Annotated in this window: 56 protein-coding genes, 3 tRNA genes and 1 riboswitch (2 of these 60 cut by a window edge); of the genes, 7 read left to right on the top strand and 52 right to left on the bottom strand. The window is 27.3% G+C overall.

Going from position 1 to position 57,671, the window contains the following annotated elements:
- From tig to CSBG_RS02740, 6 genes are all read right to left on the bottom strand, one after another.
- A protein-coding gene (gene tig, locus CSBG_RS02760) for a trigger factor (protein WP_008676858.1) crosses the window boundary here: on the bottom strand, window positions 1–254 show its 5' end (the start). The gene continues 1,030 nt to the left of window position 1, outside the view; 254 of the gene's 1,284 nt are visible here — the first part of the coding sequence; the start codon lies at window positions 252–254; its stop codon lies off the left edge, out of view.
- A 107-nt stretch (window positions 255–361) separates the two neighbouring features.
- Window positions 362–1,162, bottom strand: coding sequence for a hypothetical protein (locus CSBG_RS02755; protein WP_008676855.1), 801 nt, complete (start codon window positions 1,160–1,162; stop codon window positions 362–364).
- 85 nt (window positions 1,163–1,247) lie between these two features.
- On the bottom strand, window positions 1,248–1,418 hold the full coding sequence (locus CSBG_RS18435) for a hypothetical protein (RefSeq protein ID WP_008676853.1): 171 nt from the start codon (window positions 1,416–1,418) through the stop codon (window positions 1,248–1,250).
- A 390-nt stretch (window positions 1,419–1,808) separates the two neighbouring features.
- Complete coding sequence (locus tag CSBG_RS18900; RefSeq protein ID WP_008676851.1) at window positions 1,809–3,140, bottom strand: M23 family metallopeptidase; 1,332 nt, start codon at window positions 3,138–3,140, stop codon at window positions 1,809–1,811.
- A gap of 17 nt (window positions 3,141–3,157) precedes the next feature.
- Window positions 3,158–4,405, bottom strand: coding sequence for a hypothetical protein (locus CSBG_RS02745; RefSeq protein WP_008676850.1), 1,248 nt, complete (start codon window positions 4,403–4,405; stop codon window positions 3,158–3,160).
- A 15-nt stretch (window positions 4,406–4,420) separates the two neighbouring features.
- Window positions 4,421–4,762, bottom strand: a complete 342-nt coding sequence (locus tag CSBG_RS02740; protein ID WP_008676849.1) for a hypothetical protein — start codon at window positions 4,760–4,762, stop codon at window positions 4,421–4,423.
- A gap of 139 nt (window positions 4,763–4,901) precedes the next feature.
- Between CSBG_RS02740 and CSBG_RS02735 the strand changes: the two genes are divergently transcribed.
- Complete coding sequence (locus tag CSBG_RS02735; protein WP_008676847.1) at window positions 4,902–5,669, top strand: histidinol phosphate phosphatase; 768 nt, start codon at window positions 4,902–4,904, stop codon at window positions 5,667–5,669.
- Between the two features lie 52 nt (window positions 5,670–5,721).
- On the opposite strand, the gene CSBG_RS02730 is transcribed toward CSBG_RS02735, so the two are convergent.
- From CSBG_RS02730 to CSBG_RS02695, 8 genes are all read right to left on the bottom strand, one after another.
- Window positions 5,722–6,225, bottom strand: a complete 504-nt coding sequence (locus CSBG_RS02730; protein WP_008676846.1) for a GNAT family N-acetyltransferase — start codon at window positions 6,223–6,225, stop codon at window positions 5,722–5,724.
- Window positions 6,226–6,314: 89 nt separating this feature from the next.
- Window positions 6,315–6,779 (bottom strand): GNAT family N-acetyltransferase, encoded by a 465-nt coding sequence (locus CSBG_RS02725; RefSeq protein WP_008676845.1) that lies wholly within the window; start codon window positions 6,777–6,779, stop codon window positions 6,315–6,317.
- A gap of 208 nt (window positions 6,780–6,987) precedes the next feature.
- Window positions 6,988–7,788, bottom strand: coding sequence for a YhfC family intramembrane metalloprotease (locus CSBG_RS02720; protein ID WP_008676844.1), 801 nt, complete (start codon window positions 7,786–7,788; stop codon window positions 6,988–6,990).
- 21 nt (window positions 7,789–7,809) lie between these two features.
- Window positions 7,810–8,880, bottom strand: a complete 1,071-nt coding sequence (locus tag CSBG_RS02715) for a DUF5808 domain-containing protein (RefSeq protein WP_242825263.1) — start codon at window positions 8,878–8,880, stop codon at window positions 7,810–7,812.
- A gap of 40 nt (window positions 8,881–8,920) precedes the next feature.
- A complete protein-coding gene (locus CSBG_RS02710; RefSeq protein ID WP_008676842.1) occupies window positions 8,921–10,051 on the bottom strand; it encodes a DUF5808 domain-containing protein in 1,131 nt (376 codons plus the stop codon).
- A 2-nt stretch (window positions 10,052–10,053) separates the two neighbouring features.
- Window positions 10,054–10,443 (bottom strand): GntR family transcriptional regulator, encoded by a 390-nt coding sequence (locus CSBG_RS02705; protein ID WP_008676841.1) that lies wholly within the window; start codon window positions 10,441–10,443, stop codon window positions 10,054–10,056.
- A gap of 146 nt (window positions 10,444–10,589) precedes the next feature.
- A complete protein-coding gene (locus tag CSBG_RS02700) occupies window positions 10,590–12,191 on the bottom strand; it encodes an ABC transporter permease (protein ID WP_008676839.1) in 1,602 nt (533 codons plus the stop codon).
- Entirely contained in the window at window positions 12,184–12,897 is a 714-nt protein-coding gene (locus tag CSBG_RS02695) for an ABC transporter ATP-binding protein (RefSeq protein WP_008676837.1), read from the bottom strand. The genes CSBG_RS02700 and CSBG_RS02695 overlap by 8 nt, the downstream gene beginning before the upstream one ends.
- Window positions 12,898–13,158: 261 nt before the next feature.
- On the opposite strand from CSBG_RS02695, the gene CSBG_RS02690 reads away from it, so the two are divergent.
- From CSBG_RS02690 to CSBG_RS02675, 4 genes are all read left to right on the top strand, one after another.
- A complete protein-coding gene (locus CSBG_RS02690) occupies window positions 13,159–13,785 on the top strand; it encodes an ECF transporter S component (RefSeq protein ID WP_008676835.1) in 627 nt (208 codons plus the stop codon).
- A gap of 214 nt (window positions 13,786–13,999) precedes the next feature.
- Window positions 14,000–14,188 carry an alpha/beta-type small acid-soluble spore protein gene (locus CSBG_RS02685; protein ID WP_008676833.1) on the top strand — a complete coding sequence of 63 codons (189 nt, stop codon included), beginning with the start codon at window positions 14,000–14,002 and terminating at the stop codon, window positions 14,186–14,188.
- 38 nt (window positions 14,189–14,226) lie between these two features.
- On the top strand, window positions 14,227–14,415 hold the full coding sequence (locus CSBG_RS02680; protein ID WP_008676832.1) for an alpha/beta-type small acid-soluble spore protein: 189 nt from the start codon (window positions 14,227–14,229) through the stop codon (window positions 14,413–14,415).
- 39 nt (window positions 14,416–14,454) lie between these two features.
- Window positions 14,455–14,637 (top strand): alpha/beta-type small acid-soluble spore protein, encoded by a 183-nt coding sequence (locus tag CSBG_RS02675; protein ID WP_008676830.1) that lies wholly within the window; start codon window positions 14,455–14,457, stop codon window positions 14,635–14,637.
- A 43-nt stretch (window positions 14,638–14,680) separates the two neighbouring features.
- On the opposite strand, the gene CSBG_RS02670 is transcribed toward CSBG_RS02675, so the two are convergent.
- The 4 genes from CSBG_RS02670 to clpB form a co-directional block, all read right to left on the bottom strand.
- Window positions 14,681–14,755, bottom strand: a tRNA-Gly gene (locus CSBG_RS02670).
- A 33-nt stretch (window positions 14,756–14,788) separates the two neighbouring features.
- A tRNA-Lys gene (locus tag CSBG_RS02665) sits at window positions 14,789–14,864 on the bottom strand.
- A 6-nt stretch (window positions 14,865–14,870) separates the two neighbouring features.
- Window positions 14,871–14,947, bottom strand: a tRNA-Arg gene (locus CSBG_RS02660).
- 341 nt (window positions 14,948–15,288) lie between these two features.
- Complete coding sequence (gene clpB / locus CSBG_RS02655; protein ID WP_008676828.1) at window positions 15,289–17,883, bottom strand: ATP-dependent chaperone ClpB; 2,595 nt, start codon at window positions 17,881–17,883, stop codon at window positions 15,289–15,291.
- A 178-nt stretch (window positions 17,884–18,061) separates the two neighbouring features.
- On the opposite strand from clpB, the gene CSBG_RS02650 reads away from it, so the two are divergent.
- On the top strand, window positions 18,062–20,128 hold the full coding sequence (locus CSBG_RS02650) for a helix-turn-helix domain-containing protein (RefSeq protein ID WP_008676826.1): 2,067 nt from the start codon (window positions 18,062–18,064) through the stop codon (window positions 20,126–20,128).
- Window positions 20,129–20,499: 371 nt separating this feature from the next.
- Here CSBG_RS02650 and CSBG_RS02645 read toward each other — a convergent pair whose 3' ends face one another.
- From CSBG_RS02645 to CSBG_RS02625, 6 genes are all read right to left on the bottom strand, one after another.
- The gene (locus tag CSBG_RS02645; protein WP_008676824.1) at window positions 20,500–21,759 is read right to left on the bottom strand and encodes a helix-turn-helix transcriptional regulator; all 1,260 of its coding nucleotides are present in this window, start codon (window positions 21,757–21,759) and stop codon (window positions 20,500–20,502) included.
- Between the two features lie 17 nt (window positions 21,760–21,776).
- Complete coding sequence (locus tag CSBG_RS02640; RefSeq protein WP_008676822.1) at window positions 21,777–23,078, bottom strand: helix-turn-helix transcriptional regulator; 1,302 nt, start codon at window positions 23,076–23,078, stop codon at window positions 21,777–21,779.
- Window positions 23,079–23,378: 300 nt separating this feature from the next.
- Window positions 23,379–23,552 carry a hypothetical protein gene (locus CSBG_RS18180; RefSeq protein WP_008676820.1) on the bottom strand — a complete coding sequence of 58 codons (174 nt, stop codon included), beginning with the start codon at window positions 23,550–23,552 and terminating at the stop codon, window positions 23,379–23,381.
- 88 nt (window positions 23,553–23,640) lie between these two features.
- Window positions 23,641–24,591, bottom strand: a complete 951-nt coding sequence (locus tag CSBG_RS02635; protein ID WP_008676818.1) for a ribonuclease H family protein — start codon at window positions 24,589–24,591, stop codon at window positions 23,641–23,643.
- A 31-nt stretch (window positions 24,592–24,622) separates the two neighbouring features.
- A complete protein-coding gene (locus CSBG_RS02630; protein ID WP_008676816.1) occupies window positions 24,623–25,579 on the bottom strand; it encodes a DUF1232 domain-containing protein in 957 nt (318 codons plus the stop codon).
- Window positions 25,580–25,604: 25 nt separating this feature from the next.
- Window positions 25,605–26,048, bottom strand: coding sequence for a hypothetical protein (locus CSBG_RS02625; protein WP_008676814.1), 444 nt, complete (start codon window positions 26,046–26,048; stop codon window positions 25,605–25,607).
- A gap of 224 nt (window positions 26,049–26,272) precedes the next feature.
- On the opposite strand from CSBG_RS02625, the gene CSBG_RS02620 reads away from it, so the two are divergent.
- Window positions 26,273–28,036: an FtsH/Yme1/Tma family ATP-dependent metallopeptidase gene (locus CSBG_RS02620; protein WP_008676813.1), complete on the top strand. Its 1,764-nt coding sequence runs from the start codon at window positions 26,273–26,275 to the stop codon at window positions 28,034–28,036.
- Window positions 28,037–28,121: 85 nt separating this feature from the next.
- Here CSBG_RS02620 and CSBG_RS02615 read toward each other — a convergent pair whose 3' ends face one another.
- The 28 genes from CSBG_RS02615 to CSBG_RS02480 all read right to left on the bottom strand — a co-directional run.
- On the bottom strand, window positions 28,122–28,652 hold the full coding sequence (locus tag CSBG_RS02615; protein ID WP_008676811.1) for a helix-turn-helix domain-containing protein: 531 nt from the start codon (window positions 28,650–28,652) through the stop codon (window positions 28,122–28,124).
- A 355-nt stretch (window positions 28,653–29,007) separates the two neighbouring features.
- Complete coding sequence (locus tag CSBG_RS02610; protein ID WP_008676810.1) at window positions 29,008–29,721, bottom strand: N-acetylmuramoyl-L-alanine amidase; 714 nt, start codon at window positions 29,719–29,721, stop codon at window positions 29,008–29,010.
- A 224-nt stretch (window positions 29,722–29,945) separates the two neighbouring features.
- Window positions 29,946–31,145, bottom strand: coding sequence for a DHHA1 domain-containing protein (locus CSBG_RS02605; RefSeq protein ID WP_008676808.1), 1,200 nt, complete (start codon window positions 31,143–31,145; stop codon window positions 29,946–29,948).
- Between the two features lie 12 nt (window positions 31,146–31,157).
- On the bottom strand, window positions 31,158–32,054 hold the full coding sequence (locus tag CSBG_RS02600) for a serine hydrolase (RefSeq protein ID WP_008676807.1): 897 nt from the start codon (window positions 32,052–32,054) through the stop codon (window positions 31,158–31,160).
- 158 nt (window positions 32,055–32,212) lie between these two features.
- A complete protein-coding gene (locus CSBG_RS02595) occupies window positions 32,213–33,046 on the bottom strand; it encodes a MetQ/NlpA family ABC transporter substrate-binding protein (protein WP_008676805.1) in 834 nt (277 codons plus the stop codon).
- Between the two features lie 136 nt (window positions 33,047–33,182).
- Window positions 33,183–33,821 (bottom strand): methionine ABC transporter permease, encoded by a 639-nt coding sequence (locus tag CSBG_RS02590; protein ID WP_008676803.1) that lies wholly within the window; start codon window positions 33,819–33,821, stop codon window positions 33,183–33,185.
- The gene (locus tag CSBG_RS02585; protein ID WP_008676802.1) at window positions 33,821–34,858 is read right to left on the bottom strand and encodes a methionine ABC transporter ATP-binding protein; all 1,038 of its coding nucleotides are present in this window, start codon (window positions 34,856–34,858) and stop codon (window positions 33,821–33,823) included. The genes CSBG_RS02590 and CSBG_RS02585 overlap by 1 nt, the downstream gene beginning before the upstream one ends.
- A gap of 93 nt (window positions 34,859–34,951) precedes the next feature.
- Window positions 34,952–35,100, bottom strand: a riboswitch (SAM riboswitch).
- Window positions 35,101–35,194: 94 nt separating this feature from the next.
- Window positions 35,195–35,491: a DUF503 domain-containing protein gene (locus CSBG_RS02580; RefSeq protein WP_008676801.1), complete on the bottom strand. Its 297-nt coding sequence runs from the start codon at window positions 35,489–35,491 to the stop codon at window positions 35,195–35,197.
- 133 nt (window positions 35,492–35,624) lie between these two features.
- A complete protein-coding gene (gene malQ, locus CSBG_RS02575; protein ID WP_008676799.1) occupies window positions 35,625–37,106 on the bottom strand; it encodes a 4-alpha-glucanotransferase in 1,482 nt (493 codons plus the stop codon).
- 220 nt (window positions 37,107–37,326) lie between these two features.
- Window positions 37,327–38,346 (bottom strand): LacI family DNA-binding transcriptional regulator, encoded by a 1,020-nt coding sequence (locus CSBG_RS02570; RefSeq protein ID WP_035285589.1) that lies wholly within the window; start codon window positions 38,344–38,346, stop codon window positions 37,327–37,329.
- Window positions 38,347–38,441: 95 nt separating this feature from the next.
- Window positions 38,442–39,335, bottom strand: coding sequence for an ABC transporter permease subunit (locus CSBG_RS02565; RefSeq protein ID WP_008676794.1), 894 nt, complete (start codon window positions 39,333–39,335; stop codon window positions 38,442–38,444).
- A 1-nt stretch (window position 39,336) separates the two neighbouring features.
- Window positions 39,337–40,254 (bottom strand): sugar ABC transporter permease, encoded by a 918-nt coding sequence (locus tag CSBG_RS02560; protein ID WP_008676793.1) that lies wholly within the window; start codon window positions 40,252–40,254, stop codon window positions 39,337–39,339.
- 61 nt (window positions 40,255–40,315) lie between these two features.
- Window positions 40,316–41,524: a maltose ABC transporter substrate-binding protein gene (locus tag CSBG_RS02555; protein WP_008676791.1), complete on the bottom strand. Its 1,209-nt coding sequence runs from the start codon at window positions 41,522–41,524 to the stop codon at window positions 40,316–40,318.
- A 117-nt stretch (window positions 41,525–41,641) separates the two neighbouring features.
- Entirely contained in the window at window positions 41,642–42,589 is a 948-nt protein-coding gene (locus CSBG_RS02550; protein WP_008676789.1) for a helix-turn-helix domain-containing protein, read from the bottom strand.
- Between the two features lie 267 nt (window positions 42,590–42,856).
- Window positions 42,857–43,048: a hypothetical protein gene (locus CSBG_RS02545; protein ID WP_008676786.1), complete on the bottom strand. Its 192-nt coding sequence runs from the start codon at window positions 43,046–43,048 to the stop codon at window positions 42,857–42,859.
- Window positions 43,049–43,123: 75 nt separating this feature from the next.
- Window positions 43,124–43,783: a VTT domain-containing protein gene (locus CSBG_RS02540; RefSeq protein WP_008676784.1), complete on the bottom strand. Its 660-nt coding sequence runs from the start codon at window positions 43,781–43,783 to the stop codon at window positions 43,124–43,126.
- Window positions 43,784–43,882: 99 nt separating this feature from the next.
- On the bottom strand, window positions 43,883–44,425 hold the full coding sequence (locus tag CSBG_RS02535) for a phosphatase PAP2 family protein (RefSeq protein ID WP_008676782.1): 543 nt from the start codon (window positions 44,423–44,425) through the stop codon (window positions 43,883–43,885).
- 26 nt (window positions 44,426–44,451) lie between these two features.
- A complete protein-coding gene (locus CSBG_RS02530; RefSeq protein ID WP_008676780.1) occupies window positions 44,452–45,078 on the bottom strand; it encodes a thioester domain-containing protein in 627 nt (208 codons plus the stop codon).
- 200 nt (window positions 45,079–45,278) lie between these two features.
- The gene (locus CSBG_RS02525; RefSeq protein ID WP_008676778.1) at window positions 45,279–45,593 is read right to left on the bottom strand and encodes a PTS lactose/cellobiose transporter subunit IIA; all 315 of its coding nucleotides are present in this window, start codon (window positions 45,591–45,593) and stop codon (window positions 45,279–45,281) included.
- An 18-nt stretch (window positions 45,594–45,611) separates the two neighbouring features.
- Entirely contained in the window at window positions 45,612–46,946 is a 1,335-nt protein-coding gene (locus tag CSBG_RS02520) for a PTS sugar transporter subunit IIC (RefSeq protein WP_008676776.1), read from the bottom strand.
- 41 nt (window positions 46,947–46,987) lie between these two features.
- Complete coding sequence (locus CSBG_RS02515) at window positions 46,988–47,293, bottom strand: PTS sugar transporter subunit IIB (protein WP_008676773.1); 306 nt, start codon at window positions 47,291–47,293, stop codon at window positions 46,988–46,990.
- 80 nt (window positions 47,294–47,373) lie between these two features.
- Window positions 47,374–48,813, bottom strand: a complete 1,440-nt coding sequence (locus tag CSBG_RS02510; protein ID WP_035284942.1) for a glycoside hydrolase family 1 protein — start codon at window positions 48,811–48,813, stop codon at window positions 47,374–47,376.
- A 347-nt stretch (window positions 48,814–49,160) separates the two neighbouring features.
- Window positions 49,161–49,889, bottom strand: coding sequence for a MurR/RpiR family transcriptional regulator (locus CSBG_RS02505; RefSeq protein WP_008676769.1), 729 nt, complete (start codon window positions 49,887–49,889; stop codon window positions 49,161–49,163).
- Between the two features lie 181 nt (window positions 49,890–50,070).
- Window positions 50,071–51,477: a GH1 family beta-glucosidase gene (locus CSBG_RS02500; protein ID WP_008676767.1), complete on the bottom strand. Its 1,407-nt coding sequence runs from the start codon at window positions 51,475–51,477 to the stop codon at window positions 50,071–50,073.
- A gap of 50 nt (window positions 51,478–51,527) precedes the next feature.
- Window positions 51,528–51,761 (bottom strand): hypothetical protein, encoded by a 234-nt coding sequence (locus CSBG_RS02495; protein ID WP_008676765.1) that lies wholly within the window; start codon window positions 51,759–51,761, stop codon window positions 51,528–51,530.
- A gap of 316 nt (window positions 51,762–52,077) precedes the next feature.
- Window positions 52,078–53,097 carry a LacI family DNA-binding transcriptional regulator gene (locus tag CSBG_RS02490; protein WP_008676763.1) on the bottom strand — a complete coding sequence of 340 codons (1,020 nt, stop codon included), beginning with the start codon at window positions 53,095–53,097 and terminating at the stop codon, window positions 52,078–52,080.
- Between the two features lie 70 nt (window positions 53,098–53,167).
- On the bottom strand, window positions 53,168–54,505 hold the full coding sequence (locus CSBG_RS02485; protein WP_008676762.1) for a glycoside hydrolase family 30 beta sandwich domain-containing protein: 1,338 nt from the start codon (window positions 54,503–54,505) through the stop codon (window positions 53,168–53,170).
- Window positions 54,506–54,520: 15 nt separating this feature from the next.
- Window positions 54,521–57,671, bottom strand: partial view of a hypothetical protein gene (locus tag CSBG_RS02480; protein ID WP_008676761.1) — the 3' portion only. Its footprint extends 8 nt past the window's final position; only the last 3,151 of its 3,159 coding nucleotides appear in the window; the start codon falls outside the window, past its right edge — the gene reads right to left on this strand; the stop codon is at window positions 54,521–54,523.

The following is a 57,671-nucleotide window of genomic DNA, read 5'->3' as shown; positions in this document are numbered from 1 at the left end:
ATGTTATTTTCTTCTAATACTTTTGAATATGATGCATCTATAGCAAAATTAACTGCATCTTCAATTAAAACTCCTATCCCATAGTATTTTTTAACTATAGCCATAGGAACCTTTCCTTTTCTAAATCCTGGTACATTAAAGTTTTTAACGTTTTTATTGTAAGCTCTTTTTAAAGCTTCTTGAAATTTTTCAGCCTCAACCTTTATTTCAAATTTAACAACGTTTTTCTCTATTTTTTCCATTTTAGCTTCCATTGTACTCTTCCTCCTAAAATAGTAAGATACTATCATAATTGATATAACTAGCTTATTATACCATACTCTATCAAATACTTTCAAATATTTGTTTATTTAATTTTATCTTAGTTGACTAAATCGCTATTTTGATTTACATATTTAACATTGCCATCAATTACAACTTCTAATCCCTTTTCTTTCAAATCTCCAAATTTTATTTCCTTCCCCTTAGAATTCCATAAAGTACTATGAGTATTATTATTTAAATCTATAACCCATATATATTTATTCAAATCATATCCAAAATAGGGTACATTACTAATGTATGCAACTTTTGTATCTGTTATAAACCTTGCTTCTACATTCCATAAATATCCTTCATATGTTTTAATAACTGAATCTTTATTAAATACCTCTCCATTTGGAGCTGTATATTTATCTTTTGTTATATTCGATTCCTTTTTATTTGAATTAAAAATTTTCATATTTTGATTTTCATCTATTATTAAAATTAAATTTTTTGCTTGATTTATTGTATAATAAATATTACTTGGAACTTCTTTTACACCTTTAAATTTTATAGTCCCATTTATCTCTTCATATTCTGCTTTTAATATAGAATTTTCATTGATTTTAAATTCTATTATTTGACTTTCTGGCTCCTTAGGTGTCTCTTCAATAACTTCTTTATTTTCATTATTTTCTAAGTTATCAATATCTTCGTCTATATTATCTAAAGATTCATCTTCAGCAATCCACATTTGAAGTTTATTTTTAAATCTATCTGTATTTATATTACCTGCAGCTATCTTCATAAATAAGATCCCTATAAGTAAAATCCCCACAACTGAAATAGCTGCTATTCGTCTTCTGCGTTTTTTCATTTTCCTCTCATAATCTCTGCTGAATATGCTAGGTTTTCTCACACCTAATACCTCCCACAACTTATATTTTATATTAAAAGCTTTTACATTTATTTATTATTAAATACATTTATAGTATTATTTTCTTTTATTTTTTGCAACCACAGCCTGAACCGCTTCCTTTACTACTACAACATCCACCACATTTTAATAAGCCAAGTTCTCTCATTTCTTGCACCGATAGCTTAGCTTCATTTTCTGTATAATCTTCGTAGTCAGGTGTTGACTTTAATATATCTTCATTTTTAAAATTTTTCATTTAAATCACCTCAACTTATATTATATAACGTATTTCATTGAAAGCTCTATATATTTTGTATATTTTTATATATTTTTATTTTATAAAATGCTAATATTTTCAGAAAAAATCTTATTTTCGATAAATTTTATAAAAACTATTGGATTTTTTGACAAAATATAATATAATAAATATATAAATTTTACAATTATTTTATTAATTACATATTTTTTCAATACATAATTAGCCCATACTACTGATAATATTTTTTATTATCAGTTTTAATAAAACCCCACATATGTTCATTTATTCCCTTTCTTAAATGAACATAGAAACCCTTTAACCTGTGCATTTTTGTACAGGTTTTTTATTATTCATTACTCATTGTAAAAAAAAGGCCTTTCGGCCTTTTTACACATATCCCATAGGGTTTGTATGCTGTCCATTAATTCTTATTTCCCAATGAATGTGAGGTCCAGTACTCATACCTGTTGATCCTACTCTTGCAATTGTTTCTCCTCTTGCAACAGTTTGTCCAACACTCACTAATCTTTCACTATTATGAGCATATAAAGTTTGCACTCCACCACCATGGTCTATAATTACAGTTTCTCCATATCCAGAAATCCAACCTGAATATGCAACCACACCACTTTTAGAAGCTGCAACAGGTGCTCCATAAGGATCTCCTAAATCTACTCCTGTGTGGAATCCAGATTCGCCTGTTACAGGGTTAATTCTTGGTCCATATGGATCTGTTACAATACCATAACCAGGTCTTAAAAACGTCTCACTACTTGGATCTCCAGGAATCGTATTTCCTCCTGAGTTCTCCTCTCCACCTTGATTATTTCCACCTGTATTACTTCCACCATTATTAGAACCGTTATTTATTTCATTAAATATATTATCCAAAGCTACTTGTAATTCTTGATTATAAGAAACTAAATCACCAATTTGTTCTTCTAATTCTTTTTCTTTATCTGATAAAGATGCTATTAATCCTGATTTTTGTGATTCCAATCCATATAGCTCGTCCATTTTGCTTTGATGGAATTCTTGTTTTACTATGAACTCCTTTTGTGCTTCCTTAAGTTCATCTTGCTTTGCTATTACTTCATTTTTATCAGCTTCTATTTTTTCTAAATTTTTTGAAATCTCAATCTTTTCTTCCTCTAATTGTTTTTGAATATTTTTTGCTGATTCCATTAGCCCTTTATCTAAAGTCATTATTCTAAAGACATTTTGAATATTATTAAATAAAGAAACTACACTTTCACTTTTTAATATCATATAAATATAATTTGCCGTTACATCCATTTTATAGTAATTTCTTACTCTCTGATCTAACGCTTCTTTTATCTTTCTACCTTCTTCTTCTTTTTCTGTAATAAGGGCTTCTTTTGTAGAAATTTCATTTTCAGCACTTGTTATCTCTGAATTTATTCTATCAATTTCACTTTGTACCTCATCTATTTTAGTTTGATACTCATTAACTTCTGCTTTAGCACTTTCCAAATCCTTACTTTTATCATTAATTTGATTCAAAATTCCTTGAAGTTCACTTGATTGATTTTCTATTTCTCCATTAACTTTGTCTTTTTCATTTTCTAAATTATTTATATCACTTTGATTTTGTTCTATTTTATCTTGTAAGGAGCTACTACTTTCTGCAAACACCAATGTGTTGCTTGAAAAAATTACTACAACAGCTAAAGTTAGTGCTTTTAATTTCTTATTCATAAGTTTTACACCTACCCTTATTCTAAATTAAACTTTTGTACATTGGTTATTTCCCACTTGCCATCAACATATTCTATTTGAGTTAAAAACATTTCGTTAACATTATCTTTTATAAATGGGATAAGCTTTTTACTTACACTATAATCTAAATTTATAACTATATTGGCTTTGTAAGTCTTATTTTCATAATAAAATTCGCTACTTCTCACTTCTGTATTTAATTCAGTAAGCTCATAATTATTTTTTAAAAATAAGCTTTCTCTTTTTACACTGTCATAAATTTTATTTTTTGCATCTTCATCTGCATTTTTTATTAAAGAATAATCATTTAAATTTAAAGCATCAAAAACACTACTGTAAAAAATATTAGTACAACTGTCTATTTCAGTTAATAATTTATCATTAACCATATTTATATCTATATTTATATTAGGTAAGCCTCCCACATTAACTTTTTCACTTTTTAATACTCCCCATGGAAATTCTCTTTCCAAATATATATTTATGCCTTTGTTTATGGGTATTGGTCCATAATTTTTTATATCTTTTACTTTTTTATTTACTTTTTTGTCATTTATAACTACATCTGCATCATCAAAGTTTGACGATAAATTTATATTAATAGCTTTCAAATTTAATATATATTCTTCATTTTGCATCAAAAATATTTCTTGTTCTTCAACAACCTTTCCGTATAAAGTATCCAACTCCCCTCTTATTATATATTTCCCGGGAATTAGACCTCTTTTTATCTTTGTTGCATCTATAACCCTATTATCAACATAAATCTTAGCATCATCAAAATTTGTATTAATTTTTATAGAAACAGGCTCTATTTGTATTTTATAGTTATTAAAAAATAGTATTTTGTCATTTTTCAAAGTAAAAAATCTACTTTTTTCATTACTTTTTAACCCTCTTATTATGTCATCAACTTGATTAGTATTATCTGAATAATACTCCGCTAAAGGTTGTAAATCCTTTTTACTTATTTTCTTATCATCAACTCTAATCTTTTTAAATATTCGCCCCGGTTTATTTTCTTTTAAGGATATTTCTAAATTCTTCAAAACAATATCCTTTGAAGCCTTATAACCTCCTACCCAAAAACCAATTAAAATAAAAAAAACTAAAATTGTACTAAGTAGTAATTTTCGCTTAATTAGAAATTCTTTAATATTATTAAAACTTAAATTTTTTATATCTTCTTTTAAAAGACATATGTATTTTTTTAAGTTTTTTAATAATCTATCAAATTTCTCCAAATTTATCAACCCTCTTTACTCTAAAATATCTATTATCCATTTTTTACATGTTACGCATTTATATATTCTTATTACAAATAAATCCAGCATTCTCTGTTTTCCTGTGCTTGCTAATGCTTCTACTTCTGCTTGTGTTAAAAATTCATCATTTTCATCTAAAAATCCTGGTATTTCAACTATGTAATTTTTATTTGTCTTTTCACAACATTCATTTTCTCCTACTACTTCTATTTCCTCATACGTAAGATCTTTGCTAAGTTCTTCTATTATAGGTAATATATCTTCAAATTCGTCTAAATTATCTAAAAATTCTTCCTTATAAAATACCAAATCTCTTATTTCGAATAATTTTTCCATAAAAACACACCTTTATTTATATTTTAATTTAATTTTATATTTAATAATACCATTTATCAAGATATTTTGATATTAAGAAACTATTAATAAATATATGATATAATAAAAAAACAACATTTTATTCTAAAGGAGGGATTATATGATATTTGATAGCCATATGCACTCAAAATTTTCTACAGATAGCGATATGAATATATTAGATGCTATATCTATTAGTAATGAAAAGAATATTGGTATCATAATAACTGATCATATGGATTTAGATTATCCAGTAAAAAATGAATTTAGATTTGATGTTCCTACTTACTTTAATAAATATGAAAAATATAGATCAGATAAATTAAAGCTAGGAATAGAAATTGGATTAACACAAAATACCTTTGCTCAAAATGAAAAAATAGCTTCTAGCCATGATTTTGATTTTATTTTAGGTTCTATACATGCGGTCAAAGATCTAGATATATATTGTGATTATGTACATCAAGGTTATAATAAACATGACTTCTTTTCTTATTATCTAGAAGATATGTTATCTTGTGTAAAATTATATAATAACTTTGATTCATTATCACACATAGATTATCCTTGTAGATATTGCTCTTTTAAAAATAAAGAAATACCATTTTCAGATTTTCAAAATATTCTTTCTGAAATATTCACTACTTTAATAAGCAAAGAAAAAGTTTTAGAATTAAACTCAAGCAGACTTCATATCACTTCAGCTAGGGAATCCTTATTTGATATATATAAACTATACAAAGACTTAGGTGGCAAATATGTTACTTTAGGTTCTGATGCTCATAATCATAAAAACATTTCTAAGAATTTTAATATAGCATTAGACTTTATAGAATCCATTGGCTTAAAAGGAGTTTATTTTAGCAAAAGAAAACTTCAATATTTCTAAAATAAAAAAACAGCTATATCATGTTCTTATAATATAGCTGTTTTCTTTTGAGTTATTTCATTTTACTTAAATTTAGTATCTCTTTTTCCTTAAGCCTATATACTGTCCATTCATCCATAGGAACTGCCCCTAGAGATTTATAAAATCTTATTGATGGTTCATTCCAATTAAGACATGTCCATTCCATTCTTTTACAACCTTCTTCTCTTGCTTTCTTTCCTAAGAATTTAAATACTTCTTTTCCAAATCCATTTCCTCTAAATTCTTTTTTTATAAATATATCTTCTAAATAAAGACCACTTCTTCCTATGAATGTAGAAAAATTATAAAAATATAATGCATATCCAACTGGCTTTTCATCTAACTCTAATATTACTACTTCTGCTCTATTATTTTCAAAAATAGAGTTTCTTAATGTTTCTTCTGTTGCAATAACTTCATCTGACATCTTTTCATATTCTGCTATTTCCTTTATTAAGGACAAAATCAATGGAATATCCTCTTCTGAAGTTTCTCTTACTTTAAAATTTCTTATATTAGTATCATAATATCTCATAAAAATTCCCCTCTTCTCTAACTATATATGTTTCTATTAATACTATACATAATTTAAATTAATAATATATTAAATCGTCAATATTTATTTTAAGCTATTTCCTTTATCATAGCTATATCACATCTATCACATACTTCTTCATTAAAATCTTCAAATCCATACTTTTTATAAAGTTTTATAGCCTTATATAAAGCTGAATTAGTTTGCAAAGTAATTTTTTTATAATTGAGTAACTTAGCAATTTTAAAAGAGTTTTCTATCATTATATTTCCAAGCCCCATTCCTTGAAAATCTTTCTTTAGATACATCTTTCTTAATTCACAAGTTTCATCATTTATCTTATAAATACCATATGTTCCTATTATGGCTCCATTACACTCTATAACTTCAAAATCCCCATTATTTTGAATATAATATTTAGATATATCAGTTATATCTAAATCCTCTACTTCTGGATTTAGATCTAAACCATAAAGATTCAGTACCTCTTTTACCAAATTTAGTACTTCTACTTCATCTCCATTCCTAGCTTTTCTTATTAAAATGTTCTTCATAAACATGCCCCCTTATTTATCTAAATAAACTAATAAATCTCTATAAAAAAATAGATATATATAATTTTGCTTATTTCGTCACTTCACTTCAAAGTCAACTCAAAATTATATATATCCACTTAAGATTAAATGAAAGGAAATAAGCAACTATTAATATCCTTTATAAGATTTATTGATTTACTAATTTATTAACATTATAAAGGTTTTTTTATAATATTTCATTATAATCATTGAATTTTTTTATAAAAATTTTAAATATATATAGTACTAAAATTAATACAGTTATAAATAGAATTCCTTCAACAATAAATATATTTTTTATGGCACCAACTTGATATAGAGCTACCGGAAAATTTATTACAGCATGAATTAATATGGCTAATACATAATAGATATATTTTCTTTCTTTCACTGCATACAAAATTATAACTGATAATGATATATGAATCATCATGGCAAAAATTCTTTCAATTCCAGGCATAGCCCACATAATGGAGCTACTATTTACAAATTGATCATAAGTAGCACTTATAACTTCCTTTGGTATCATTAATCCCTCCATTATAGATTGAAAGCCACCTTTATTAATTAAAGTAGAATAAACTATAGAATTTATACTACTTATTCCGCCAATTAAAATAGCTTCTATTCCACCGTGTCCAAGTCCATATGTTACACCACTCATTAAGTCCCTATCTTTTATTATAAATTTAAAAGATATAAGTCTTGCTGTTTCTTCAAATATTCCAGCCATAAGGCCTCCATATAGCATATACGCTATTGGTGTACTTAATAAAAATTCTGATGTAGTACTATTTAACTTCAAAAAATATGAATGTATTGGAGCTTCCAAGATTTGTACAGAAATAAAAAATGCTGCTGCACCTATAAAGAATACTTTTAAACTTACATTATATTTCCTTTTTAAAAATATAACCCCTACTATAGGTAACAACACACTCACAAGAAAGCTAAATACCATAAAAATAATTGATAAGCTACTAACCATAATTAATCCCCCTTTATAAATTTAAATATTAAACTTTACATCATATACAGCAAATATAATTATTAATAATATAAATAAAACTAATGATATTGATGCTTTTTTATTTGCAAAATTAATTGTATAACCTATTCCAACCCTTTTTTCTACCATCCAAGCTGGATCATTCTTATTATAATAAAACATTCCCCATATCCATTTATCATCATCATTCTTGTATAGGTCATCCCCTTCATTTTCTTCTTCTATATTCCGTCCGCCTTGACCTATTAATATAAATATTATTATGAATAAAATCATACTAATAGATATAAAACCATTAATAAAATTCTCTAATGATTTAGTATACAAATTATAAATTATTCCTAACTGTATCACTGAGTATAATGCAACCATTTCTAACTCTGTTATAAATAAGAATATAGAAATTAACCTTTTAAATTTTTTCTTTCTTTTCACAGCTGTTTCTATATTTCCACTATTTAAATCAACTTTTGAAGTTAAAGTTATTTTCGTTAGCAAAAACATAACTAAGCACATTACAACTTGATATATAGGAATTTTATAAACACTATAAGAATTTATATTTAAAATATATTCACTTCTTTGTATGGTTAATACTAAAATTATAATAGAAATTAATATTGGTACTAAGAAAAGATTATCATTTAATGGTTTATATCTTTCATTTCTCTTTGGTTTTCTTAATGTAGTATCAACAACAACAACATTATTAGTTTTATAATTCCAATTATTCTTTTCTTTTAACTTCTTTATAATTTTATAGTAAATGCCAAATATAATAATATAAATTAAAAGAGCACCTATTAATGATATTGTCATTATCATTGATAATATAGCTTCACTAGCTCTAAAATTCAAAATCATAATTATATTATTTATCGTAAAATAAATACCAAATATATAAAGCACCTTTCTTCTATAATCTTTATCTAAGGCTTTTATTTCACTTGTCTCCTGATACTTTTTAGGAATTCTAACTCCAAAATATATCCCCTTATTAGAAGTATTATTCAAATAATATGATAAAAGAACCATAGTTATTATAACTATATTTGAAATTAATATAATCATAAGGCTTTGCAAAATAAATACACCTCCTATCTGTATCTTATTATATTCCTCTTATAGCCAAGCATATAATTGCTACTAATACTAGAATTATAGGTAATATCATAATAATCATTCCTATTGGATTTCCTAAATTAACATCCCAGCCAATACCTATTCTTTTTTCTACAAATATACTTGGATCATTTTTATTATAATAAAAGTTCCCTAATAGCCAATGTTTATCATCATCTCTATAGATTTCCTCATCAATCTTTTTAATTTTTATATTTTTTCCACCTTGTCCTATCTTATAACTTATTACTAAAAAAACAATTACAGTAATAAAGATAACTGTTAAGCTAATTATATTTACTTTATTGATGCTCCATCCATACAAAGTGCAAAATTGTATTAACGCAAATAATATAGTAATTTCTAATGTAATAATAAATAAAAATATAGAATTAAATCTTTTAAATATTCTTCTTTGTTTTTTTATTTCTTCTAAAGTCCCACCATTTATTTCACTCTTTCCATTAACAGCAAATTTGTTCATAGCAAGTAAAAATAAAATCATTCCTACTTGAATTAAAACTGGAAATAAAGCTAAATAAAAGAAACCTCGAAATCCACTTTTCTCTACAAAACTATCTGCAACACCTTGAGCATTATAATGAATTGGAAATAGCTCTGGAACATTTTTATATGATAATAGAGTCAGTATAAATGTTATTATTGGAATAATTAATAGTAATAAATAAGTTTTACTTCTTACACCTACAAAGTCTTCCTTCTTCTTAGGTTTTCTTATAGATGTATCTACAACAACTACGTTCTTACCTAATTTTCTCCATCCCTTTTCTTCTTTTAGTCTACTCATCTTTTTCCAATATACAAAAATCGGAATATTTGTAACTACTACTAACAATAAAGTTAATAAAGTAAATAAGGATATTTTAGGATATAAAATTACTATAATATTAATTATTAAAATAATAGGTATGTTAAAGATTAAGTAAAACTTTTTATATTGATTTTCTAATTTTAAAATATCACTATCCTTTTCATATTCTCTAGGAACTCTCACACCGAATATAATTCCATTATTAGATAATCTATTAACATATAAACCACTAAAAAATGAAATTAAACTTATAACAATAGTCATAGAAACAACAATTATCATATCCATAGTTAACTATTCTCCTTATTATTGAAATCTAAAAACACTTTATCTATATATAACTTAATTTCATCCTTACTTATATTTCTATTAAAACACTGAGCCATATAAAAATATAAATTTTCATCCAAATCCTCTCTAAATTTTTCAATTGATTGATTTAAATTTAATGAAACCACTGCGCCTTTTCTTCTATCAATTTTAATATATCCTTCATCCTTAAGCATATTATATGCCTTATTAACAGTGTGCATATTTACCCCTATATCTTCTGCCAATGCTCTTACTGAAGGTAACTCTTCCCCTATTTCAATTTCTGATTTAGCAATTCCTTCAATAACTTGATTCTTTATTTGCACATATATTGGAGTCTCCGAGTCAAAATCTATTCTTAAGATCACTTTATCACCTCGTTTTTACTTATACTTTGTTCAATTTCATTAAGACTAATCTTCTATATCAGCTGTACACTTATAATACCTGATAAATCTGAAATAATGTAGATAATGAACTGACAATTGATTTACCAAGCAATTGTCAGTTCATTTTAATTTAATTTATTAAATAGTTTTATACTAACTGTATTTAAAATAATTAACAATCCAATTAAAATTAAAATTAGATATAAAATTACAAGTGTACTAAATAAAACTATATTTGACACTTCTAAAGTTATAAATAATAGTATAGGAAGTCCAATAATTATTACTGAAGCAATAATGTGAATTATTACACTGATACTTTGCTTCACTACAGTAGTTTCTGAAGTCCAATTTAAATTAGGGAAGAAATTATTAATTACTATTCCCATTATTGATATAATAAAAGAATATAATATTGTTATTATAATTAACCAGACTAATTCAATTAGTGATAAATTTATTGAATAAAAGAAAATAATATCACTTATCAATGCTGCTGGTAGTATTAATATCAAATTTAATATTATTTTTCCCTTAAATATATCTATTACTTTTATTGGACTAGACTTTAGTATCCATAAATTTTTCCCTTCCATTGATATAGAAGAATTTGTTGTACAAGACAGAGATAAAATTCCACATACAAAAGCAATAATAAATAAAGGTATAATACTATCAATTACTTCAATTTCCATAATCTTAAACAAAATATCTTTTCCCATAAACAAAGTTGATATTGCTGCTATCAATAGTAATACCGGACCTATAATCGTATTTAATACATATATAGGTGAAGCGAAATATCTCTTTGCTTCCTTTTTAATCAACGCAATTATTGGTGATGATATATTCATTTTATCTATCTTATAATCAGATTTACTAAAGCTCTCTTGCAGTTTTGAATTTATAATTTTAAATGACTTATTAAACACAAAAACAAATATTGAAAAAATTAAAATTGAAATAGTTATAAATATTGCTAAGTCTTTAAAATCTAAATTTATTAAAGCATTAACGCCATATATTGCTGGAGGATATAACTTTAATATTCCAGAACTTAATGAGCTACTATTGATTATTAACTTCTCAACTAAGTCTCCACTTTTAAAAGAAGCAAACATTATTAATAAAATGAATAATAATGTAACAGAATTTATAATTAAATTTTTATGCTTCACTCTTGAAGATATATAACTAATTATAAATGCTATAATAGATGATACTACAATAGGGATTAATGGCAATACTAAAAATACTAAAAATAAATATATAAAAAATATATAAGATAATTCAACCTTACTAAAATAAACAAAAGCTGGGGGTAAAAATACAAATAGTAAAAATAAGTAATTTATTCCTATTAACTGGATCATCTTATTAATTAAAACAGTGCTTCTCTTAATAGGTAGACTCATAAGCAAATCATAATCTTTTGAAGAAAATAATATTCCTTGAGATTTATATATTGAAGTAAAGAATATCATCATTACACTTAAAATAAAGCTCATAACTAAAAGTAAATCAATAAATCTCATGATTTCTAATCCATTAGCTAATAACTTAGAGTATTCTATAGCAATAACTTCAACTGCTATTACAGAAATTAATATTATTGCTGCTATAGATATATTCCTAATTCTATCACCTTTTGATTTTTCTTTAAATATCTTATTAATTCCTATAGAATTAATAAACGTTGTCTTAAATAAACTCCATAAATTACTCATTATCTATCAACTCCATAAATATATCTTCTAATGAACTATTTCCTTTAACTTCATCCATCTTACCTTGAGATACTATATTTCCATCTTTTATTATGGCTACCTTATCACATAATTTTTCTGCTACTTCTAGAACATGAGTTGAGAAAAATATTGCAACGCCTTCACTACAAAGCTTCTTCATTTCTTCTTTTAGAATATGAGATGCTTTAGGATCTAATCCAACAAATGGTTCATCTAAAATTAAAAGCTTAGGCCTATGAAGTAGTGCTGATATTATAACTAACTTTTGCTTCATTCCATGAGAATATGATGATATTAAATCTCCAAGAGCTGACGTTAGCTCAAACTTTTCTGAATATAACTTTATTAGTCTCTCTCTTTCTTCTTTTGAAACCTTATATATATCTGCTATAAAATTTAAATATTGAATTCCTGTTAAGGCCTCATAAATATCTGGATTATCAGGTATATATGCTATTTTTCTCTTACACTTAATAGGATCAATATTAATTGAATCACCATCAATTAATATATCCCCCTCATCAAACTCTAAAATCCCTACAATAGCCTTTATAGTTGTAGTTTTACCTGCTCCATTATGACCAATAAATGCAAATATTTCTCCACTGTTAACTTTGATTGATACATTGTTTACAGCTCTTTTTCCATTTTTATATGACTTTGAAAAATTGATTATTTCTAACATATTATTACCTCTCTTATTATACTTGTTATATATATACTATAACAAGTATAATAAGTTGACAATACCTTTTCAATTTTTATATTAAATTTTATAAATATCAGCTTAAAATATTCATTTATTATTGATATAATATTTTACTTTACAGTTTTTTCTTATATGGTAAAATAATATTGGTCGGTATTCTTAAGAAACCGAACTTAATGCAAAAATTCATTTTTTGTCGAATTATATCCTGTAAGGAATAAGAACGGAGGAATTAAAATGTTAAATGCTAGAGGGATGGGAAACTCTCGTCAAAACGTAAGGAAAATGGTAGTAATTGCAATGCTATCGGGTATTTGTTTATTCTTAGGAGTAACAGGTCTTGGTTTTATACCATTACCACTTTTTAAATTAACAATTTTACATTTACCTGTAATAATTGGAGCTATAATTGAGGGTCCAATAGTTGGAGCTTCGATTGGATTCATATTTGGGATTTTCTCAATATATCAAAACATAACTGCTCCAACTCCAATGTCTCCATTTTTCTATAACCCAATAATTTCTATACTGCCTAGAGTACTGATAGGGGTAATATCCTATTATGTGTATAGAATTTTAAAAAGAAAACTTAAAAATAAGAAACTATCTATAGGTATTGCTGCTATTTGCGGATCTTTAACCAATACGATTGGAGTTCTTGGAAGCATATACTTAATTTATTTTAAGGATTATGCATCAATTCTTATTGAAAATGGAACAATTTCAGCTGGTTCAAGAAGCACAGTTACAGTTGCACTCTTATCTATAATAGGTACTAATGGTATGGCAGAGGCAGCTTTATCTGCACTAGTTGCAATTCCAGTTATTATAGCAATTTTTAAAATGCAAAAGAGAAATAGTTAAGATTATATAAGGTTATTTGAAAAACATTTTCAAATAACCTTTTTTTATAGTTTGTACCATTATATTCTTTATTAAGATTACCTTTCCTTTAATGTATTAAATTTTATAGTTTATTATTTTTAAATTTACGCAATATAGTAGTACAAAGTCAAACAAGCTTTGTAAAAAGAAAACTTAATAAAAAGTTTTATATGTTTTCAAGGAGGGATTTATTATGGCAAGTAATAGACAACTAATTCCAGAAGCTAAACAAGGATTAGCTAAATTCAAAAATGAAGTAGCTAACGAAATGGGAGTACCTTTCTCAGACTATAATGGAGACCTTACTTCTAAACAATGCGGTAGCGTTGGTGGAGAAATGGTCAAGAGAATGGTTGAACAATACGAATCTGGATTAAAGTAAAAACTTTAATCTGATATATTTGCAAGGAGGGATTTATTATGGCAAGTAATAGACAACTAGTTCCAGAAGCTAAACAAGGATTAGCTAAATTCAAAAATGAAGTAGCTAACGAAATGGGAGTACCTTTCTCAGACTATAATGGAGACCTTACTTCTAAACAATGCGGTAGCGTTGGTGGAGAAATGGTTAAGAGAATGGTTGAACAATACGAATCAAAAATTAAATAATATATTTTATTATAATATAGAATTACGGAGGGATTTATTATGGCACAAAAATTAGTTCCAGAAGCTAAGCAAGGATTAGCTAAATTCAAAAATGAAGTAGCTAATGAAATGGGAGTACCTTTCTCAGACTATAATGGAAACCTTACTTCTAAACAATGCGGTAGCGTTGGTGGAGAAATGGTTAAGAGAATGGTTGAACAATACGAATCAAAAATTAAGTAGTTAAAATAAAAAAAAGAGAAGTGTTCAACACTTCTCTTTTTTATGGAGCGAAAGACGGGACTCGAACCCGCAACATTCACCTTGGCAAGGTGACGCTCTACCATTGAGCCACTTCCGCACAAAAAAGCTCATTTTATCAATGAACTTAATGTGGTGGCTTACCCGGGAATCGAACCCGGTACACCTTGATTAAAAGTCAAGTGCTCTACCGATTGAGCTAGTAAACCAAAGCTTGGTGCGTGTTAAGAGATTCGAACTCCTGGCCCACGCCTTAGAAGGGCGTTGCTCTATCCAGCTGAGCTAAACACGCGTATTTGCTACGTTGTATATAATAACGCAAAAGGTCGGATTTTGTCAACAACTTTTTTAATTACTTTGCAATTTTTTAGTGAATAGTTCAAAGTGAATTTTCACTCTTTCACTAAAAAATTTTTTCACCATTATTATAAATAAGAAATATAAGTTGGCGAAGATAAATAGATATGTGTAGTAAGCATGTAGCGAGCAATTAAAAGTACTCGCTGAAGGAAGAACTACTAAGACTCAGAGTTACTTAATTATCTGAGCACATGGAGTTAACTAAAACTCTTATCATAGTAGTTTTTCCATTATCCTACAGGAACATATCTATTTATCTTAGCCTTTATATTATCACTTAATTACTATTTCTTCTCCATTTGCATCAACAACTACATTAGATCCATATCCAATTTCACCTTTTATAATTTTTCTTGCTAAATTATTTTCTAGACTATTTTGTATATATCTCTTTAAAGGTCTTGCTCCATATACTGGATCATAACCTTCTTTTGCCATAATTGTCTTTGCTTCATCTGTTACTTCTAAAGTAATATTTTTATCCTTTAATCTACTTGAAACTTCTTTTAAGAATATATCTATTATCTTCTTGATTCCATTTTCTGATAATGGCTTAAACATAATTATATCATCTACTCTATTTAAAAACTCTGGTTTAAATCTTAACTTCATTTCATTCATAACCTGAGCTCTTATATTATCGTCAACTACATCTTCATTTTTATTTTCTAAAAGATAGCTACTTCCTATATTTGATGTCATAATTATTATTGTATTTTTAAAATCAACAGTTTTACCTTTATTATCTGTTAACCTACCATCATCTAAGATTTGTAAGAATATATTAAATACATCTTCATGTGCCTTTTCAATTTCATCAAATAATATTACACTATATGGATTCCTTCTTACTGCTTCAGTAAGTTGACCTCCTTCATCATATCCTACATATCCTGGAGGCGCTCCAACTAATCTAGATACAGAATGCTTTTCCATATACTCAGACATATCAATTCTTATTATATTTTCTTCAGAATCAAATAAGTTTCTTGCTAAAGTTTTTGCAAGTTCTGTTTTACCAACTCCTGTAGGACCTAAAAAGATAAATGAACCAATTGGTTTATTTACATCTTTCAATCCTGCTCTTGCTCTTAATATCGCATTGGAAACAGCTGTTATAGCCTCTTCTTGGCCAATTACTCTTCCTTGCATTTCACTTTCTAATCTTAGAAGCTTTTCTCTTTCTCCTTCTAATAAGTTAGTAACTGGAATTCCAGTCCACTTAGAAAGAATCTTTGAAACTTCCTCTTCTGTTACTTCTTCTTTTAAAAGAGCTCCTTCATAGTTTTCTTTTACATCTACTTCCTTTTGTTTAATTTCTTCTTCTAATGCTGGAATTACACTATATTGAATTTCTGCTGCCTTGTTATAGTCATAATTTCTTTGAGCAGCCTCTAAATCTCCCCTTGCATCATCTAATTTAGATTTTAAATCTCTTAATTTAACTATTGCTCCCTTTTCCTTTTCAAATTTTGCTGTCATTTCATCATTTTTAGCTTTTAATTCTGCTATTTCTTTTTCTAATGCTACTAGCTTTTTCTTAGAGCCTTCATCACTTTCCTTAGTTAAAGCCTCTTTTTCAATTTCTAATTGGAATTGCTTTCTTCTTATGTTATCTAATTCTGTTGGTAATGAGTCTATCTCTGTTCTTATCATAGCACCAGCTTCATCGATTAAATCTATAGCTTTATCTGGTAAATATCTATCTTGAATATATCTATGAGATAGTTTTGCTGCTGCTATTAAAGCAGTATCATGTATTCTTACACCATGATGAATTTCAAATCTTTCTTTTAACCCTCTTAGTATAGATATAGCATCTTCTACTGTAGGTTCTTCTACAACTACAGGCTGGAATCTTCTTTCCAGTGCTTTATCCTTTTCTATATATTGTCTATATTCATCAAAAGTTGTAGCGCCTATACAATGAAGCTCTCCTCTTGCTAGTAGTGGCTTTATTAAATTACCTGCATCCATAGCTCCATCAGTTTTTCCTGCACCAACTATAGTATGAATTTCATCTATAAATAGGATTATTCTACCTTCGCTACTTTGAACTTCTTTTAATACAGCTTTTAATCTTTCTTCAAATTCACCTCTATATTTAGCTCCAGCAATAAGTGATCCCATATCTAATGAAAAAATCACTTTATCTTTTAATCCTTCTGGGACATCCCCTCTAACTATTCTTTCTGCCAATCCTTCTACAATTGCAGTCTTACCAACGCCTGGTTCTCCAATTAATACTGGATTATTTTTTGTTCTTCTTGAAAGTATTCTAATAGTTCTTCTAATTTCATCATCTCTTCCTATAACAGGATCAAGCTTATGTTTTTTAGCTAGGTCTGTAAGATTGGTTCCATATTTACCTAATGCATCATATGTTCCTTCTGGATCTTGTGTCTCTACTCTTTGATTTCCTCTTACTTCTTTTAGGACTTCCATGAAATTCTTCTTATTTATATTATATTTATCTAATAATTTTTTAACTTCTCCATTTTTATCTACTTCAATTATTGCAAGCATTAAATGCTCTACACTTATATAAGAATCCTCAAATTTTTTAGCTATATCTTCAGCCTTAACTAAGACTTCTTCAATTTGCCTAGTAGCATAAACCCCAGAGGAGTTAGCACCTTCACCTAAAACTTTTGGCTTATTATCTAATACTTTATTCACATCTTCATCTAATGATTTAACTCTTATCCCCATTTTAGTTAATATATTTGGAATTAATCCATCCTCTTGCTCAACTAAAGCGGAAAATAGATGTATTAATTCTACTTGTTGATGATTATATTTAACTGCTACTAAGCTAGCATTATTTAATGCTTCTTGTACTCTTAATGTCATTTTATCTATATTCATGCTTCACTCCTCCTCATATTTACTAATTTAAACATATTTAATATAACCTATATTCATATAATAATACAAAAGTCAAAGAAAGTCAAAGTTTATTTTTATTTTTTTAAAATTTTCTATTTATCTGTAAATATACTATAATTAAATTATAACTTATTTTTATTAGAAAAGAGGTGATTTTATGAGAAGAGAATATGTGAGTTACCCTGCAGATACTCCAATTAAAATAACTTATGCAAATATAAGAGAATATCCTATACATTGGCATAATTCAATTGAAATATTATATGTCTTACGTGGAAGTATTAATGTTACTATAGATACTGATTCCTTTGAAGTCCTTGAAAAGGAATTAGAAATAATAAATGTTGATGAGTCTCACAGAATCTACAGTGATGAAGATAATAAAGTGCTAATATTTCATATAGATCCATACTTTTTTGAAAAATACTATAAAGATATAAACAATATATTTTTCTATACAAACTCTACTGATGATGGAGCTCAAGAAGGTGAAGAATATGATTTACTCAGAAATTTTCTAGCTAAACTTTTATGTGAGGCTGTCCAAAAGATTGATGATTATGATAAGGAAATTGAATCAATTTTAATAGATTTATTATATCATCTTATAAATAACTTCCATTACTTAACTTATGAAAAAGAAGAATTAAAAGAGAAAACTGAACAACTAGCTAGATATCACAGAATATCTAAATATATATTCAATAATTATGATAGTAATATTACTTTACAAGAAATTGCTAAAAAAGAATTTTTAAGTCCTCATTACCTATCTCATGAGATTAAATATGCAACTGGTTATAGTTTCACTGATTTAGTTAATCAAACTAGAGTTGAGGAATCAGTTAAACTTTTATTGGATAGTGATTTGAGTATCTCGGATATATCAGATGAGGTTGGATTTTCACATGTAAGATATTTAAATAAAAACTTTAAAAATTATTATGGTTGTACTCCACTTCAATATAGAAAGAAGAATAAATTAACTGAAAAAGAACTAGAGGCAATTAAAAACATAGAAATATTAAATCTTGAAGATGCTCTAGAATATTTATCTTCTGAATTAGATGATTATGAACGATTTAATTATGAAAATAAACTATGGAAAATTCATGTAAACATGGATGATAGCCTTGGAGAATTTAACAAGGATTATAGTGAAGTTATAAACTTAGATGATGCCTTTGATTTATTATTAGAAGATAATAAAGATATTCTTGAAGAAATTCAAGAGGAGCTTCATTTTAATTATGTTAGGCTTGAAAATATGTTTAATAGTGATATGGGGGTATTCCCTAAAGCTGACTTTTATAATTGGAATAAAGCTAAAAGTGTAATAGAATTTTTAGATTATATAAGTTTAAAGCCACTTATACTAATTGACAATACTAATTTTACTTTTGATAAATACAAGCAAGTATTAACTAGTTTTTTTGAATATTTTTCAGAGATAGATTATATTGATGTATCTGAATTTAAATTTCAATTTACGCCAATTATATCTGAAGATATAAAAAAATCATTAAAATCTTTTTTAGATGAAGAATATAATTTAGATGTTATTGAAAATGACTTTATATGTGATAAAAGTTTAAATAAAATTTATGATACTGCTTACATGCTTCCATATATAATTCATAATACTCTTTTTAATAAAAACTCTCTAAGTTTCTTAAGAGCTTTTGATGTTTTAGAAAAAGAGATAAGTTTGACAAATGAAGTATTTATAGGTGCTCCTGGTCTTGTTAATGATATGGGAATTAGAAAACCATCCTATTATGCATACTACCTTCTTAGTAAATTAGGAAATGAGATAGTTGCAATGGAAAATGGCTATATCGTAACTAAAAAAGATGATGAATATTGCATTTTATTATACTCATACAATGATGAATTAAATGATATGCAGAACTTTGAAGATATATTTACTAAACGTGGTAAAAGAAAAATTTATAAAAGAAAAATTTCTTTAAATATTGAAAATATCAAAAAATCATCTAGAATAATTACTTATGAAATTAGTGAAAGAGTTGGCTCTTCTTATAACTATTGGTTATCCATGGGTTCTCCTGATAGACTCAATAAAGAAGAAAAGGAAATTTTACACAAGGCATCTTTTCCTAAGATAGAATTTAAATATTCAAAGAAAAATACAATATTGAATATAATTACTGAACTTAGAGGTTATGCCGCTAAGCTAATTTTAATAAAAAACATTAAATAAAGTACAAAGAAACCAAATTTTAAGGTTTCTTTGTACTTTTTTAATTTGCTCATTTAACTTTTAATAACCTAAATGTACTTAAATATCCACACTTAAGTCAATGCTTTTATATTTATATTAAACTATAATTTATATTATAATAATAAACTAAAAAGTTTAGAAAGGATTGATTATTTAATGAGAGGCTTATTCTTTATGCCTGGTATATTATCAAAATACTCAATATTAAGTATGCTAACAGCAATTTTACATCCATCCAAATAAACTATACATGAAATGAACATCGTTTTTGAATTTTATATTCATTATAATAAGTAAAGTTAATATTTAAATAAAAAAGAATAAATAAAAGGTACTAATATACCTTTTATTTATTCTTTTTCCATTTTCATGGCTAAAGTAAAATATTTTAAAGAGTCTTTCACCTCTCCTAACTTATAATACATTTCTGCCATGTCCAAATATCTTTCATACCTTTTTTCTTTATTTGCAAACTTAAATAAAGAATCCAAAGATAAATTCATATACATTTCTGCTTGAATATATAATCCCTTCTTTTGAAGTATCATTCCTTTTAAATAATAAGCATCTTCTATTAATACTATATCATTTGTATCAATAGCCAAATTTAATGTTGTATCAGTAATTTCATATGCTGTATCATACTCTTCATTATTATAAAGGGTTCTTATACATTTATTTAGAAACTTAACATACTTCACTTTATTATCAGTTGGAAATAAATCTATTCCCTCTTTAATTTCCTTAATAGCCTTTTCTCTTTCATTTACATAAAAATAGCTTTCTCCATTTTTTCCTTTTGCTAAAGCCAAAATCATTACATTTTCCTTTTGATATTTATAAGCTAATTTTATATATTTATCTGCATCATTTTTCTTTAATCTAATACATACAGAAGCAAAGCAATGATATATGTCACCCTTTTCCATATCATTATCTATATAATTTATGTACTCTATTGCCTCTTTTATAGAACTATATGTTTCTTCTAATAATCCTAATTTCTCATAAGATTTTCCTTCTTTATAGCAAATATATGAATATTTCTCTTTATCGAACTTTTCAGAATTTTTTATCAGATCTCTTGCTCTACTATAATAATTTACTGCTTCATTGTACTCTTTAATACTATAAAAAAAAGTAGCCATATCTATGTAGTAAGTTATTGTATTCTCACGAGTATTATTTTTTTGATATAAATCATAATATTGAGATATTATGATTTGTATATTTTCAACCTTATTCCTCTCTACATAAAAATTAAACAGTATATGCATAAGTTCGAAAGCTAAATCATCATAGGAATATTCTAAAGCATAATTTAAGTTATGGTTTATTACATCATCTATTTCATCTTCTGGTATTGAATTATTTCTAATTAATTCAAGATTACTAACTATTTGTTCTTCTACATCTCTAACTAAATAGTCATAATCAATTTTAAGCTTATTAGATATATACTCTAGAATATCTTTATCTGCCTTTATTTTTCCATTCTCAATGCAGCTCATTTTTGATATGGATACTTTATCCCCACATAATTCTTTTAAAGTTATCCCTTGATATACCCTTGCTCTTTTAATTTTTTCTCCAGTTGATAATATTTCCATTTAAACCCCCGCTTGAGTTAATTTTTAAGTATTCCTATTTCCTTAAAAATATTAACTCCTTCATCTAAATATTTAGCTGCTTCAAAATCTCTTTTATTATCTATATAAAATTTTCCTATCATAATTGCTAATTGAGCTGATTTCTTCTTTAAGTTGCTCGTCCTAGATAACTTATAGGTATCTAATAAAATATATTCCGCTTCTTTAGTCATTTCCTTTATTGTATAAATTCGATACCATAATATATTTAAATCTATTAATTTCTCCATATCCTCTTCTTCTATATATGAAGCAATTTCTTCTAGAACTTCCTCACACTTAGAAATATTCTTTAACTTAATATAGTTCTCGCATATATTTATTAGAGTATCAACTATTTTGTAGTCTTTTCTTCTCATTCTTATATCTTTAGATATTTCATAATGTTTAAAAGATTCTTCTATATTTTCAAATTCATAAAATAACTTGCCTAAATTATTCTCTATTTCAGATATATTATTCAATTCATCTAACTCTTTATATACTTCTAAAGTTTTTTGAGAATATTTAATGGCGTTAGTTAAATCTCCCTTTTTATTATATTCTTCAGATATTAATAGTAAAGTTTTCGCATATTCTTCTCTATTGTGAACTTGCTCAAATTTACTTTTTGCCAAAAATGAATAATCTATGGCCTTTCCAATATCTTCAGTTTTAAAATAAGATCTCGCCATATAGTAGTATATCTCTCCAAGTAATGAATCATTTCCAATACTATTATCTAAGTAGACCTTTTCAGCTTGTCTTAAATAACTATTTGCAGAATGATATGCTTTCAACATTAATGTTATTTTACCCAAATTCAAAAAGGTATTTATAATTTCTTCATAATTATTATTCTTAATAAATATTACGTTTGATGATAAGAAAAATTGCTGTGCTAAAGTTAATTCGTCCTTAGCCATGTATATTTGAGCTCTTAGATATAGTATTTTCGCCTTTCTATATTCTAAATTATATTTCTCTACATAATATAAAGCATTTTCTATGTACTTTTCTCCTGTTATATAATCTCCTGATAAAATATAGGATTCAGCAACTTGTTCATAGTAAATACTAATTTTTTCAGCCTGAGTTTCTTCTGACTCCATTAAATACTCAACTGAGGTTTGTAATGCACCTGCTAAGTATTCTAATAAATCCATAGAGGGATTAGATCTCCCTGATTCTACTAAGCTTATTTGTCCAGGGGTTATCCTATCTCCAGCTAAATCTTTAAGAGTCATATCTAATTCTTTTCTTTTCCTCTTTATTTTTTCCCCTAATGCAAGAATTTCCATCAACACTCTTCCTTTTCATTACTATAAATTAATATTTTTTCATTTTTTGTTTTTTATTCAATTATATCATAATTTAACCAATTTAAATAGTAATTGTTATAAGCTACTCTCCGAATTAGATTTTTTTCGTCAAATTATAAATTTTATAATCAAATTTAGAATATTTTTTCATTTTTTATTTATTATATCATTAAATATATCTAAAATACTATAAAAAATTCAAAATATTGTTATTAAAATTGCATAAATTATAGTACTATTTTAATAATAACAACAAAAAAGAGTAGATTTACTACTCTTTTACTTAATATAATCCATTATTGTTTCATATGCATCGCCAGCCATATGCATTGCTCTCTTACTAGCTCTTTTTATATTCTTTTGTGTTCTTCTATCTAGTTGTGGTAAAACCATAGCGCTTACTGCCATTCCTAGCATTGCACCAGCTGCCATACTTCTCATCATCTTTGCCATAATAATCACCTCTATAAATATTTTGATTAGATATATTTATTATTAGTAATATTGTTATCTTTACTCTATGAAAATTATGGAATCTATATTATTTTTGTTTATTATATAAATACTCCGCATATTTTAATACATCTAATTGATTTTCTAAAGATATTTTTTTCATAAATATCTTTAACTGATCTATTATCTTTATACTTTCATTTTCTCCATTAGTACAATTTTCATTAGTAGAACCTTCACTATTACATGAATCAAGTGATATAGCTACATCCTCTTCACTATTTCCTACAACTATTATTTTACCTTCTTTTCCATTAACAATTTCTAAAATTTCTTTTTTAATTTTGTTACTAGCTACATATAATTCATTTTTATCTAGCCATTTATCAACTACCCTATCTGAAACAATTGATAACTCTTGCTTACATTTTTCATCAGCAATTTCATTAAATAAATCTCCTGTATGGCTATCAACTTTTACGAAAATAACTTCTATTCCACTTTTAATTAATTCATTCATTTTATTATAGTAATTAATAGATGACTCTTCTCTTCTTTCCCAAAATCCAGTAGCATGATGTGCAATACCTTCATAATCGTGGAATATAACCACTTTCTTATCATTATTTCTTATTGCATATTCGACGCCTTTTATTGCCGCTTCCAACTCTCCTGCAATTTGTCTAATATTACTTTTAGTATTATCCTTTGCAGCTGAAGATTCTATATACTCTACAATATTATCTCTGACAGCAACTAATCCATAAGAATACTTCTCAGTACTTATGCTATAGCTCCCATCAACATATATATGCAAGCAATCTTCTGGGTATTTATCTATTCCCTTTTTTAATAGCTTGCTACCTTCTTCTAGGAACTTTTTAGCTTCATTTATATCTTCAAAGCTCTTATATTTTGCCCCTTTAACACCCTTTACATATTTCAAACATTCGGCCCATGTATTAACGATTATATTTTCTACCTTTTCATTAGTAGTAAAATTAAATCCTTCTTTTATTGCATAAACTTTTTTGCCCATACTCTATGCTCCTTAATATATAAATAATTTTTTATAATGACATGACTTCTTCCACAAAATTATAAACTTTTTCCACATTTCTTGCACCAGTAAAGTTGGTAACATATTCTATTATATTTTTAATAACCAAAACAATATCATTTTTTCCTTCCCAATTTTCCAATATTACATTAATTGAAACATCAGCAATAATCCTATCAAGTGCAAAAAACGCCACTGCTATCTCATCCACTTTTCCTATGAAAGGAATATTATCTGGTATTATATCCGTTGGAAATGCAATATATGCAATTGCTCCTGATATTATTAACTTAGTCCTTACTGGTACTCTCTTATCCTTTAATAGTCTATATAATAAAGCCGCCATATCAGGTATTATAAATAAATAATCACTATAAGTCTTTATTTTTTGAGGTAACTTATTTTCTAAATACCCTCTTCCATTACTATAACAATCTTTAACCTTTTCTATGTTTTCATTAATTTCTTCAATAACCTCTTCAGCCTCAATAGCTTCTGGCTCTTCTTTTGTTATTGCCCCCTCTAAAGAAATATTTATATTTGTTACATCTACATTTAATATATTTTGCTTAATATGTATATCTGCAATATCTAAATCTACATATGGTACATCTCTTAATAAACTTTTTAAATTTATAACAACTTTTCCATCTTCATAGTTTATACCCTTTTCTTCTAATGATTTAAGAGTATATTTTAATGCCATTTTTCTAAATAAAGAGAACACCTTAATTTTTGCTATTTTAAATGAAGAAACTTCTCCATGAATAACTCCATTTTCAACTCTTTTAACTCTTAACCCAGCAATAAAATCTATTTTAAAGCCTTTAACGTAGCTCCCAAATAATTTTATTTCCTCACCGATTTCAATCTTAGCTAAATTTAATCCTTCTACCTTTACGAAATCATTTATAATACTTAATAAGTCTTCTCCTGTTAATGAAACCTTTACCCCTGATATATTCATAATTACCTCCTATTATACAAGTTATTTATGCATTTAAGTACATGTCTAAGTTTGTCCCAATTATATATAAAGCCTTGTCCTTAATATATACATCACTTATAGATGTATTATATAAAATAGCTTCACTATTTATCTTTGCTAAATCAATGATTATATTATTATCTTTTATATTTATATAATCTTCTCCAAGCATTTTGACAACAGCTTTTAATATTATATTACTTGCTCCCTTTAATAACCCTAAGCTAGTTATATTTAACTTTTGAGTTTCTAATATTATTTTATTTTCAGAAAAACTTTTTATATATACAACGCCCCTAAAAGTCGAGTTTATTTTTGATCTAATTTTCCCTATGAACTCTATTCCTTTAGTAATTTCTACATGGGTTACCTCTATTCCTTTTTCTTCTCCTTTTAAATTAATTATCTCAATAATATCTTCTGCTGTTAATACAGTTGAGCTAAGCATTTTTTCAAATCTCTCCTTGCTATATTACTTTTTAAAGATATTAGTCTAATTAGTCAATTATTTAACTTAAAGTATACTCCATTTGTAAAAGTTTTAAAAGATATCTTTTTAATTTTACAAATGCACCAATACTTACATTGGAAAAATATATGATTTTAAGTAGACTAAATATTTTAAAATGTTACAATATTCTTAAAAATCCATCTTCTATTTAGGAGGTAATGATGAACAAAATAAAGAAAAATATAATTTGGATACCAATAGTTACTGCTATTATATCTACATTAGTTTTAGGATACATAAGTTTTGGCTCCAAAGCTAACCATACTAAACAATATTCAAGTTTTTTAGAAGATATAACTAGTAATAATATTTCTAAGGTTATTGTTACTAATAACTCTAATTTAACTGTATTCTTGAAAGACGGATCAAAATATTCAACAAACAATCCTGATAGTCCTACTTTGAAAGAGGAGTTATTAAAAAACAATATAGAAGTACTAGATCAAAATAGTACAAGTCCTACAAAAACAGTTGCTTCAAGTATTCTTTTAATATCAATTATTTCAATTGTTTTTGTAACTATTAATAAAAGAAAACTTGGAACATCAAGTATGACTAATTTAGATGTTAAAGATTTTTCAGAAGATCAAAATGCTCTAAACTTTGACTATGTAGCTGGTAATGAAGAAGCAAAAGAAAGTCTTATGGATATAGTAGATTTTCTTAAAAATCCTCAAAAGTATAAAGATTATGGTGCTAGAATGCCTAAAGGAGTTATCCTTTATGGTTCTCCAGGTACAGGTAAAACATTACTTGCTAAAGCAGTAGCAGGTGAAGCTAAAGTTCCATTCTACGCATTAAGTGGATCAGACTTCGTACAAGTTTATGTAGGGGTGGGAGCTGCTAGGATTAGAAATTTATTTAAAAAGGCAAAAGCTCAAGGTAAAGCTGTTATATTTATAGATGAAATAGATGCAATAGGCAAAAAAAGAGGTGGTTCAAGCGCTTCTAGTGGAAATGATGAAAGAGATCAAACTTTAAATGCTCTATTAACTGAAATGTCAGGCTTTGGTGAACAAGAAGGAATAGTTGTTATAGCTGCAACTAATAGATTAGATACTCTTGATTCAGCTTTATTAAGACCTGGTAGATTTGATAGACATATAGAAGTTTCGTTACCTGATATAAGTGCAAGAGAAAAAATAATATCATTGCATTTAGAAAATAAGCCTTACAATAATCTTGACTTAAAAGATATAGCTAAAAAGACAGCTTATTTTTCAGGTGCAAAATTAGAAAATTTAATTAATGAAGCTGCAATTATTGCAGCTAAAGAAAATTCTAGATTACTGACACAAGATCATATAAACAAAGCATATTCTATTGTTCTTGCTGGTTATGAGAAGAAAGAAAGAAGCCATTATCTTGAAGAAGATATGCTATTAACTTCATACCATGAAGCTGGACATGCTCTTGTTTCATTAATAAAAACACCTGAAGATAAAGTTTCAAAAATAACTATTATTCCAACAACTAAGGGTGCTGGAGGATATACATTAACTATACCTAAAGATAGTTCTTATCAAAGATTAGACTATCTGAAAAATAGAATCATGGTACTCCTTGGCGGAAGAGCCGCAGAAGAAATTATATTTGGACAAGATAAAATTTCAACTGGAGCCCAAGGTGACCTAAGTCAAACAACTGAAATGGCAATGTCCATGATTTCAGAATATGGTATGGGGAAAACACTAGGTCTATTAAAACTATCTAGCCTTGGCCCACTTTCAAATAGCTATGGAAATCCAGTAGTTGAGGAATGTAGAGAGCTTGTTAATTCACTATATGGAGAAACTTTAGAATTACTTAAAGAAAATAAAGAAATTCTAAATAAAATAGCCATGAATCTTATAGATGAAGAAACATTAGATGAAAAAGAAATATACAGTATATTTAATAAAAAATTAAGTACCGAAAATTTTTAGATTTTAAAGGATAGTCATTAGTTTTGTATAAAAGCAACCCTATTGACTATCCCTCATTATTTTCTTGATTTCTACTTTTCAATTTTTAATAGTCAAGCTGTTTTAATTTTAAAGTTAATTGTTCTTGGCTTGCTTCTACTAATTTATATGATATTATTTTTCTTTCTATTTCTTTTTGAACCTTATCTGAATTACTAAACAAGTCTCTAACCATATTAATTGCATAAGCAAGAACAGTTGCGCCTCCAGCACTACCTAGCTCGAATCCCATACTTTCGGTTTCTGAAAGTTGTCCTTTCATTAGCTTATATATTTCATTACAATAAGCTCCTTTTATAATTATAATATCGTATTTATATTCTAATCCAATTAATAATTCCGATGGATTAAATGCTTCAAATGCTGGATTTTCCTTTTCTAAAGCTATAAGTTCATCCAATACAGTACCTGGAGTTTTATTTAAAGCTTCAGCTAAAGCCATTATTATCTTATTAGAATACTTTTCTATTTTCTTATTTGTATGAGTTGAAAGTAATTGTTGACTAACTCCAGTCTTTTTATATATATCATATCTCTTACTATTATTCCTTTGTAAATATAAATCTAAATAATTCATTTTCATTTCCCCTTTTATTTTATTAATCTATATTTGTTTATTACTAAAATATTTTTTACTACTTAATTATATTATATCATATTTTTTTAGAAATGTTCCTAAAAAATCAAACTTATTACAAATAAAAAAACTAAGCAATATTACTTAGTTTCTAAATTTAATTCATTCAATTTTAAGTAAGGTTTATTATTTTAAAAAGTTATTCTCTTACTCTTATAAAGGGGAGTCGCGTTTCGCGACTCCCCTTTGAATTATTTATTTTATCACCTAAAAGATATTCTTTAAATAATATATTCTCCTATCGCCTTTTAAACTATTGATTTTGTTACCTTAGAATAGTTTCCCCTTAATTTTTTCATTCTGTCATTTTTTCATTCTTCTCATTACTATCTGGGTATGGAACAATATAAGCTCCCTTAAGCCCATCCTTATTTAATTTAATCAATTCTTCTTCCGCTTCTTCATAATCTCGATAATATCCTAAACAAATTCTCCAACCCTCTCTTGTTGGCGTTTTAGGTTTTTTTATTGGAATATCAATTAAAACCTTATCAACCATAGCTAAGCAAGCTTTAGCTACCATGTACCCATACTTAATACTACTAAAGTTTTTCTCTATGTCTTCGTTAGATATAAATTCTGCTTCAATGATGACTGCCGGCATATTAGTTTCTCTTAAAACAGTATAACTTGCTTCTTTTATTCCCCTATCATTAGATTTTAAATTTGCTAATAGTTCATCTTTTATAAATTTTGCTAAATCTTCTGATTTACTTCCTTTTTCAAAGATTACTATTTCGCTTCCTTTTATAAAGTTATCAACAAAGGAATTCATATGGAAGCTAACAAAATAATCTGCATTCCAGTTATTTGCTATATTTACTCTGTCTTTTGCATCTATATTTACATCTGATGCTCTAGTCAGTAATACTATTTCTCCATTTCTTTCTAACAACCTTTTAGCTTCATATACTGCTTCTAAGACTATATCAGCTTCTCTTCTACCATGTTTCCCTATTGCCCCTGGGTCATTGCCACCATGTGCTGCATCTAGTACCCATTTTGCCAATTCTGTCCCTCCTATTATCTGTATATAAAAATACAGATATTGTATTATTTCATAATTTAGTATACTTATGATTTCAATACTTGGTTACAAAATTAATTTCTATCTCTTCAATTTTGACAAATATAAAAATTACTCGCCTTATAGTCTTAATAATTTCATTAATTACTTGCAAAATATAAAAGCCACTCCAAACTTTAAAATCTAGGAGTAGCTTTCTACTAAATCTAATTTTCTTTTATTTTATTTTTTATATTATTAAGATATTTTTCAATCTCTATATTTTCTCCTGATCCCTGTGCCAATATTTTGCTTCCTCCACCTTTTCCATTTATCTCTTTAATAGATTCCTTTAATAGTTTCCCCATATTAACTTGTTCCAAATCTTTAGAGCATGAAAATAATATATTGGTTTTATTATTATTATTATTTATAGTAGCAAATAAGCAAATAATATTACTTCTATCACCTATTTTATTAGCTAATTTTCTTATATAATCAATGCTTCTTTCATTAAATATCTTTGTTATGATTGTCAAATCATTTTCTTTACTTGAATTAGAAAGTATATTTTCTATTTCATAGTTTATAAGCTCTTCTTCTAACTTTCTTTTCTCGTTACTTAAAGCATCTATATTACTTTTTAAGTTTTTTATACTATTTAATGCTTCTTCTTCATTGCTACTTAAATAATTACATATGTCTTTTAGCATTTTATCTTTATATAAAGAATCTTTTACTGCCCTTTCTCCTGATAAAAACTCTATTCTAGTATTATTTTTATTCTTTTCATACTTTTTAATCTTAATTAGCTTCAAATCTAATGTTCTCTTTGGATGAACTCCACAACATGCATTTATATCCAAATCTCCAATTTTAACAACTCTTATTTCTTCCTCAGTATTTGGTAAATCTCTCCTTAAATTCATATTTTCTAGTTCTTTTTCAGTAGGTACAAAACTCTCTACTAAAATATTTTCTCTTATTATATAATTTGCCATCTTCTCAGCTTTTCTTATTTTCTCTTCAGTTAAATTCCCAATAATATCTACTGTGCTAATATCTTTTCCTAAATGTATACTTACTGTGTTACAATTAAAAAGCTTAAAAAAACATCCTGATAATACGTGTTGAGCTAAATGCTGATGCATTCCATCTTCTCTTCTGTCCCAATCTATTTTACCCTTAACAATAGTTGAATCTGATATATCCTGAGAAACAACATGATATATCTCCCTATTTTCTTCATATACATCTAATACATTTATCCCATTCAATTCACCAATGTCACAGCATTGACCTCCTCCGCCTGGGAAAAATGCTGTTTTATCTAATGCTATATGAAATTTATCATCTATTTTTTTTACATATATAATTTTTGCTTCAAATTCTTTTAAATATTGATCTATATAATATAATTTTTCCATATTTTTCACCTATTAATAATCTTCCTCAACCATTACATATATTTCTTTTGATATATTTGCTATCATTTCATATGCCTCATTACCCCAATCTAAAAGATATCTCTCATCCTCGCTTCCATTTTCATAAGGCTCATCACTTAAATCACCTATGTCCTTTGTCAATACTACTATTATATAAGGATCTTTAGCATATATAATTCCACAGTCATGGGCATATCTATAATAATCTCCTATCTTATGAGCAACTATGTCATAAGGTAAGTATTTATCTAATCTATCATGAAATACAGTTTCTTTCATATATTCTATAAGCTTTTCATAATAAGGGTTATTATCTGGATTTTCATATAGCCTTTCTAATACCTTATATAGCTGCCTTGCTGTAATATAATTCTCATAAGGAATACTATCATCTTCCGTTATATCTCTTAAATAGTCCGTTAATGATATTTTACTTATTCTATGAAGCATATTTTTAGTAATATTATCCGACTCAACTATAGATAAATAAATAGCTTCTTCAACAGTTATATTGGGAATTTCCTGTAAATAATATAAAACTCCACTTCCACCTTCACTATCTAACTTTTCATAATAAATAGTATCTTCTAAAGATATTGCTCCTTCAAAAACTTGATCTAAAATCATCATACATAAAGGTATCTTTGTTGTACTTGCTGCTATATAATATTTATCTGGATTTAATATATATTCATCATCTGTATTTAGACTTTTATAGTATATAGACATATTATCCTTATAATCTCCTGCTATTTCATCTACCTTTTTATCTATTATACTATTTGTTTTAGCATTACTTTTTTCAATCTCTTTGACTTCCTCTTTTTGGGCACACCCTTGAAAAGATAATATAAGCACAACAATTAATAAGATATATACTTTTTTCATTTATATCTCCTGCTTCAAAGCATTTTATTTTAGTTATATTTTTATAATTATTATACCATAGATGAATCTTTATAATTCTAAATACAAAAGAAAAGAGTAAGTAAAAAATTATTTTTTACTCACTCTTTACAGTCTATATTTTATATCCTACTTACTTTCTAGAAAGTTGGAATTACTGATCCATTATACTTCTCTTCAATGAATTTCTTAACTTTATCTGATGTTAAAGCATTAGTTAAAGCCTTAATTTTTTCACTATCCTCATTTCCTTTTTTCACCGCTAATACATTATGATATTTTTTAGAAGCTTCTTTAGTAGCATCTTCTAAATATAAAGCATTTTCAGCTGGATTTAATCCTGCTTCAAGTGCATAGTTTCCATTAATAACAGCAATACCCACTTCTTCTAAAACCCTTGGTAATTGAGCTGCTTCAAGCTCTTCAAATTTAAGATTCTTAGGATTTTCTGTAATATCCTTTGGTGTAACTAATTCCCCTTCTTTTAATTTTATTAATCCTGCACCCTCTAGTACTCTTAAAGCTCTTGCTTCATTTGATGGATCATTTGGCACTGCAACTGTTGCTCCTTCTTTTAATTCATCTAAGCTTTTAATAGTTGAAGAATAAACTCCTAGTGGCTCTAAATGAATACCTTTTGTATAAGTTAAGTCTAAGCCTTTTCCTTCATTAGTTTCATCTAAATATGCAACTGTTTGAAAATAATTTGCATCTAGCTCTCCTTCTGCTAGAGATGTGTTAGGTGTTACATAATCTGTAAACTCTACTATTTTAACTGTATATCCTTCTGCTTCAAGATCAGGCTTTATTTCTTCTACTATTTCCTTATGAGGAACTGGAGTAACACCTATTGTTATTGTTTTATCTTCACCCTTTGATCCTGTTTCAGCTTCCTTATTTGTATTTCCACAACCTATTAAGCTTATTGCTAAAGCCCCTGTTAATAATAATGATAAAATTGATTTTCTTTTCATTTCTTTAACCCCCTCGAAATAATTGATAATGCATAATTGACAATTGATAATTTAGGATATAACTCTTTCAGAGTTCTTTTAGTTAAATGTCTTTCATACATTTATCTTCTATATTTTAATTTAATTTTTGTATACTTTATTTTGATAGTTTTTTATATAGATAATTTCCTAGTGACTGTAACGCTTGTACGATTATTATTAGAATTATTACTGTGACAATCATAACATCTGTTTGATATCTTTGATAACCATATCTTATTGCTACATCACCAAGACCACCACCCCCTACTGTTCCAGCCATAGCTGAATATCCTATTATACTTATTATGGTTAATGTTAATCCTGATATTATTGAAGGCACTGCTTCTTTTAACATAACTTTAAAAATTATTTGTGTATTAGATGCCCCAAATGATTTGGCAGCTTCCACAACTCCTGGATCTACTTCTTTTAAAGATGATTCTATTATTCTTGCTACAAAAGGCGCTGCTGCTATTGTTAAAGGAACTATAGCTGCTGGTGTGCCAATTGATTTTCCTACTATTAACTTTGTAAATGGTATTATTGCTACCATTAAAATCAAAAATGGAAACCCTCTTAATATATTAATTATTGTATCTAAAACTCTGTATATAATTTTGTTAGGATTTAATCCATTTGGAGCTGTAACTACTAATATAATTGCTGGTATAAATCCTAATATAAGCGAAAATAATGTTGAGAAAAAAACCATGGCAATTGTTTTATTAAACGCTGGTATTAATATTTCTGACATTAATTAAGCACCTCCAATACCACATTTTTACTTTCTAAATATTCTATTACTTTTTCTTTATCCTTTACCTCTACATTTATTACTAAATTTCCAAGTACATCCTCTCTAAATTTCTCTAATTTGCCCCAAACTATTGAAAAATCTACATTTAACTCTCTAGCCATTTTTGTAATAATAGCATTTTCTGATGATGTACTTGGGAAAAATAGTTTTATGTTAATCCCTGTTGTTGGTAGTAGCTCATCATCTTGATCCCCTAAAAATTTCTTAAGGGAAAGTCCTGGTTTTAAGAATAAGTCTTCTGAATTGCCTTCTGCTTTTAAAATGCCCCCTTCTATTAATGCAACTTTTTCACAAACCTCTTTAACTACTTCCATTTGGTGGGTAACAATAACAATTGTTATACCTAATTCTTTATTTATCTTTGATAAAAGTGCTAATATATCTTTTGTTATTTTAGGATCTAAAGCTGATGTAGCTTCATCACAAAGTAAAATTTTAGGTTCTAATGCTAAAGCCCTTGCTATTGCTACTCTTTGCTTTTGTCCACCACTTAAGCTTGATGGTTTTACATCTGCTTTTTCTGAAAGGCCTACTAAGTTTAAAAGCTCAGTAACTCTTTCTTTTATTTTCTCTTTTTTAAATTTCTTGTAACTATATAACTTTACTCCTTTTTCTTTATTTTCAAGCTTATATTCTTTATACTCTTCTTCATATCCCCATACTTCCAATGGTAATGCTATATTTTCAGATACTGTTTTTCTACTTAATAAATTGAATCCTTGGAATATCATTCCTAACTTTTTTCTAAATTCCCTAAGCTCATATCCACTTAAATTTTTCACTTCTCTTCCCATCACTGTAATTGATCCATCTTCATAGTCTTCTAAACCATTTATGCATCTAAGTAATGTAGATTTTCCTGCTCCACTATGTCCTATAATTCCGTATATTTCTCCTTCTTCTATCCTAAGTGAAACTCCCTTTATAACTTCAACATCATTAAATCTTTTACTTAAGTTATTAATTTTAATCACAAGCCATTCCCCCTTTTAAGAAACTAAAGCAAAATAAAAAACGCACTGGAGAATAAATCTCTAGTGCGCGTAAATTCACATTATTAATTTATTCTCTCATCTATCAGCTAAAAAGCTGCAGGATTTAGCACCAAACTTAATAAGAATAAAATTTTGTCTAATACAAATTAGACTTATCATTTAATCCTATTACAGGTTGCTGGGTTTCACAGGGCCAGTCCCTCCACCACTCTTGATAAGAAACGTAATCAAATTATTTAATTTTTCTATTGATATTAATATACATTTATTGGATTAGATTGTCAACCCAATAATTTAAATTTTATGTATTTATTTTTATAAAAACTTAAACATTATAACATCCTTTTCTATGTTAATAAGCTCTGCATCTGTGTTTAACTCAATAAAGTTAATAATATTTTCCATTGTAGAATCTACCTGAGAACTACTTGAACATATTGATGAAATAGCAATTACTATACTTTGATGAATATCTTGATCTTCTACTTCATTTACCGAAATATTAAATTTATTTTTTAACTTTTGAATTATACTTTTAACTACCATCCTCTTTTCTTTTAAAGAATGTACCCAGCTTGCTCTTAGTTTTATACTCATTACTAGAACTTTCATCTTAAACCACCTACACTACAATTTTTAGATATTATATATCTTAACATTATTATGAATAAAGCTCATAGAGAATATTCTCTATGAGCTTTATTTATAATTTTTATAGGGGATTATTTTAATAACCTAACCAAATTTATTTTATTCTGCCATATAATTTTGTTAAATCATAAATTTCTTTTGCTAGTTTATCATCAAAAGCTTCTGATGAAGCTCTCCATACCCAATTACCACCTAAAGTAGAAGGCATATTCATTCTTGCATCATTACCTAATCCCAAGAAATCTTGCATAGTTGTTATGGCTAAGTAAGCTGGACTTCCCCAAACGCCTCTTATTAATCCTCTTGAAATTCCTTCTTCATAAGTTAAATTTAAATACCTCTTTGCTTTTTCTATTTCTTTCTTGCTTCCTGTAACATTATACCATCCACAAACAGTATCATTATCATGAGTTCCTGTATAGGCTACACAATTAACTGGGTAATTATGAGGTAAATCTCTGCTATCTCCCTCTCCAAATCCAAACTGCAATATTTTCATTCCTGGGAAACCTGTTGTATCTCTAAGTTCTATAACTTCGTCAGTCATCATCCCTAAATCCTCTGCTATTATATTAACATCCCCAAGTTTATCTTTTATTGCATTGAATAACTTTATTCCAGGTCCCTTTGTCCACTGTCCAAATTCTGCAGTCTTATTTCCATAAGGTATCTCCCAATATGCTTCAAATCCTCTAAAGTGATCTATTCTTACTACATCATATAGCTTAAAGCTTTCCCTAACTCTATCTATCCACCAACTATAGCCATCCTTATATAAGTTATCCCAATTATATATAGGATTTCCCCAAAGCTGACCTGTTGCTGAAAATGTGTCTGGCGGACATCCTGCTACTGTTATTGGCACCATATTCTCATCAACATTAAAGTATTCAGGATTACTCCATATATCTGCACTATCTTCTGCTACATAAATTGGAATATCTCCTATTATTTCAATTCCATTATCATTAGCATATTTTTTTAAACTATACCATTGCTTAAAGAACATATATTGAACAAATATCCAAAAATCAATTTCATTCTTCAATAATGTTTTATAAGAATCTATAGCTTCTTTTTTTCTAAGTCTTATATCATCATCCCAATTTTGCCAACTAACTAAATTAAAATGATTCTTAACTGCCATATATAAAGCATAGTCTTCTAACCAAAAATTATTTTCTTCTATAAATTTATTTATTTCTTTATCATATTTATTTTTAGAATTTTCATGCGCAATTCTTAATACCTTATTTTTATTTATAAATAATTTTGCATAATCTACACAATTTTCATCTAATCCATAATCTAAAGTTGAATAATCTTCTTTAGCTAATAAGCTATCTTTTTCTAACAATTCAAAATCTATAAAATATGGATTACCGGCAAATGCTGAAAAGCATTGATATGGTGAATCTCCGTAACTAGTTTGCCCTAAAGGTAGTATTTGCCAATACCTTTGTCCGCTCTTTTTTAAAAAATCTACAAAGGCAAACGCTTCCATTCCAAATGTACCTATTCCATACTTACCTGGTAATGATGAAATATGCATCAATATGCCACTACTTCTTTTCATAAATTTTACCTCATTTCTCATAAAACCTATTTCTATATTATAATTATTATTCTTATTCTATTTTGAAAGTTACTTATAATAAATTATTAATTTATTATATTAATACATAAGAGAGTTTTATTTATATTCCTGAGAGCTGTTAACAATTTATTTTAAATCTATATTGTTTATAATCTATTCATGATAGAAATAATTCATACTATCATGAATAGATTGATTTTTATTTGCTTATTTCAAAATTTGTTGATTCTCTTTCTACTAGTTCTGTATTAAGAATAACGTGCTTATTATCAGTTTTATTAGCTATTAAATCCAATAATAAATCTACACTTATCTTTGCCATTTCTACTTTAGGTTGTATAATTGTTGTAATTGTAGGGCTGTAAAACTCACTAATATCCATACCATCAAATCCAATTACAGCAACATCTTTTCCTACTTCTAACCCATTATCCTTTATGGCCTTTGCACATCCTACAGCCATTATATCTGATATAGCAAATATAGCTGTAATATCTTTATACTTCTTCAGTAGCTTATCTGTTTCTTCATATGCTCCTCTATAATCATAATGTCCTAGAATTTTATAATTTTTATTAAACTCAATATTATTTTCATTTAATGCCTTTATATAACCTGCTTCTCTTAGATATCCAATTCCAAAGTCATTTTCATCTCCTAGCATTATAGCTATATTTTTATGACCGCAATTTATTAAATATTGTGTAGCTGAATAAGCAGATTTTTCGTTATCTATAGACACTGATGAAAAATTTGAAAACTCTTTCCCATATTTATGATTTATTGAAGTCAATACAACTGGTACATCTATAGCATTAAAATCATCATTTTTTACGTCAGTAAAGTTTCCTCCTAAGCAAATTACACCCTGTAACCTCTTTTCCTTTATCATGGATATTAAATTATTCATTTCATCATCACTTAAGTAATCATGGTGCTCTAGAATCATAGAATATCCTGCTTTAGAAATTCTTTTACTTATTGAGTCTAACATTTCTGAGAAGAATGGATTAAAAACCCCTTTTATTAATACACCTATATTATTTGTATTATTTTTTTTAAGATTTCTAGCACTATTATTAGGTATATAATTATTTTCTCTTATTACCTCTAACACTCTTTCTCTAGTTTGCTCTTTTACATCTGGATGATTATTTATAACTCTTGAAACTGTACTAACACCTACCCCAGCAATTCTTGCAATATCTCTTATGTTTATCATAACTCCCTCCAAGTTTCGACAAATTATTCGGTATCGTTTCCATTAATTTCTACATTAATTATATCATAAGATTTAATTCAAGGGTAAAATCATTATTCTTTCACTGATCCGGAAACTAATCCACCTGCTATATATTTTTGTAAAAGTGAAAATATAACTACAATTGGTGTAGCTGCCATTACTGCTGCTGCTGAATACATAGTCCAGTTTGCAGAAAATTGATCCTTAATAAATTTTTGTAATCCAGTTACAAGTGTTTGTACATCTGCATTCTTTAATATTGCTGAAGTAAACATAAATTCACTATAAGCTCCTATAAATGCAAATAGGAATATAACTATTAACATATTTCTTAGTAAAGGTAATATTATTACTGAAAATACCTTCCAAGTTGATGCTCCATCTATATAAGCTGCTTCAACCAATTCATCTGGAATACCATCTACTGCTCCTTTTAAAAGCCAGATATTATATGCACTTCCACCAGCTAATATTAATATTAATACCAATGGCTTATTAGTTAAATTATATGTGAAAACTATACCCATTATTGCTGGTAAAGCCATAGCAGCTGGGAACATTTGAAGAATTAATAAACTCATAAGTCCATTTTTTCTTCCCCAAAATCTTAGCTTAGAAAATGCAAAGGCTGCTGGAACTGATAATACTAATTGAAGAACTGCAACACTTGTACAAATAATCAATGAATTTTTTATCCATAATAAAAAGTTAGTCTTTTCAAATACCTTTCTATAGTTCTCTAAAGTCCATTCTGTTGGAAAGAATGATGTCTGAGTAAATGCATTTCCTTTTGCCATTGATGCAGAAATTACAGCTACTATAGGAAATAATGTTATTAATATCATTATCCATATAAATACTCTTCCAAACCAAGCTGTCCTTACTTCATCAGGTCTTAATTTCTTTTTATATACTATATTTTCTTTTTTTCTTGAAATACTTTTTAAATTTACCTCTGTTTGCATATTAATCAACCTCCTCAAATTGGCCAGATGCCTTCATTTGTGCAAATGAAATTGTTGCAATTATTATAAATATTATTATGCTAAGAGCAGAAGCAATCTCAAATCTTCCAAATTGCATTGAAAGTTTATAATTTACTGATGCTAATATATCTGTATATCCTGCAAACTGAGTATTTAACCTTGGAGGATTACCACCTGTAATTAAATAAGCTGATCCAAAGTTATTAAAGTTAAATGCAAATGATGATATTATAAGTGGATAAGCTGTTTTAGCTATTGAAGGTAAAGTAATATTCGTAAATTGTTTCCACTTAGTTGCTCCATCCACCATTGCTGCTTCATAGTAAACTTCAGGTATTGCAGCTAATGAACCTAAGCAAACATTCATCATATAAGGGAATCCTAGCCATATATTAACCATTAAAATACTCATTCTTGCCAAGTTAGGATCTGTTAACCACTTTATAGGCTCTTGAATTAAGTGTAATTGCATTAATAAATTATTTATTTGTCCATAACTACCATTAAATAAACCTTGAAATGATAGGATTGCAACTGATGCTGGTAGTGCCCAAGGAAGTATTAATATTCCTTTGTAAAATCCTCTTTCTTTAATGTTAGGATTATTTAAAACTAATGCTATTACTAATCCTAATATAAAGCATCCAAGTGTTGATATTATTGCAAAAATTAAAGTCCATGCAAATACAGGTAAAAATGTTTCCTTAAAAGGGCCTGCTAAAACTTCTATAAAATTAGAAAAACCTACGAAATTAATTTCACCCTTTGAAAACTGAGTATAATCAGTAAAAGCATAGTATACTGTTGATATTACTGGAAATAGTGTAAATATACATATTGAAATAAGTGCTGGTGCTAAGAAATAGTAAGCTTTACGACTTTTACTCTTCATGCCCATTTAAAATCCCCCTTTATTTTATATAGAGATAGGTAAAAACCTATCTCTATTTAGCTAAATATTATTTTATTTGTTTAATACCTTCTTTTACTTGATTTACTATATTTTCTCCAGCTGTTTTAGCATCTATTTGACCTGAAGTTAATAACTTTAAGTTATTTGCTGCTGGTTCCCACATAGCTTGAACTTCTACTATATTTGGCATTGGCATAGCAACTTTTGCTTGTTCCATAAATGCTTTAGTATATTCATCATCAATTACGTAATCTTTAGCTACAGGAATTCTACTACCAGTTTTATATACTATATCTTGTCCCTTATTAACGAACTCTTCCATAAGCTTCCAAGCTGTATCTTTATTCTTTGAATTTTCATTAACAAATGCAGTTTGAACACCTAAAAATGTTTGTGGAGCTTTACCATTTAAAGTTGGCATTGGAACTACTCCAAAGTTTAATCCAGCTTCTTTAGCACCTGAAACATCCCATGGACCTGAGAAATAGAATCCAGATTTACCTGATGTAAAATCACCCTTAGCTATATCTCCAGTAATATCTGCTGCCATTAATTTATCTTTATTAACTAAATCTGAAATAAATTGAAGTCCTGCTACTGAACCTTCATTTCCAAGGCCTATATCATTAGGATCTAATGTACCATCATTATTTTTATAAACATATCCGCCACCAGCTGATAAGAATGCATATGAGAAGAAGAAATCATTAATGTTATATTCAAATCCAACTTCCTTTGCCATTGCAACTAAATCTTCCATAGTCTTTGGAACTTCTTTAACCTTATCTTTATTATAGAACATTCCTGTTGTTTCTTGAGCAAATGGAACTGCATAAATTTTTCCACCTATAGTAACTGCATCAACAATTCCTTGAGAAGTATATTTATCGGCTGACACCATTCCTGATGGAACCTCAGCAACTACTCCTGCTTTTTGGAATGTTCCTAAGTTATCATGTGGAACTCCTAATACAAGGTCTGGACCATTATCACTTTGACAAGCTTGAATCATTTCTTGGAACTTTCCTTGGTCTTCAACAACGTTTATTTCAACGTTATTTTCTTCTCCCCAAGCTTTCGCTACCTTCTCGAATTCTTGAACTTCATTAGTAGTAAAGTGTGACCAAACTGTTAAAGTTTTCTTTTCTCCATCAGTAGTACCACTATTTTCACCCTTTCCACCACAACCAACTAGAGAAGTTGTAGCAATTACACCAGCAATTAAAACTGCTAATAGTTTTGAACGTTTTACCATAATAAATTCCTCCCAAAATCTAATTTTAGATCTTTATATTTATAAACCCTTTAGGTTTATTAACTAATTAATGTTATTGTTTACAGGTAACCTTACCGGTACCGATTCCATTTAATTTTACAATTTGCTTTTATATCCTGATTCTTTCCACAATAAAAATAAAATTTTAAATTCTACTGCATCATTGAAATTAGATATATCATAATTTACTATTTTCTTTATTTTATCTATTCTATAAAATAAAGTATTTCTATGAATATACAGCTTATCTGCAGATTCACTTATTTTTAAACCTTCACTAAAGAATATTTCTATAGTCTTTATAAGATCATCATCTAATTTAGAAAATATATCATTATATTTCTTATATACCCTACTAATTTCTTTTTCTTCTGCATTTTTTATCATTTTTTCTAAGAGCAAAGAGTTTTCAGTATATATTTTTGATGGCAAATCATATTTTAAGCAAATTTCCAAGTTTGCTTTAAGATACTCAAATTTTTCTTTTAATTCATTGTACTCATCAATTTTACAATAGCTTATATAACATTTTTCTGCTATATTCTTTTTCATTCCTAGAAGAAGTTCTTTAATACTCTCATTACTGATATCATTTTTACTTATTATAAGAATATATTCGTCTTGAATAACTATTATACTTTCATCTTGTAAGTACTTTTTTTCTATTAACTTTATAGCTTTAGAATGTTTGTCCTTCAAATAAATAAGTATTAATTTAAAAGGCTTGTCTTTTATTACTTCTTTAAGAATGTCATTAGAAAATTCTTTTCCTTTTATTATATCTGTTATTATTTCCTCCTTTGACTTTACTGCATTGCTTAACTCTTGTTCTAGGCAATATTTTAATAGACTAATGCAGTTACTATAATTTTCGTATGTTTCTAGCAGTAACTCCTCTGCTGGCATTCTTAAAATACTACTTACAATTTTCGAATTATTTCCTTGTAAGAAATTAGCTATTACAGATCCATCCTTTTCACTTATCTTGAAGGGAATTTGAATTTCTTCACTTATTTTTTGAAAAGAGTTTTTTAACCCATACATAAGCTTCCCCCATCACAAAACAATTTTATATTTTCTAAATCTTTGTGAAACAGGTAACGTTTCCAGAAAACAATAAAACGTTTCTTATTTATTATTTACCTTTATCTTAATTTGATTATACTCTTGCAATCGTTTTTATTCAATAGTATATTAACACAATTACAAATATATTTTTTGTGAACTTTTACAAAGAATTCTTCCTAAGCCTTGTATTTTAATATAAAAAGCTAACTAAAAAAATTACTATTTTTTAGTTAGCTTTTTATTTTATTTCATTTTTTTCATGGATTTTTTTATGTCACTCATCATATTTTTCATACTTTCCTTAGCATTTTCACCCATGTCTTCAACTTTATCAGCTAATTCTGATATTTCTTCAGCTATCTCCTGAGTCATTTTTCCTGACTTTACTTGTTTATATAGTCTCTTTATTTTATTTTCTATTTCTTCCATAACCATAATCTATACCTCCTAAATGAATATATTATTATATTTTGCTTTAAAGTTAAATTTATACTCATACGGAGAATTTAATTATTCTAACCCCATTGATTCTTCTTTTCTTTCTTTTATAAATGTTGCTATTGCAGGTATAACTGAAATTATTATAATTGCAATAACTATGATTGAAAAATTACTTTTTACTATTGGCAGGTTTCCTAAAGCAAACCCTCCTACTAAAAATAATAATACCCATAAAGCCCCACCAATTAAATTATACTTTATAAAACTTCTGTAATTCATCTTAGTTATTCCAGCAACAAATGGAGCAAATGTTCTTATTATAGGTATAAATCTTGATGAAACTATTGTTATAGCTCCATGTTTCTCGTAATAATTATTTGCCTTTATTAAATAATTTTTATTTATAAATTTAACCTTTTCCTTTTCCTTTTCCATTACTCCACCTCCAATTTTCTTACCTATGTAATAATTAGCAGTATCACCTAATACGGCTGCTATATAAAATATGATAAATAAACTCATTACATTCATTGCACCTATTGCTGCAAGTGCTCCTGATGCAAATATTATTGAGTCTCCAGGTAGAAATGGAGTTACAACTAATCCAGTTTCAAGAAATATTATTATAAATAATACTGCATATATCCATATTCCATAATTAGCTGTTATTACACTTAAATATTTATCTAAATATAGTATTATATCTATAAATTTTAATATTAAGTTCATATTATTACCCTCTCTCTTATTTTTATCACAGTATAATTATATTATTTATAATAAATATATATATTACATAATTATTAATAAATAAAAAAGCTATCACATTTATGATAGCTTTTTACATTTACTATTTTCTATAATTTTAATAGTCATCAAACTGCATACAACACCTAATGATATTCCTCCAATTATATCTGATGGATAATGTACAAATAAATATAATCTTGAAAATGCAACAAGTGCTGCAAAAAAATAAAATAAGTATTTCCAGTTCTTTATGTAATATCCAAGTACCACAGCTGCTGCAAATGAAGATGCAGTATGTCCTGACGGAAATGAATATGATAATGGTGCCTTAATTATTATTTCTATATCTGGAAAAGTAGTAAATGCCCTTGGCCTTTGTATAATATTTTTTATAAATACTTCTCCTATAAGGCTTGTTACAGCTAAGGCAATTAACATTGTAAATCCAATTTTCCTATATTTTTTACTTATTAATAAAATTATACCTATTATTATCCATATGAATCCTCTATTACCTAGATTAGTTATAAATATCATTATAGAATCCATCAAAGGGCTAGAAAAATATTCTCTAATAAATCTCAATATACTTATATCAATTAAATTTATATACTCCCACATGTTTCCCCCATTATTACTTAAAATTGTTACTTACCATCTATCAAATTTTCTTCTACGCTTTTTCTTTCCATGTTCTTTTTATTTTCTTCTCTTAACCTACTTTTTTCATTCTTAATTAGAACAATGTCTTGTATCTCATTAGTAGAGTAATACAACATATATTCATTACTATATGATTGTTCATCTGCTCTTATTCCTTCATTATAGATCTTTTTTATAGCTTCTACAACTCTAGTATCACCTTTAAATCCATTTACATCATATCCTTCAACAAAACTCCATACAGCAATTTGAGTTGCAAAATATGCTTCTTCTTCTGAATAAAGCTTTAATTCACTATAACTTTTGCTTGGATAGCCTGAAGCTAGTATTCCTGCTAGTTGCTTTGTTGCATATCCATTTTCCTTGAATACTTCACCTTTTGGATATGACTTATCGATCTCCAAACAATATCCTATTTGATTTGTTTCTACTTCTCTTATCATTTTTGATTTAATATTAAAATTTTCATATTCAACTTCACCTACGTAGTAATTATCAGTTGTTATTTTAACTTCATTATCAAGCTTAATAGCCCAATAGCTATAGCTCCAATTACATAATATTAAAGTTAACCCAATAATAATAATTACATTCTTACATTTACTTTTCATTTTATCCCTCCTACTAGTTGTATCAATACTATTTTTATCAATTTAAAGCTAAATATACTAACTGAAGGGATACTTATTAACTCTTATTTTATTAATAATTACTATATTATATACCTATTTCCTTTTTTATTTACGTAAAAATAATTAAGGTAGCATCAATTTTTTCTAATGCTACCTTAACATATATTTTATATGAATATTTAATTCTTTTTGAATGTCTTACTCATTTCTATAAGTTCTATTGCTATATCTTTTATAGTTTCTGCACTTATTAGCTGATCTTCAGCATGCATAATTATTAAAGAAAACTCAAGTTTTTCACCATTTGCTTCCTTATGAATCAATCCAGAATGTGCATGATGCCCCTCTAATAAAAACCCTTTAGCCTCTTCTATTTTCTTTTCTGCTTCATTACAATTATTATTTCTAGCTTCTCTTATTGCTTCCATAGCTAAAGATTTAGCCATTCCTACATTACTTATAATTTCAAATGCAACTAATTCTAGTTCATCCATTTCTTATTCTCCTAACTGTTACATAGTTTCTGTAGTTGCTATTTCATCTTCGTGCATCTTTATAGCGGCTTTATTTGATGCTATTACAAATGGAGCATAAATTAATACACTGACTGCTAAACAAACAAATCCTACTACAAGGCCCATCCATACTCCACCAGTTCCTATAAACGGAATAAGTGGTCCTGGAGTAGTCCAAACAGCTCCATAAGCTATAGGTGGAATAATCTTAAGCACTATTGCACCATATCCAATAAGGACATTTACTACAGGTACTAATAAGAACGGTATTATATATATTGGATTTAAAACTATTGGTAAACCAAATATTACTGATTCATTAATATTGAATAATCCAGGTCCTATAGATAGTTTAGCAATGTCTCTTTGATCCTTTGCTTTAGAGAATATGAATATTGCTATAAGTAATCCAAGTGTCATACCTGAACCACCATAATTAGCAAAAGCATCAGTTAAAACCCAAGTTGTTGGGTATGGTGCACCCCATGCTGTTCCATTAGCTTGTGCAAAAGCTAAGTTAGCGGCATTTGGTTCAGCAAACATAGTTTCTCTCACTGCCGCAATTGTGTTAGGTCCATGAATCCCCATTATCCATAATAAATTTGATACTAAAACCATTATTACTACTGAGAAAATGTTATCTCCAAGTTTAGTTAATGGCGCCTGCAATACATTATAAATCATAGTATGAATCCCACCACCATTAGTAACTTTACCTAATATAAAGTTAAGAATTGAGAAACCAACTGTTACTATTATTATTGGTAATAATATCTTAAATGTTCTAGACACTGCTGGAGGTACTTGTTCTGGCATCTTAATTTCAAGCTTAGGAGACTTAGAAAGTCTTGATAAAAATTCACCTACTAATAATCCGACTATTATTGCAACGAATAAACCTTGAGGTCCCATATATTGCATTGTAATATTTCCATCTACTGCTGATGGATACATTATAAAGAATACTGACACTGAAGTGAGTCCAGTTAATAAGTCATCTGCACCTAAAGATCTTGCAAGATTCCTTGCTATTAAAAATGCTATAAAGATTGCTAAAATGTTTAAAGATCCATTTAATACAGGTGCAAATATTGCTTGATAGTCTGCTAAATTAGGAATTAAATCTCCTAAGTGAATAAGTTTAGCTACAAATCCATCTGGATGAAGTAAAACATTATTTATTAATACCATTAATGAACCTGCCATTGTTAATGGGAAGGTTAATATAAATGCATCCCTAATTGCAACAATATGTCTTTGTGCATTTAACTTTGTTGCAATTGGAACAAGTATTTTTTCCATGCTGTTTTCTAATTTTGTCATAACGCTCATTGTTTTTCCCCCTTATATTTTTTTATTTATTAAACCTCTTGCTAAATTCCAAGAGTTTTTAATACTTGATCTAATATTGCTTTTCCATTCATTGTTCCATATAATCTCATATCTATAACTTCTACAGGTATTCTCCCCTTAACTAAGGCATCTACTTGTGGTTTTTGGAATCTTACTTGTGGTCCAAGTAACACTATGTCAACTTTATCAATAACGCTTGAGCATTCTGAAACTGGTAAAGCATCAATATTAATTTCTATTCCTTTCTCCTTTGCTGCTGCCTTCATCTTATTTACTAAAAGACTTGTAGACATCCCCGCTGCACAAACTAACAAAATATTTTTCATAATAATTCCTCCTTAAATTTATTTGAATATAATTTTATATTTCTTCTTCGAACCTTTACTATTTATTAAAACCTATACATTTAAAGATCTTCTCCATTAGTAGCTATAACATTTTTATACCAATAGAAACTTTTCTTTTTTATACGCCTTAAATCTTTTTCATCATTTTCATTTCTATCTACATAAACAAATCCATATCTCTTTTGATAACCATTAAGCCAGCTTAGCAAATCTGTAAATGACCATGTACAATATCCTAGTAACTCCACTCCATCTGTTATAGACTCTTTGCAAGCTAAAATATGATTTCTTATAAAGTCTATTCTATAGTCATCATTTATGATATCGTTATTCTCAAGCTTATCAAATTCACCTAAACCATTTTCAGTTACTAATATTGGTAACCTATATCTACTGTTTATTCTTCTTATTCCTATCCTAAGTCCTGTATGATCAATTTCCCAATCCCAATTTGTTCTTTCTAGATGAGGATTCTTTATAGTTTTAAAGTTTCCTGGAATACCATAATCTTTAGATGTTCCCTTTTTACCAGATGTATTTATTTCTTCAAAATTACTTACTCCATTTATGGAATTTGCTTCTACAGTTTCACTCCTATAATAATTTATCCCTATAAAATCAGGTTTCCCTCTTTCTAAAAGTTCTAAATCTCCATCTTCAATTTCTGGAGCTACTCCTTCTTTCTCATACCTATTTAATGCAAAAGCTGGATAGTTTCCAAAGCAATATACATCTAGCCACCAGTGACAATTCATATCTTCAGCATTTTCTCTTGCTAAAACATCTTCTGGTTTACATGTATAAGCATAATTAGGAGTAAATGCAAAGCTTGGACCAATCATTCCATTAGATACATATTGCCTAAAAGATTCTATTGCCTTTGCATTTGCTAAGCTTGCAATATGATTTGCTTTAAGCATCCTTTTATCATCTTGTACCTTTGGTGGATGTATTCCTATCTTATATCCTAAAAGTATAAATACATTTTGCTCATTTAGAGTTATCCAATATTTAACCCTATCTCCGTATCTTTTATAAAGAGTTATGCAATAATTATTAAAATCATCTATTATTTCTCTAGATTCCCATCCTCCATACAGATCTTGAAGGTGTTGTGGCAAATCCCAGTGATATACTGTAATAATAGGTTTTATATCATTGGCGATAAGCTCATTTATAAGATTATCGTAAAACTCTAATCCTTTTTCATTTTCCTTACCTCTTCCTTCCGGATAAATCCTGCTCCATGATATTGAAAACCTATAGGCTTTTAACCCCATCTCCTTCATTAAAGCTACATCCTCTTTGTATCTCTTATAATGATCTACAGCAACCTTTCCATTAGTTCCTTTATAAGTTGTTCCTGGCAATTCAGTGAAGGTATCCCAAATACTTAATCCCTTTCCATCAATATTATAAGCACCTTCAACTTGATATGCTGCTGAAGCACTTCCCCATAAAAAATCCTCTTTAAATTTATCTAGCTTTTTATGAATCAAGATTCCCTCCTCCTTTTCTTGCTTGTTGATAATATTATATCTTACAAAGCACTCATTGTAATCATTTTCACAACTTAAAAAAACACACTTTAAGCTTATATAATTTGTTCCATAAATATAACAATTTGTTCCAAACAAAATGCATATTTAGCCGCTATTTTAGTGTTTTTATCTCTAAAATAAAGATTATTAAAATAACACCATATTTCTTTGGAATAAGCTATAAAACTCTCTCATAACCATAACTATCAATTATACCTATATAATTTTAGGTATAAAAATAAGGCAAGTTATATATTTTATAACTTACCTTACTCTAATTTCTAATCTACTATAAAGTAAAACATCTATCCTCTATAATTTCTATATAGTTTCCTACCTATAGTTTCAATAATATATAAAGCCGGAATTTGTGTAGTTATATCATGTTCTCCATTCTTTTCTTCTTGAACATAATAGCCAATATTTATATCACATATTTTTGCTAAAGTTGAATCTTCATTATTAGTAATACTTATAGCTTTACATCCTTTTCGTTTTAAATTATTTATATGCTCTATCACAGTTGGTGTTTCACCAGAAACAGAAAATGCAATAGCCACATAGTTTTCTGTGAATTTAATATTAATTGGATAAAATGGATCATCTATATATATAGCATTTCTCCCTATTGCAGAAATATACCTTGCAGCATACTTTGAAAGTACGCCAGAAAAACCTATTCCAACAAATATTATTGTATTAGCTTTATCTAATACATCACAAACTTTATCTATCTTATCTCTATAATCTTTAGTTTGTGCTTTCTTAAAAAAATCAATTATCATTGATGTATTATCAGTTAAATGCTTTTCTTTACCTTCTTCTATATACATCTTAAATTTTAATTTAAATTCTGAAAACCCTTCACAGTCTAACTTTTTACAAAACCTTAAAATTGTAGTTGTAGATACATGAGCTTCGTTTGCTAATTCTCTTATTCTCATGTAAATTACTTTTTCACTATTTTTCATTATATAATTATATAATGATAACTCTAACTCATTTAAATTTTGTATTTTATTATAGCTAAACATTACTCATCTCCTTTTATAGAAATAACCTTTTTAATTATTTCTTATATACTATAATATAAATTGAATATGTACATTATTTTGTGATTAAAATAATGTACATATAATTAATTATTTGCAAAAGGCTGAAATCTATATATTTAAGACTTCAGCCATGTAATAAATATAGTATATTTTTTTATACTTAAATATCTTTTCCTCTGGTTTCTATTATGTTTTTATACCAATAAAAAGAAGCTTTTTTCTTTCTATTCAGATTATTTTTATGGTCTACATATATAAATCCATATTGCTTTTTGTATCCATTCAACCAGCTTAGTAAATCAATAACTGACCATGCATAATATCCCTTTAAATTTATTCCTTCTTTAATAGCATTTTTTACAGCTCTTAAATGTGTTTCAATAAATTTAATTCTAGGTATATCAACAACTTCATTATCTATAATAGGATCTTCATCTCCTAGTCCATTTTCTGTTATATATATTTTCACGTCTCCATATCTTTCCTTAAGCATCCTTAGTCCATCTAAAAATGCTTCAGGAGATATCTCCCATCCCCATTTCGTATATTCTTTGTCATTCATTTTAACAGTTCTATAAAAACCATCAAATGAAGGGTTTCCTGGTGCTCCTGTTGAATTTTCTCTGTTTCTTTCAACTTCTTCATCTATATTATTTTTCATAACCCTTTGAGGTTGATAATAATTAAGTCCTATAAAATCATTTTTATCTGCAGCATTCTTAATTATTTCAAGCTCTTCCTCAGTCCAATCAATTTTAACACCATGCTTAGTAATTATATCTACAACATATTTAGGATATTCACCTTTTAATATTGGATCATAAAACCAATGCATATCTATTTCATTTGCATGTTTAGCTGCCAATATATTTTCCTCTTTATCATCTATACTAAAGGCTGGAGAAAATACATGGGTGATTCCAATTTCACCATATTGTTTTAACTTTTTATATAACTCAACTGATTTTGCATGAGCTAAAAATACATTGTGGGTAGCTTGGAAATACTTATTTAAGTCTCCAACTATAGCTGGTGGGTGTGCCCCTGCCAAATATCCTAATCCACAAAATACTACTGTTTCATTAAATGTAATCCAATGCTTAACTCTATCACCAAATGCTTTATAACAAACTTCTGAGTAATTTAAAAATGCATCTATAGTTTCTTTATTAGTCCACCCACCCTTTTCCTCTAGAACTTGTGGTAAATCCCAGTGATATAAAGTCACAAATGGAACTATTCCATATTTTAAACATTCATTTATTATATTATTATAAAATTCTATTCCTTTTTGATTTATTTCTCCTACTCCATTTGGTAATATTCTAGGCCATGAAATTGAAAATCTATATGACTCTAATCCCATTTCTGCCATTAATTTTATATCCTCTTTATATCTATGATAGTGATCGATTGCAATATCACCATTAGTGCCTTCAAAAGTTTTTCCTGGAATCTTAGAAAATACGTCCCAATTTGAAAGACCTTTTCCATCTTCGTTCCATGCTCCTTCTACTTGATATGATGCAGATGCTGCTCCAAATAAAAAATCCTTTGCAAACTTCATTTATTTTTTCCTCCTATTTATAAAAATAAGCTTAATTTCATTTCAGTATGTTATTTTACGTGAATTGTATAATAAAGACTTACTCCATATTTTGATTTTGTTTTAAATTCTGATTTTAAATATGATTCTAACTCCTTAGCAGTTAAACCTGTTTCCGCTGAATAAACTATTTTTATTCTATTGCTATCATCAAACACTGTAAGCTTAACCTTATCATCCTCAAAGTTATCGAAGAATTCTCTTATAAATTTCATTTGAACTCCATTTATTTCTACCTTATACATATCTTATCCCCCTACATTAATTCTCTTAAAACTAACTTTAATATAATTTTACAATATTTTTTTAGATAAAGCCTATTTTTATAAATTAATAAAACAAATATCGCTTTTTATAATTTGTTTTATTCTTGTAACATATTGTTATTTTATTATACCAATATTTTTTATAAAAATATATTCTTAATTTTCCGAAAATTCTTGTGATTATATCCATAAATCATTACTTATTGAATATTGAGGGAAATAATAATGTTAAAGGAGAGATTAATTTCATTTTTATCTCTCCTTTCAATTTATTTTTTAATTAATAATATTTTTCTTAATTATCGATTTTGCTACAAGATTCTCTTACAATTAATTCCACAGGTACTACCTTATTAATTTTTAGCTTTTCCTTTTTATTTATTTGCTCAACTAATATATCTACAGCTGCCCTGCCAATCTCATCACAATTTTGCCTTACTGTAGTTAACTTTGGAGTAACATATTTAGCTAATTCTATGTCATCAAATCCAATAACAGAGATATCTTCTGGAACCCTTAGCCCAGCTTCCTTTATAGCCTCTATTGCTCCAAGAGCTATTTTATCTGATGATGATAAAACTGCTGTTGGTCTATCATCTAACTTTAGTAGTTTTTTCATAGCATCATACCCCCCACTAAAATCAAAGTTAACTCCATCTGCAAGATATCCATCTGGTATTTCCAAATTAAACTCTTTCATAGATTCTATATAAGCTTTTTTTCTTACAGTACTTGGCCAATTATCTATCTTCGAAGTACCATATATATGAGCAATTTTTCTATGCCCTAAGTCATATAGATATTTTATAGCAGCTTTACACCCAGTTACATTATCTGATGTAACTGTTGATGTATGCTCATTAATCATATCTATTATTACAATTGGAAAATCACTATTTACAAGAGAAATTGTTTCCTTATCATTTGGATCAGTACAAATAATTGCTATTCCATCAACACACTTGTATCTGAAGTATTCTAAAAATGTGTCATTTTTAAGCCTATCATTCTTAGAACCAAAAAGTAATGAATAACCATACTTATCCGATTGTTTTTTAAATGCTTCTATTACATTAGAAAAGAAAGAATGACTTAGTCCAACTCCAAGATCTTCAAAATACACAATTCCTAATGTCCATGTTTTCTTAGTAGTTAATCCCTGTGCCTGAGAATTAGGTAGGAAATTTTGTTCTTCTAATATATCTTTTATTTTTTTTCTTGTTTTATCACTTACATCAGGATAATTATTTATAACTTTTGATACTGTAGTCGGAGAAACTCCAGCAAGTTTTGCTATTTCATAAATTGTAATCAAATTTATACATCCTTTCTACTTAAGTTCCTTAATCGTAGTAATTATTCTTCTATTTTGTATCTACATTAAATTATTCTAATAAAGTATATATTGAATTTGCTCTTAAGTTAATATTAACAACTTCTCCATCTATATCCAGTGTTATTTTTTTATCTTCACTATTTTCATTCATAATAACTATACATAAATTATCTTTTTCATCTATACAACTCAAAGCATATATTTTTTCATTATCAACTTCACTTAATACTCTTATAGAATCCTTCTTTATAAATTTACTAAAATGAGATATATAGTAAAATGAATTATTATATATTACTTTATTTTTCCTTAAATCTACAATTATAGGTGCATCACATAGATTTCCAACATGATTTGGTCCACCAGTCTCATCCAACACTATATTCCAATCTATCCATGCTTCAACATAATTATTTAAATCTCCAATTATATTTCTACCATATCTTTCCCCAGTATTCCAATCACCTAGATGTACTCCACCTTCTTGGCATCCCTCTGTAAATATTATATGTTTATCTGGAAAAGCCTCATGAACTTTAGATAAATTTTCAAAATCCTCTGAAACATACCAATGAATTCCCGTTCCCCATACATATTTATTTGCTTCTTTATCCTCTAATACTGTCTTTGCTCTATCGTAAACTAAATCTCTATTATGATCCCATATTATTATTTTTTTATGACTTAAATTATTTTTCTCAAAGGTTGGTCCTAAATAATCTTTTACAAAATCTCTCTCTTCTTCTGCAGAGTATAAACATGAATCCCATACTTGTTTAGCTGCCGGTTCATTTTGAACTGTAACTCCCCAAATATCAAATCCCTTTTTCCTCATCTCCTCTATATACTTAACATAATAGTCAGCCCATAATTGTTTATATTTATTACTTATCTTTCCACCATTATTCATTTCATTATTTGTCTTCATATAACTCGGAGGACTCCAAGGACTTGCTAATATATTCAATTGATCTTTTTTTATATCTTTAACTTCTCTAACTAATGGTAAAACATATTTCTCAGCTCTATCTAATGTAAAACTTTCTAATGTCTCATCATTTTCTTCTACGTAACTATAATTTTCTAATGCAAAATCACAACTATTAATATGAACTCTAGCAAAATTGTAGCCTATTCCTTTTTCACAATCAAAATATGCTTCTAATATGTCTTTTCTTTTCTCATCCTCTATTTTAGAAAGTACATATGCGCTAGATTCTGTCAATGCTCCACCAAATCCAAGTATTTTTTGAAATCTTTTTTTTGTATCAACTTTAACTTTACAATTTATTTCGCCAGCTTCATCTACGATTACTTCTCTTAAATCATACCTGTTTAATCTATCATCTGTATTCTTACAAGTAATGTATACATTATAACTTCTCATACTCTCACTCTCCATCTATGAAATTATAACTACTATTTCTTTTACTTTTAAATTTCTTATATTTTCAGCATCTACTCCAGATATTTTATTTCCACTAATAGACTTGATATTATTATCATTATCAATTAATGTGTACTCTGAAATCTCGCCCTTTTTATCTCCATAGGTATTTTTACATTGTTTATTAATATATCTTAATCTTATACTTCCTAATAATGTTGTTTCAAGAATTGAATCTTTAAAGAAGTCCTTTGATAATATTGGTGATAACTCAAAACTTAAAATTCCATTTTCATACTTAAATATATTTTCTCCTACCATCATAAGCTTCCAAATATTTAGCATTTCTACTGTTGTTCCACTTAATCTTGCTATAAATCCTCTTCCATGCGTTCTTTTATCTGGATTTGCACTACTTGCTATAAATGAAGAATTTTCTAATATACTTCTTCCATACACATCTGATTTCATAAATGGAGGTAATATATTTTTTATTTCTGAATAGAACTCTTCGTATAAACCTTCTTTTATTAATTCTAAAATATATTTAAATTCCATATGCATGAAAACTGATTCTCTTTCAAGCCATCCCGCTGTAAAACTCCTAGCTCTACCTATCTCAAATGTAACATCTTCTATAGATTCTGATGTCTTATACATTTTTAGTTTTTTATCGTAAATATCACTATTTTTTATTACTTTATATATTTCTTTTTTTTCATCTTCCTTTAAACCAGTTTTTAAATATCTTGCATATCCTTCTAAAAATAAAGGAAGAAAATTAGCCTTAAATTCTAATGGTTTTACATTACCTTTGTCATTTATATCAAATCTAACAACATCATAATAAATAAATGTAGGAATCTTATCTTCATTAAGTTCTTTTATTTTTTCTATTCCCATGTCTATTTTTTTTATGATATTGTTAATTAATTCTTTAATCCTATCTTCACTTATTAACTCTTCTGCACCACTTATTGAATATTTAGTCTTTTCTCTGTACTGTTCTCTGATATAAGAAACTTTGTCCCAATAATCTATTTGAGATAAAGAATTATTTAAATTATAAGTAAGTATATGACTTAACTCTTCAATAATATTATAAAATTCTACTGGAACCTTTAAACTTCCTTTTATTAAATCTATATTTTCTTTTATAAAACAGGCTAATCTTTTTAATTCTGCTGTTTCTGCAAAGCTTGATCCTATAATCCCTGGAAGTCCATTCATTGCATCATTCCATCCTGGCTTCCCAGCTTCCATTTCAATCCCGAATCCCATAGCATCTAAACTCATAAACTTAATAGTTGCTAGCATAAATAACTTTGTCATTAAATTTGTTTTATATAAGTTTCCCTCTTTATCACACACCCATTGTTCTAAAGAATCCTTTTTCTTTAGAGCTAGGTACTGTCTCACCTTTCCATTCTCTACAACATATTTTTCACTTCTAGGTAAAACATACTCTGGGGAATTAAAAAATTTATAATCTCTATCGTCTATTAATAACTCCTTTATTTTATCAGGATAAATATCTAAAAACTCTTCTATTAAATCTAGATTATATGTCCAATGATCTATCCAAAAACCTTCTCCAAAATCTATTTCAAATTTTTCTTCACAAAGATTTATTATATCATCTATTAAATATTTTAATTTGTCCTTTGATAGAGGCACTACAGTTAATAAAGATGAATATAATTCTCCTAATGTAAATTCACTATTTTCAATAGTTCTAAAAAATTCTTCATTTTCTATACTATATTTATTTAATATGCCTCTTACCAAATCCTTTTTGTTATTATCAATAAAAAACTTTTTCCCCTTGATTACTAATGGATTATATCCGTCAAGTTGTATTAAATTATTAAATAACTTAATATTCTCCTTATTAATAAATGGATGTATATATATATCCATTCTTCTATTTTGGTTTATATCCCTGAAATTTCCGTTTCCTTGAGAATAAAAATTAGGCTGTATATTAAAGAAATTATAGTCTCTTTCTAAATCACCGTGTTTTCTAGAATATACATAATATACTTTATTTTTTCCTACTTGCAGCGGATATCCACCTCTTAGTACATTATCTACATAGCACTGCTTAATATATTCATCAAATAAAGGATAGTTAGTTTGAGTATTAACATGCTTAGATATATCATCAATTAGATTATTACCTTCAGTATTTTTTTCATTGAAATATTTCTTATCAACTACTTTATTTAAATATTTATTAATTTCATCAATACTCTTCATATATCCAATGTAACTATAAATTTCTGTATTTTCATTTTCATTTAATCTTATTGATTTTCCTGAAAAAGCACAAGGGACTTTATTAAAGCAAATATTTTCTTCATTACTAATTATTTTATTAATATCATTACTAAATTCTATTGGCTTTGCTAGTGTCGTATCGTATCCAAAAATATTTTCTGGGTCTACTATAGGTCTTAGTATTTCTTCCTTTTCATCAAATGAAATATAGAAATAAGCATTATTAACCTTTTCAACTTTAGTCGTATCTCCTGTAGAAGATCTTAAATTATATATAGCTACATTATTTTCTTTAATTTCACCTTGCATCCAGCTTCTTAATGTATTCCCTGTTTCTTTGTAAGCTCTATTATTAGATCCATAAGGTAAAATTGCTGATAATCCATCTAAAACTTCTATACTTATTATTCTATTTGACTTATTAACTATATTCAATTTTCTTCCAAGTGCTGCAAAGTTCTCATTTGGTATTGTAAAATAAGTTACTTCAATTTCTAAATTTAAATTTTCATTTATCTCTATAACCTTTAACTCATTATTTTTTATTTTTAATATTCTTTTTATATTTTCATTTTGATTAATTGAAAAAGGTTCTATAATTGTATTTGAACTCTCTTCTCTAAATTTTATAAAAGTTCTAAATCCATTTGTAGAGACCATTTTATACGCCTCATTTGCTGGAAAAAACTCCATTATACAATTGTTTTTATCTCCTATTCCAATGCTACTAATAACTTGTCCTCTATTTACATAAAATGACCACATCGGTGTACCTTCGATACCCGCAACTCCTGATAAAAAGCTTGCAAAAGGTGGCTTAGTATCATAATTTTCTATAACATAAAAGCCTAATTCATCTATATAATCAGCTTTAATTCTACTATCT

This window comes from Clostridium sp. 7_2_43FAA (assembly GCF_000158375.2).
GTDB lineage: Bacteria > Bacillota > Clostridia > Clostridiales > Clostridiaceae > Clostridium > Clostridium tertium.
This window is presented reverse-complemented; position numbering and strand designations above follow the sequence as displayed.

Coding starts and splice junctions, on each gene's coding strand:
- CSBG_RS18435 (WP_008676853.1), bottom strand. CDS start 1,418: ATGAAAAATTTTAAAAATGAAGATATATTAAAGTCAACACCTGACTAC.
- CSBG_RS18900 (WP_008676851.1), bottom strand. CDS start 3,140: ATGAATAAGAAATTAAAAGCACTAACTTTAGCTGTTGTAGTAATTTTT.
- CSBG_RS02740 (WP_008676849.1), bottom strand. CDS start 4,762: ATGGAAAAATTATTCGAAATAAGAGATTTGGTATTTTATAAGGAAGAA.
- CSBG_RS02735 (WP_008676847.1), top strand. CDS start 4,902: ATGATATTTGATAGCCATATGCACTCAAAATTTTCTACAGATAGCGAT.
- CSBG_RS02730 (WP_008676846.1), bottom strand. CDS start 6,225: ATGAGATATTATGATACTAATATAAGAAATTTTAAAGTAAGAGAAACT.
- CSBG_RS02725 (WP_008676845.1), bottom strand. CDS start 6,779: ATGAAGAACATTTTAATAAGAAAAGCTAGGAATGGAGATGAAGTAGAA.
- CSBG_RS02720 (WP_008676844.1), bottom strand. CDS start 7,788: ATGGTTAGTAGCTTATCAATTATTTTTATGGTATTTAGCTTTCTTGTG.
- CSBG_RS02715 (WP_242825263.1), bottom strand. CDS start 8,880: ATGATTATATTAATTTCAAATATAGTTATAATAACTATGGTTCTTTTA.
- CSBG_RS02710 (WP_008676842.1), bottom strand. CDS start 10,051: ATGGATATGATAATTGTTGTTTCTATGACTATTGTTATAAGTTTAATT.
- CSBG_RS02700 (WP_008676839.1), bottom strand. CDS start 12,191: ATGAGTAATTTATGGAGTTTATTTAAGACAACGTTTATTAATTCTATA.
- CSBG_RS02695 (WP_008676837.1), bottom strand. CDS start 12,897: ATGTTAGAAATAATCAATTTTTCAAAGTCATATAAAAATGGAAAAAGA.
- CSBG_RS02690 (WP_008676835.1), top strand. CDS start 13,159: ATGTTAAATGCTAGAGGGATGGGAAACTCTCGTCAAAACGTAAGGAAA.
- CSBG_RS02685 (WP_008676833.1), top strand. CDS start 14,000: ATGGCAAGTAATAGACAACTAATTCCAGAAGCTAAACAAGGATTAGCT.
- CSBG_RS02680 (WP_008676832.1), top strand. CDS start 14,227: ATGGCAAGTAATAGACAACTAGTTCCAGAAGCTAAACAAGGATTAGCT.
- CSBG_RS02675 (WP_008676830.1), top strand. CDS start 14,455: ATGGCACAAAAATTAGTTCCAGAAGCTAAGCAAGGATTAGCTAAATTC.
- clpB (WP_008676828.1), bottom strand. CDS start 17,883: ATGAATATAGATAAAATGACATTAAGAGTACAAGAAGCATTAAATAAT.
- CSBG_RS02650 (WP_008676826.1), top strand. CDS start 18,062: ATGAGAAGAGAATATGTGAGTTACCCTGCAGATACTCCAATTAAAATA.
- CSBG_RS02645 (WP_008676824.1), bottom strand. CDS start 21,759: ATGGAAATATTATCAACTGGAGAAAAAATTAAAAGAGCAAGGGTATAT.
- CSBG_RS02640 (WP_008676822.1), bottom strand. CDS start 23,078: ATGGAAATTCTTGCATTAGGGGAAAAAATAAAGAGGAAAAGAAAAGAA.
- CSBG_RS18180 (WP_008676820.1), bottom strand. CDS start 23,552: ATGGCAAAGATGATGAGAAGTATGGCAGCTGGTGCAATGCTAGGAATG.
- CSBG_RS02635 (WP_008676818.1), bottom strand. CDS start 24,591: ATGGGCAAAAAAGTTTATGCAATAAAAGAAGGATTTAATTTTACTACT.
- CSBG_RS02630 (WP_008676816.1), bottom strand. CDS start 25,579: ATGAATATATCAGGGGTAAAGGTTTCATTAACAGGAGAAGACTTATTA.
- CSBG_RS02625 (WP_008676814.1), bottom strand. CDS start 26,048: ATGCTTAGCTCAACTGTATTAACAGCAGAAGATATTATTGAGATAATT.
- CSBG_RS02620 (WP_008676813.1), top strand. CDS start 26,273: ATGAACAAAATAAAGAAAAATATAATTTGGATACCAATAGTTACTGCT.
- CSBG_RS02615 (WP_008676811.1), bottom strand. CDS start 28,652: ATGAATTATTTAGATTTATATTTACAAAGGAATAATAGTAAGAGATAT.
- CSBG_RS02605 (WP_008676808.1), bottom strand. CDS start 31,145: ATGGAAAAATTATATTATATAGATCAATATTTAAAAGAATTTGAAGCA.
- CSBG_RS02600 (WP_008676807.1), bottom strand. CDS start 32,054: ATGAAAAAAGTATATATCTTATTAATTGTTGTGCTTATATTATCTTTT.
- CSBG_RS02595 (WP_008676805.1), bottom strand. CDS start 33,046: ATGAAAAGAAAATCAATTTTATCATTATTATTAACAGGGGCTTTAGCA.
- CSBG_RS02590 (WP_008676803.1), bottom strand. CDS start 33,821: ATGTCAGAAATATTAATACCAGCGTTTAATAAAACAATTGCCATGGTT.
- CSBG_RS02580 (WP_008676801.1), bottom strand. CDS start 35,491: ATGAAAGTTCTAGTAATGAGTATAAAACTAAGAGCAAGCTGGGTACAT.
- malQ (WP_008676799.1), bottom strand. CDS start 37,106: ATGAAAAGAAGTAGTGGCATATTGATGCATATTTCATCATTACCAGGT.
- CSBG_RS02565 (WP_008676794.1), bottom strand. CDS start 39,335: ATGCAAACAGAGGTAAATTTAAAAAGTATTTCAAGAAAAAAAGAAAAT.
- CSBG_RS02560 (WP_008676793.1), bottom strand. CDS start 40,254: ATGGGCATGAAGAGTAAAAGTCGTAAAGCTTACTATTTCTTAGCACCA.
- CSBG_RS02555 (WP_008676791.1), bottom strand. CDS start 41,524: ATGGTAAAACGTTCAAAACTATTAGCAGTTTTAATTGCTGGTGTAATT.
- CSBG_RS02550 (WP_008676789.1), bottom strand. CDS start 42,589: ATGTATGGGTTAAAAAACTCTTTTCAAAAAATAAGTGAAGAAATTCAA.
- CSBG_RS02545 (WP_008676786.1), bottom strand. CDS start 43,048: ATGGTTATGGAAGAAATAGAAAATAAAATAAAGAGACTATATAAACAA.
- CSBG_RS02540 (WP_008676784.1), bottom strand. CDS start 43,783: ATGAACTTAATATTAAAATTTATAGATATAATACTATATTTAGATAAA.
- CSBG_RS02535 (WP_008676782.1), bottom strand. CDS start 44,425: ATGTGGGAGTATATAAATTTAATTGATATAAGTATATTGAGATTTATT.
- CSBG_RS02530 (WP_008676780.1), bottom strand. CDS start 45,078: ATGAAAAGTAAATGTAAGAATGTAATTATTATTATTGGGTTAACTTTA.
- CSBG_RS02525 (WP_008676778.1), bottom strand. CDS start 45,593: ATGGATGAACTAGAATTAGTTGCATTTGAAATTATAAGTAATGTAGGA.
- CSBG_RS02520 (WP_008676776.1), bottom strand. CDS start 46,946: ATGAGCGTTATGACAAAATTAGAAAACAGCATGGAAAAAATACTTGTT.
- CSBG_RS02515 (WP_008676773.1), bottom strand. CDS start 47,293: ATGAAAAATATTTTGTTAGTTTGTGCAGCGGGGATGTCTACAAGTCTT.
- CSBG_RS02505 (WP_008676769.1), bottom strand. CDS start 49,889: ATGTTTAGCTATAATAAAATACAAAATTTAAATGAGTTAGAGTTATCA.
- CSBG_RS02500 (WP_008676767.1), bottom strand. CDS start 51,477: ATGAAGTTTGCAAAGGATTTTTTATTTGGAGCAGCATCTGCATCATAT.
- CSBG_RS02495 (WP_008676765.1), bottom strand. CDS start 51,761: ATGTATAAGGTAGAAATAAATGGAGTTCAAATGAAATTTATAAGAGAA.
- CSBG_RS02485 (WP_008676762.1), bottom strand. CDS start 54,505: ATGAGAAGTTATAATGTATACATTACTTGTAAGAATACAGATGATAGA.